Origin of the sequence: Williamsia sp. 1135, assembly GCF_002095395.1 — a bacterium.
GTDB lineage: Bacteria > Actinomycetota > Actinomycetes > Mycobacteriales > Mycobacteriaceae > Williamsia.
On record NZ_MJEI01000078.1, the window covers coordinates 1 to 57,671 of the forward strand.

A 57,671-nucleotide genomic window follows, 5' to 3' on the forward strand; every position below is an offset into this window, starting at 1 on the left:
TCGTCACATGATCAGGTGCATCACCAGCACAGATGATGCGATAAGCGATATCGCGGTGACACAACCGCTCCAGCTGGCGTGAAGAACGCTGCCCGTGGGCCCAGCCCCAGATCAGCAGGGTCAACAACATGTCCGGGTCATACCCGGCCCGCCCCACCCCGCCGGTCTTGCGTTGGGCGTGCAACACGCTGGTCTCGAGCGAGGCGACGGTCTCGATCACCAACCACACCGGATCCGAATCGGGCAACCAGTCCCGCATACTCGGCGGCAACAGAAAGTACTGATCACGATCCACTGGACGATAACCCCTGGCCACCAACACATTATCGCCCACAAACCACCACAAACCGGCTAGACAAGCCGACGCCGAACCGGCCAACTATGTACAAATTGCAACAGCCCGAATACGCCCCCGGCGCACTCACACGGGGCTGAATGTGGTGGTCAGAGGCGACGCAAGGCCCGCGACGCCAGCGGAACGGTGATCGCCAGCAGTGCACAGATACTGATCAGCGAGTAGAGCTGCGGATTCTCCGACGCCCAGGTCACGGGGTTCGGCAGCAGCGGGTTCACCGTCACCGGGTTCCCGAAGCACTCTCGGAGACTCTGCGCGACAGCGGTCACCGGATTCCAGTTCGCGACAGTGCGCAGCGGACCCGGCAGCGTGGCGGCCGGGATGAAGGCCGACGAGATGAACGTCAGCGGAAAGAGCACGGTGAGCAGCAGGCTCTGCGCCGCCTCCGCCGACCCTGCCAGCAACCCCACCACCGCCCCCACCCACGAGAGCGCGAATCCGAACAGCAGCGCGATCGCATAGCCGGTGAGTGCCTCTCCGAAGCTGGTGTCGATGCGCCACCCGATCGCGAGCCCGGCGAGCGACATCACGATCAGCCCCACCACGTTGACCGTGATGTCGGACACCGAGCGGCCGACCACGAAGGCCAGCCGGGACATGGGCAGCGCCCGGAACCGGTCGACCATGCCGCTCTTGATGTCGGTGGCGAGCCCGAGTGCGGTGAAGCCTGCGTTGAAGGCGACGGTCTGCGTCATGATGCCGCCGATCAGGAACTCCCGATAGCGGTCACCCCCGAGAGCCTCGCCGAAGACGTACGAGAACAGCAGTACGAACATGAGCGGCTGCAACACGACACCGAGGATCATCTGCCAGTTACGCAGGATCGTCCGGATGTTCCGGAGCGCCACCACTTCGCAATCGACCAGGAAGGTTCCGGCATTTCGGGGCCGCGGGCCCACGATCGGTTCCACCACCGCAAGAGTTTCAGCCACGGGGTGCGCTCCCTGCCAGGGAGACGAAGACGTCGTCGAGGGTCGGTTCGGAGACACTGGAGTCGGTGACCTCGATACCGGTTCTGGCGAGTACGCCGATGGCGTGGGTCAGGCTGCGACTGGCGTCGTGCGTCGAGTAGGTGATCACTGAGCCGTCGACGCCGACGGACTGCACACCGTCCAGCCGGCCGATCACCTCGGAGGCGGATCTCGCGTCGCCCGCGCGGGTCAGCTGCAAGCGCACCTGCGCTGTGCGGAGTTTCGACTTCAATTCCGCTGGAGTGCCGCGCGCGACCACTTCACCACCGACGATGACGGTCACCGCATCAGCGAGTTGATCGGCCTCTTCGAGATACTGGGTGGTCAGCAGAACACTTGTCCCCTCGTACACCAGAGCTTTGATCTCCGACCACAATTCGGTTCTGCTGATCGGATCGAGACTCGCGGTCGGCTCGTCGAGGAGCAGTACCGGCGGCCTGATGATGATGGCGCCCGCCAGATCGATCCGGCGCCGCATCCCGCCCGAGTAGGTGGCGACTCGACGTTTACCAGCGGTGGCAAGATTGAACTGCTCCAACAGTTCTCGCGACCTCAGGGTGGCCTGTTTGCGCCCCAGACCCGACAGTCTCGCGATCATCACCAGGTTCTCGTGTCCGGTCAGGTTGTCGTCGACGACGGCATGCTGTCCGGACAATCCGATGAGACTGCGCACCTGGTGCGAGTGCGTCCGTGCGTCGATCCCGTTGATGTGTACCGAACCCGATGTCGGCGACAAGAGGGTGGCGATGATCCTGACGGTGGTCGTCTTGCCTGCCCCGTTGGGGCCCAGCAGACCCATCACCGTGCCGGCCGGGACCACCAGGTCTATCCCCTTCAGCGCGTCGACACCGCGGTGGCTCATCCGGAGGTTTGCGACCTCGATGGCGTTGGTGTCATTCACAAACGGGGACATCGACCTTCACTTCCGGATCGTCGACCAGTGGCTGCACCGGCACGACGGGTTCGCCGGGCGAGGTCGGTTCCGTGAGTTGATAGGTCACCGTCACGGTCTCACCGGGCGGGATCTGGATCTGTCCGGTGGCGAAAGGGTGTCCGCGTTCGGTTCCAACAGCGATCAGCATGGATTCGCCGTCTATGGTCGCCGAATCGATGGTCGCGCCCTCGGTCCCATAAAGGGTCACTGCCGAGAAGTTCGTACCGTTCGGTAGTTGCAGTTGCGGGTTACCCAGACTGCCGATCACGTACGGCGGCAAACTCAGGTCGGTCAGGGTGTTGGTGAACTTCACCTCGACGGTCGACGTGCGGGTGTCCGAGTCGCAGCTACCGGCCTTGTAAGTGATCGCCCGTTCCAGGTAGTAGTCGATCTTGTTGCCCGCCAGGTTTCCCACCACGACGTTCGCGTACGGCGCGGTGGTTTCGGCGACCTCGTGCGCGAGACCGGCGTCGGTGAGCAGTTGCTGCTCGTTCTCATCGGCGCTGTAGACCATGAGTCGCTGTTCGTGCACCGAACGCCCCAGCGCCTCCAGCACCTTGGACGTGTTCCCACGCATCGAGGTCAGCGCCGAGACCGACTTCTGGGCGATCTCTTGCAAATACGCCTTGCGAGCGGTGTTGTTGTTCGCGAACTGCTGGTACGAGGTCGACAGGGTCAGCTCGGTGACATCGTCGCCGCTCACCTTCTGGCCGTTGTCGAGGGTCACGGGCCCGGTGGCGTCGAGGAGGTAACTCAGGGCGACGGGATCGAGCGCGACCGCACCGTCGAGTTGGGTACCGGACTGCTGCTGCCACATGTTCATCCAGATCTGCGCCGCGTACGGGAAGTGGGCACTGATATTGCTGTTCCGGATGTCGGTGTAGGGACGGCTGTACTTGTAGTTGTAGTCGTACTCTTCCCCGAGATCGACAGGGTTTGCCGGCGCATCGATCTCGGCGTTTGTCCCCAGATCGTCGACGTTCACGCGTCCGTTCTCGGCGCTCACCACCCCGTAGGCGCCGAGAAGTCCACCCGTGGGGCGGGACTCGGCCGGGGTCTGGAATCCGAAGAAGTAGTTGCGCTCGCCTCCTCCACCGAGCATCGGTGGGAGCAACTGCGCGGCCGTGTCGGTACCGCGGATGAACCGTGCGGATTCGGTGAGCTGGTCGAGCAACTTGGTCCGGGCATCGGACACCGTGCCGAACCAGCTTCCGTCCGTGGACGTCACGTCGGCCTGGATGGCTTCGGCGCGGTCGGCGGTGACTGCCAGCTGCGGTTGCGCCTGCGCGAGCGCAGCCGTGTTGATCGTGTTGTCTGCCGATCGCAGGTTGTCAGGGTTGATGACCCCGGCCAGTTCAGCCGTCGGCGCCAGCACATCCGACGCCAGCGCATCGACCGAATCGGTCATCTCCTGCACCGATTGCAGCGGATCACCGAGCCACGGGATCGCGGCTGCCGCCGACCACACCGGGTTGTGCGCATCGTCTTTCGCCGACCGGGCGTCGGTGACGGCGGCCTCTGCCTCGCCAACGGCCTTGTCGGTGTCGCCGTCGAGGAAGGCCCGCTGCGCCGATGAGGCATGCCCGCGGGCCGAATCCAGGGAATCCTTCGCCTTCAATCCCAGGTAGCCGAGATAGAGGGCCGCCGCGACGAGCAGCACCAACACCACGAAGATCCCGAGCAGCCACCATCGCAGGCGCGACCTTCGTCTCGGGGCGGGTTCAGGCGTTGCAGCGCTGGTCAATTCTCTCTCCTGGTGCCTTCGTTGATGTCGAGATCTGTGTTGCTGCTCAGGCCGTTCGAGACGGGAACGTCGAGGTGGCCGGCCACCAGGTCGGCAATAGCCGTCATTGCCTCTTCGCTACCCATCGCATGATGCGCGACCGGCACCCGTTCGATGTCCATCGTCCCCAGGACCAGCTTTTGCCATTGCGTGGGCTCTGGATTGTCTTGTGCTGCTACGAGAATCGTTCTCTCTGCCCGGGAAGGACCTGGTTGGTAGGCTGCGGCGGCGGTGATCGCCTCGACGCAGCGTACCCGGTACTGCTCGAATCGCTCGGGGTCGATGGCGCGTAGCGCCGCCTCCAATGACGCGTCGATGGCCGCACCGCGGGCCGCCTCGTGATCAAGGCGGGGATCGAGCAGTACAAGTGTCTCGACGACGGCGCCGGAAGCCGTGAGCTGGCGGGTCACCTCGTGTGCGAGGACCGCACCGAGCGACCACCCGAGGAGGCGGTAAGGGCCGCTCGGCTGGGTGCTGCGGATCGTCGCCACGTGGTGTGCCGCCATCTCTTCGATGGTCAGCAGGTGGGGTGCGGCGGGGTCGTCGAGCCCGGGCATCTGCAGCCCGAGCACCGGGATGGACAGCTTGGCAGCAAGCGGACGGTAGTCGTTTACCAGTCCGCTGATCGGGTGGATGCACCACAGCGGGGTTCCTGCCCGACCGGTGGAGAGGTCCACGACCGCGCCCAGACCAGCTGTCAGGTCTGCGTAGTGATCGAGGACGGCGGCCAACGCCACGGGTGTCGTCTGTGCGAACAGGACAGCTGCCGGCACCGGCCGGCCCAGGCGAGCGGTCAGTGCCGCAGCCGCGGAAGCCAGCAGCAGCGAATTGCCGCCGACAGCGAAGAAGTCGTCGTAGATGCCGAGTTCGTGGTTGCCCACGACGTCGCGGAACACCTCGACCACAGCGACTTCGGTAGGGGTACGGGGTTCGCCGCCGGCGACGCTCCACACCGGTTCGGGAAGCGCAGCGGTGTCGAGTTTGCCCACCGGTGTGCGCGGGAGCTCCGGGACCACGACGACGGCGGCCGGCACGAGGTGATGAGGGAGTTGCGACACCAGGACGTCCAGGAAGCGCTCGGGAACCGACTCGGCGGGATCGGTGGAATCAGCGGCGATCACGTACGACACCAGTACGGGCCCGGTGGGGCCGGTGCGCAACACGGTGGCCGCGGTGCGTGCACCGGCGGCGACCAGTGCGGCATCGACTTCGCCGGGCTCGATCCGCTGGCCGCGGATCTTGACCTGACGGTCGGCCCGGCCGAGGTATTCGAGATCGCCACTTTCCAACCGTCGCACCAGGTCTCCGGTGCGGTACATCCGCTCACCCCCGGGCGCCGCCACGAACCGAGCGGCGGTGAGTGCAGGGTCCCGGCGGTAACCGATCGCCAGTGCCGAGCCGGTGAAGTACAGCTCGCCGACGGCTCCGTCCGGAGTCGGACGTAGATGTGAGTCAAGTACATGGCTGCGCAATCCGGGCACTCCGCGACCGATCACGGCCGCACTCTCGGCCTGCATCGACCCACGTGCGGTACCGAGAACGGTTGTCTCCGTGGGTCCGTACAGGTTCGTCAGACTACGACCGTGGCTCCACCGCCGGACGAGTTCTGGAGGGCACGCCTCACCACCGACGAACAGGGCACGCAGAGCGGGCAGTGCGGTCTCGTCGAGGGTCGCCAGGACCGAGGGGGTGGCGAAAGCCTGTGTGACACCCAGGTGTCGTAACTGGTCGGTGAGGGTCCTGCCGCTGGCGTCGTCGGTGGGGACGACAGCGAGGGTCACCCCGGACGCGAACGCCCACACCATCTCCAGGATCGATGCGTCGAAGCTGGGGCTGGCGAGGTGGGCGACGCGGTCGTCGTCGGTGGCGGAGAACACCGCCGGCTCCACCAGATTGCGCAAGCCCCGGTGCGAGACCACGACACCGTTCGGGGTTCCCGTGGTACCGGAGGTGAACAGCAGGTAGGCGGCATCGTCGACGCGCATCGGCGTCCACCCGGCAACCCGCGCGTTGTCGTCGGGTGCGGCTACGGGTACCTGGAAACGGCAGTGATGGGCCGCGTTCGGCGCCGCCACCGCGACCTGGGCGCCGCTGATCGCGATCATCCGTTCGATGCGTTCGGACGGGTATCGCGGGTCGACGGGGACGTACACCGCACCGAGTCGTGCGATGGCCCAGAACGCAACCACCGATTCCACGCTGCGCGGCAACATCATCGCCACCGGGTCACCCCACTCGACCCCGGCAGCCTGCAGGTCCGCGGCAACGGCTGCCGACCAATGGTCGAGTTGAGCGTAGGTGGCGGCGACGACGCCGTCATCGACGGCCACCGCGGCAGGGCGCCCGCGCAGCGAGTCCTGCAGCAGCTCTCCCAGTGTCGCCTCGGGTCGACTGGGGAAGCGGTGCAAGCGATCGGCCCGCTCTTCTTCGGTGCGCAGATCGGCCGCCTCGAGCGACGTGATCTCGTCGGCGACGATCAATCGCAGAGCCACTTTCCAGCGCAGCGCGAGGGTCTCGATGGCGCGCTTGTCGTAAAGCGCCGTCGCGTGCGTGAACATCGCGGTGTCGCGGCCGACGGTCACCTGCAGGTCGAACTCCGAGTTCGGGCTCAGTTCGTCGGGTACGTGGCCGCCGGGTTCGTCATTGACCGACAAGGTCACCTGGACGACGGGATGTCTGCCCAGCTCTCGGATCGGATCCTGCTGTGCCACCACCTCATCGAACGGCAGCAGCGCGTGATCGAGAGCAGCCAGATCGGTGTCGCGGACGAGTTCGAGGAGATCGTCGGTCGTCATTCCGGTGTGGAGCGTGGTCCGCAGCGCGACCGTCGAGACGAACATGCCGACCATGTCCGCGGTCTCCGGATGCCGCCGCAGCGACACCGGAGTGCCGACCGCGACATCGTCTGTGCCGCACGCAATCGAGAGCGTGAGAGCCAAAGCTGCGTGGTAGACGTGGAACTCGCTGACGCCGCGGCGGCGGGCGGTGAGCGCCACAGCCTCCGTGGTCGCTTCTTCGACGGGTACCGCCACGGTGGCCGTGCGCAGTGACCGCTGCGGATCCCGAGGAGCGCAGTCGGGCAGTTCGAGTACTCCCGGGTAGCCGGCCAACGCCTGCTGCCAGTAGCTCAGCATCTCGTCGCGTGCGCCTGCGTTGACGACGTTCTGCCAGCGCGACACCTGGCCGTAGTCGACGGGCAACGGCTGGAGCGGGCGGCCCGCCAACGCGGCGTCGAGGTCCCGGCGGAGCACCGCGACCGATTCACCGTCCATCGCGATGTGGTGGGCGACGATCACCAAGAACCGGTGTCCGGACTGATCGACCAGCGCGGGACGGACCGGTACGGATGCGGTCAGGTCGAAAGGCGTTGCCAGCAGCGTCGCGACGACGTCGGTCAATTCGTGGTCGCCGAGATCGGTGATCGCCGGGATGGCGTCGAGCGTGACCTGCACGGGTGCGCCACTGCGCTCCGGATAGATGGTGCGCAGGGGCGCGTGCCGGGCAGCGACCGCGCTCCACGCAGCGTAGGGGTCGGCGCCGGAAGGAACACCGACCACCACCGGCACCGCGTAGAGCGGACGCTCGGGCAACATCTGCTGGATGAGCCACAACCGTTGCTGAGCAGGTGAGAGTGGCACCGGTCCGAGGTCGGGCGGCGCACCGACACCGGTCAGCGGCGGAAGCGCTTCGACGCCCGGAGATTCCGATTGCAGCAAGAGCGAGGTCAGAGTAGTCGGCGAGGGCGCCGCGAACACGTGCCTCACCGGTATCGCCGTCGCCGTGGCCTCCCCGATGATCGCGACCACCTGGGTGGCAGACAACGACGTACCACCGATGTCGAAAAAGTTTGCCTCGCGGTCGATCTCGCGGACCGGTAGTCCCAGCACCGTGGCCATCGCGGCGGTGACGATGCCCTCCAGCTCGAGATCTTCCGCTGCCGGCGACCAGGTCGGTGGCGCGGCGACGGCGATCTCCGCCGACTCCGGACGCGGCGCGATCTCGAGAGTGTGGACCACGGGGAACGGCTGATCCGGTGCGGTGGCCACCGCGACCAGCAGACGCGTGAAGTCGGCGAGCAACTCGTTCGCCAACACGGCGGAAATCGCCGGCCCGTGCACCACCGTGATGTCGAGGGCGCCATCCGCCCCGGCCGACAGCACGAACTCCAGGTCATACTTCGGCGCCACGAGCTGTGCGGTGTCGGAAAGGATCTCGACCTCGAGCCCGGGCAGGGCCAGGTGGTCGGCGGTCATCGCGCCGAGCGCTTCCTGGTGGACCAGGAGCACCGAGATCAGGGGGTCGGCGCCCGCGGCCGCCGCAGTCCCGGCCCGACCGGCCGGGCTCACGGCGTGCGCCACCGCGTCGTAGGGCACGTCTGCGTGCGCGTGAGCGGTCAGGTCGGTGTCCCGGGTGCGGCGCAGGGCCGTGCGGACAGTCGATTCGGGATCGACGACGGTGCGCAGCGCCAGGGTGTTGACGAACATACCCACGACCGGTTCCCACACCGGGTCGTCACGCCCGAGCACCGGTGCGCCGACCACCAGATCGTGCGATCCCGTCCGCTGCGCCAGCAGCGCGGCCAAGGCCGTATGCGTGACGTGGAAGAGGGTCGACGATTCCGCCTGCCCGACTGCTGCGAGCGACGCCAGAGTCGTCGCATCGACGGTCCCGTGAATTACTCCCCCATCACCGGTGTCGGAGAGGTCGGTCGCTCGACCCGGAAGACGTACGGGGCCGGGCACATCGGCCATCTCACGCCGCCAGAATGCGATCTGCTGCGCGTATCGGCTTGCAGGATCGGCCGGATCGCCGAGGCGGGCACCCTGCCACTGCGTGAAGTCTGCGTACGTCAAGGCCGGTCCGGGCGTGAGTTCCCCGGAGTAGGCACCGACGAGATCGCCGAGCAAGATCGGCATCGACCATCCGTCGGCCGCCACGTGGTGCAGTGCGATCACCAGCCAGGCCTCACTCTCGCCCGCGACCAGCACCTCGGCGCGAAAACCCGGTTCTTTCGTGAGATCGAACGGCCTGGTGATCAGTTCGGCAATGTGCCCCACGACTTCGTCGCCGGATACGTCGGTCACCGGCGTGCGCCGCACCTCGGCGGGATCGCCGACGAGTTGCCTTGGCCCGAGCGAGGTCTGCGGGTATGTGGTCCGTAAAGTTCCGTGCCTGCGCTGCAGTTCGGCCACCGCGTGGGCGAGCCGCTCGGTGTCGAGTGCACCGGTGAGCCGCAGGACCATCGGAATCACATAGGCGGTCGAGTTCTGGTCTATCCGGTTCAGGACCCACAGCCGTTGCTGCGGATAGGCCAACCCGAGGTCGGCGGGAACGGGCCGGTGGTGGGGTGCATCGCCGGCGGACAGCGACGGTGCGAGCAGGTCGACGGATGCCGCGAGATCGGCGAGACTGCGCGCATCGAGCACGTGGCGCACCGTCACGTCGCGGGCCAGCTGCTGACGAAGCCGACCGGCAACTCGGCTGGCCGACAACGACGTACCACCGGTGGCGAAGAACTCGCTCTGCAGCCCGAGCGATTCGGCGGGCACGCCGAGGACCTCGGCCCAGATACCGGCAAGCGTCATCTCGGTGGGCGTGTGAAGCGGTACCAGGTCATTGCTGACCAGCGACGGCGCGGGCAGCGCTCTGCGATCGAGCTTGCCACTCGGCGTCATCGGGAAGTGGTCCACGACGGTGATGTGCGTCGGTATGTGCGTGCCGGGAAGAAGCGCGCGCAGCTGGTCCCGGATCGATCCGGCATCGACGGGGTGATCCGGGTCGGGGATGAGCCAGGATGCGAGAACCGGTTCGACGCCACCGGTCGAGATGGCAGTGGTTGCCCGTTCGACGCCGGGAAGGGACATCAGGGCCGCATCGATCTCGGCCGGTTCGAGGCGGACACCCCTCATCTTGAGCTGTTCGTCGCTGCGGCCATGCACCACGATGTCACCGGCGGCGTTGCGGTGCACCAGGTCGCCGGTCCGGTACATGCGGGAGCCGTTGTGGTCGAACGGGTTCGCGACAAATCTCGTCGAGGTGACAGCGGTGGCGCCGGTGTATCCACGCGCCACTGCGGGGCCCGCCAAGTACAGTTCGCCGACGATCCCGTGGGGCACGGGTCGCAATCGGTGGTCAAGTATGTATGCCGCGACGGCTGCCATCGACCGTCCGATCGGGATGACCGGGGCCGGCACCACCGCTGGATTGGCCGTCGCTGCGATGGTCGCCTCGGTGGGGCCGTAGAAGTTGACGATGCGGCGTCCGGGTGACCAGCGTGCGGCGACCGGTTCCTGTAGCGCCTCGCCACCGGTCACGACGATCCGCACCGAGCTGAGCGGGTCCGGATCGATCGTCGCCATCACGGCAGGCGTCGAGAAGAACGTGGTGATGGCCCTGCGGGTCAGCAGTTCGGCCAGCTCGTTGCCACCGATCACCGCAGGTGGGCAGACGACGACGGTGGCCCCCGCAGCGAAGGCGGGTATCAGTTCGATGAGGTGGGCGTCGAAGGTCGTGGCGTAGTTGTGCAGGACCCGGCTGTCCGGGGTGAGTTCCACATGCGCGATGACGGCGTCTACGAGGGCCGGCAGGCCGGCGTGGGTCACGCTGACGCCCTTGGGTTCACCGGTCGATCCCGAGGTGAAGATGATGTACGCGACGTCATCCGGCCGGATCGGCCGCAGGCGTTCGTCATCCCGGAATGCGCTCGAGTCCCCGGCGAACGCCGCGTCCCTGCCGACCTCCGCGAGATCGAGCCAGTCCACCGCCGAGAGTGCTGGCCGCTGCCCCGGGCCGTGCAGGCCGATCGTCGCCCCGGCGGCGTACGCCATGGTGCGTTGCCGGGTCTGCGGATCGTTCACGCCGAGGGTGACGAAGGCGGCACCGGTTTTCGCGATGGCCCAGGTGGCCAGCACCGACCATGCCGAGCGCTGCACGCAGATCGCGACGACGTCGCCGGTGCCGACACCGCGGGCGATGAGGGCCCGGGCCACGGTGGTGCTGATCGAGTCCAGGTCGCGATAGCTCAGGAGCCACGCCTCGTCCTCCACCGCGATGGCCATGGGTCGCGTCATCACGCTGCGACGCAACAGATCAGGCAAAGGCTCGAAGTCGGTGAGAGGTGGAATCGAGTCGAGGTCCCCGGTCGCTCCGACGAGGTGGCGTGCGGGCGGGGCGGCTGGGTCGTCCAAGACCGCGTAGAGCAGGTTCGCCAGCCGGTCGATGAACAGCTCCGCGTCGGTGGTGTCCATCCGGGACTCCGAATACGCCAACCTGATCTGCAGGGCATCTCCGACCTCGGCGACCGTCAGGTCGAGGCCGAACCGGGCGTAGGGACGTTCGACATTCGTGTGGTTGCCCTCGAGCGCAGTTCCCAGGTCGGCAAGGAAGACATCGACAACGGGACGGACCCCGCGGCGATGTTCTGGATCCGCCAGGTCGGCAACGGCTTCCGCCGGATATGCGCCGTGCGCGAGGCTGTCGAGATCGATCCGCGTGACCTGGCGGACGATTGCCGAGAAGGGTCGCTCGATGTCGATATCCGTGCGCAGCAAAACAGTTCGCGCAAGCATGCCGACCGTTCGTGCGAACTCCGGGGTGTCTCGCCCGGCCGCCACTGTCCCGACGACGACGTCGGGCTCGTCCCCGAGCCGGGCGAGGAGAACGGCCAGCACCGCGTGCACGACCATGAACGGCGAGCTGTGATGCGCCTGGGCCTGCTCCCGCAGCTGCCGCATGCGTGCGGGTTCGATGACCACCTCGGCGATCGAGGCCGGCCCGATCTCGGCCACCGGTGGACGCAAGCCTGGCAACTGCGGTCGTGAGACCGGTTCGGCGAACACCCCCTCCCAGTACTGACGCAGGACCTGACCGTTGTGCGCCAGGCTCTCACCGGCCCACGCCGTGTAGTCCCCGTAGTCCAGGGACACCGGGGGCAGCTCGATTCCTGCGGCGAGCGCAGCGGCCTCCGCGTGCAATACCCGAACGGATTCACCGTCGACGACGATGTGATGCACGACGACGGCCAGTTCCACCCCACCCATCGGTGATTCGAACACCGCTATCCGCCAGGGCAGTTCACTCTCGAGATCGAAGGGTCGGTCCAGCTCCGCCAGCGCCGCCATGGGATCTGCCACCACCTGCGCGGACGTATCGACCTCGATCGTGTCCACCAACTGCTGCCGGGGGCCTTCTGAATCGGCCGGGAAACGTGTGCGAAGACCCTCGTGCCGCGCCACCAAGGTGCGCACCAGGACGTCGATCAGTTCGGTGGACATGTCCGCCATCGGGACCAGACCGCCGAGGTTGTAGTCAGTGCGTTCCGGGTCGAGCTGCCAGTTCAGCCACAGCGCCTGCTGCTGGGCCGTCAACGGCAGGCGGCTCGGACGTTCCCGCCGCACAGGTGTCGCGACCGGCAGCGCAAGCGGCCGGACCGAGGCGGTGTCGATGTCAGCGGCCAGCAACGAGATGGTCGGCTGTTCGAAGATCGCACGGACCGGTAGGTCGGCGCCGGTCGCGGCACTGATGGCCGCAGACAGGCGCGCGGCCGACAACGAGTTCCCGCCGAGCTCGAAAAAGTTGGTGTCGGGGCCGATTGCACCAGCCTCGATCTCGAGAACCTGCGCGACCGCGGCCGCGACGGCGACCTCGGTACCGTGCAGCGGCCGACTGACCTCGGGCGCGGTCAGGGCGGGCAACCGGGCGACGTCGAGTTTGCCGGTGGAGGTCAGTGGCCAGTCGTCGATGATCTGAACCTGCGCCGGAACCAGATGTGCCGGCAGGATCGCCGCGCACGCCGTACGCAGCTGGGTCGACGAGACACCGGCTCCGTCGACCACCACGTAGGCGACCAGCATCTCTTCGCCGACCCGGTCGCGGTTGCGCAGCAACACCTTTGCATCCGTCACACCGGACTGCGCGCGCAGGACTGCGGTGATCTCCCCCGGTTCGATCCGGTGCCCACGAATCTTGAGCTGTTGATCGCCGCGTCCCAGATACTCGAGCCTGCTGTCGTCGACCCAGCGCGCGAGGTCGCCGGTGCGGTACATCCGGGATCCGGCAGCTCCCCACGGTGTGGCGACGAATCGGGTGGCGGTCAACCCCGGCATGTTGGCATAGCCCGCGGTGACCTGTGGACCGGTGATGTACAGCTCACCGGTGGCGCCCACCGGTTGCGGCCGTAGATACCGGTCGAGGACGACCAGGCCCACGCCCGGCAGCGCCGACCCGATCAGGCTTCGCGAATCGGTGACGTCGACGTCGGTGACGGAGGCGTGCACGGTGGTCTCGGTGATGCCGTACATGTTGACCAGTCGCACCTGGTGATGCCTGGCGTGCCAGGACGCCAACGCTTTCGGGTCCAGGGCCTCGCCGCCGAACAGCACCACGCGCAGCGACCCCGGGAGGGTCCGGCCGTTGCCTGTCGTCACCGCGGGCAGCTGCAGCAACCGTGAGAACGCGGTCGGGGTCTGGTTCAAGATGGTGATGGCGTGGCGGTTCAGCACATCGACCAACGCGGCCGGTTCGCGGGCGGTGTCGTGGTCGACGACCACCACCCTGCCGCCCGATGTCAACGGCCCGAAGATCTCCCAGACGGAGAAGTCGAATGCCGCGGAGTGGAACCAGGTCCACACGTCGCCGGCGCGTGCATCGATCGTCGACAACGCGGACTCGAGCAGCGACGCCATGTTCGATCTGGTGATCACCACCCCCTTGGGGGTTCCGGTGGAGCCCGAGGTGTAGATGACATAGGCCGGATCGTTCGGGCGCGGTGAGGTAGCTGTCTCGCGTAGGTCGTCCAGTGCCTGCGGCGAGGGGGCGGTCGACCCGATGTCGACGATGTCGGCGAGACCGGTTGCTGCCGTTGCGTACCGGGAGGCGCCCAGCACCGCTGCCGGACGTGCGTCGCGCAGGATCCCCGCGATCCGCTCGGCTGGATAGGTGGGCTCGATGGGCACGTAACCGGCGCCGACGAGCAAGACACCGACCATCGCGACGATGGTGTCGGTCCTGCGGTCTGCCAGCACCGCGACGAAGTCGCCCCGGCCCACGCCCCGGTCGCGCAGGACTCCTGCGACATCGATCGCCCGGCTCACGAGTTCGGAGTAGGTGACGGCACCGTCGGCATCGATCGCGGCAACCGCGTCGGGATGTGTATGGGAGCGCAGCACAATGGCTTCGGTGACATCGACGAAGTCGTCTCGTGGCGCGAGCACTGCCGGCATCTGGGCGTCGGCGAGGTGTTCGGCGTCGGGGGCCGTCAGCTCATGCATCGTCACCGTTGCCGGGTTCACGGTGCCGGCCATCGCCTCGATGGTCCGCACCAGTGCGCCGATCAATCGCTGCGCCATCGCCGGACGGACGTGCCACAGCCCGTAGGTCAGGGTGATCTGCAGAGGCGCGCCCTCGCCGTTGTCGGTGATCGTGAACTCGAGGGGTACGCGCGCCTGGCCCACTCGGAGGGGCGTCAATGTGACGTCACGCTCTGCCGGGCTCGTGGGGGCGAGCTGGTAGGCGATCATGACGTCGAGGTAGGCGTCGGAATCGAGGGTCCGCGGCGGCGCGAGCTGCTCCTTCACCTCCTCGAACGAGACTTCTGCATGGGCGATCGCATCGGTCACGACGTTGTGGCTCAATCGGATTGCGGTGCGCAACGACGCTGCGGGCGCAGTGTCACTCCGCAGCACGACCGTCTGGACGAACATCCCCACCGCCGACATCATGTCCGTCGTCCGGCCCGCGGTGGGCGTACCGATGACGATGTCGTCCGTACCGGTGAACTGTCCGAGGGTGGCTGCGAGCGCCGCGTGGAGTACGTGGAACACGCTGGCACTCTCACCGACTGCCAACTGCTGCAGGGCGGCACGGGTGCGTTCGGAGACTGCGACGTCCAGGTACTGCGCCGGCTCGGGACCCGACGGCATCTGAGCCGGGTTCGATTGGAACGGCAATTGCAGATGAATCGGTGCGCCATCGAGCACCCGTGACCAGTGGTCGAGCAACTGGTCCCGATACGCACTCGAATGGCCGGGAGTTCCCAGTGCCCTGGTCGCTGCCCAGGCATGGTCGCGGTATTGAGCCGCGGGTGCCGGCCAGGTAGGTGCTGTGTCCGCGATGCGGGCGCGCAATGCTCGGCCGAAGTCTTCTGCCAGCACCGTCATCGACCAGCCGTCCACGGCGACGTGGTGCGCGACCAGCAGCAACCGCAACGTGGGTACGGCACCCTGTGCGTCGGCCTGTTCAACGCCCGACTGCTGCGCGCTGAACAGGTCGGCACGCCACGGCAGGTCGGTGGCGAGATCGAATGGCCGCAGCGCCTCCGCCTGCAGGTTCGCTGCTGCGTGCGCAGCGGGCAGAGGACGTGGGGACAGCAACCCCGACAGCTGGTTGCGGACCCGGTCGATCGGGAGGAGCTGCGGTTGTGGCAGTCCGGCGTTGTCGGCCAAGACGGTGCGAAGAACCTCGTGCCGCGCAACGACATCGGTCAAGGCGTCGACGACCGTCCGTGGGGTCGCGGCTCCGGGAAGATCGAGGACCGCCGGGAGATGGTAGACGGCGCTACCGGCGTCGATACGGCTCAGGACCCAGAGGGCCCGTTGCTGTGGCGTCGGCGGTGGCGGCGACGTCTGGCCCGTCGGCAGACCGGCGTTGGTGTGTCGGGGTGCCGCGTCGACCGCTGTCTCGAGGTCTGCGATGGACGTGGAGTCGGCCACCATCCGAACACCGACGTCGCGACCGGTGCGCTCAGACAGCAGTAACGCGATGTGCATGGCCGACAACGAGTTCGCACCCAAATCGAACAGGCCGACGTTGGGGCCGATGGTGCCCGGGTCGATTCGGAGAACCTCCGCGACAATCGCTCGAACCGGCGAGATGACCCCATCGCTCACCAGTTCCGCATGCACGGCTGGGACGGGCAACGCCGCCAGGTCGCGCTTGCCCGATGCGTTCAGCGGCCACTGCTCCACCACGACGATTCGCGCGGGAACGAGGTACCCGGGCAAGACCTGCCCCGCGGCAACCCGCAACCGGTCCTCGTCGAGAACCTCGTCGGTCGGCTCATCGCTGCGCAACCGGACGTAACCGGTGATGTCGCCGCCACCGGCGGACTCGGTGTTGCGGATCAGCACTTCTGCCTCAGCCACACCAGGAATGGTTGTCAGCGCTGCTGTGATGTCGCCGGGTTCGACGCGGTGCCCGCGGACCTGGACCTGACGGTCGGATCGACCCCGATATTCGAGATCGCCGTCGATCGTCATCCGCACCACATCACCGCTGCGGTACATCCGGCCATTGCCGAGATCTTCCGGGCACGCGACGAATCTCTCGGCGGTCAGAGCGGGTCTGCCCACGTAGCCGCGGGTGACCTGCGGGCCGCAGGCGTACAGCTCACCCCACACCCCCACCGGTACGGGCTGCAGCTGACGATCGAGAATCATCAGCGAGGTTCCGGCGAGCGGCTCACCGATCAACGACCGTGAGTCCGAGGGCGTGACCGGACCGATCGTGAGATGCACGGTGGTCTCGGTGATCCCGTACATGTTGGACAACAGGACCCGCTCACCGAAGGCTGCACGCCAGTCGAGCAGCCGGGCCGGTCGTAGCGCCTCGCCGGCGAACACCACCGCTCGGAGTTGCCCGGGGTCTGCGTCGCGGGTCGCGACCGCGGCAAGCGGATAGAACGCCGACGGGGTCTGCGACAAGATCGTGACCCCGCTCTGACGCAGCAGCGGCGAGAGCAGCTGCGGGTCGAGAACCGTTGGTCTGTCCACCAAGACCACGCGTGCGCCCGAGGTCCACGCAGCGAAGATCTCGAAGACCGAGACGTCGAACGCCGTGGAATGGGTGCAGCTGAACACATCGAGTGGGGTAAAGGTGTAGCTCTGCCGAGCGGCGTCGAGAAGCGCGATCGCGTTGCCGTGTGTGACCGAGACACCCTTGGGTCGGCCCGTGGATCCCGACGTGAAGATCACATATGCCCCGTCCGACGGGGTGATGTCGACGGGCGTGAAATGCGCAACGGCTTGAGCAGTAGTCCGCCGCTCGTCCAGGTCGACTCGCGGCATCGAGTCCGGAAAATGGCGCCTGGTGGACGAACCGACCACCGCCGCTCGGGGGTTCGCGTCCTCGAGAATCGCCGCTATCCGCTGCTGAGGGTAGTCGGGATCGATCGGTACGTAGGCTGCGCCGGCCCACATCACCGCGAGTTGAGCCACGAGCGCATCAGCGGTGCGCGGCAGTGCCACGGCAACCAGATCGCCGCGCCCGACGCCGACGTCCTGAAGTTCTGACGCCAAGGTCTCAGCGTCTGCAACGAGTCGGCCGTAGTCGCGGGTCTCGTCCCCGAACGTCAGGGCGGGTGCGTACGGGGTGCGGTGCGCGATGTCTCGGATCCGATCCACCAGCGTGCCGACCGGACGCACAACACTGCGCGTGAATGCCTGCGATCCCGGGACCAGCTGTGCAGGAGAAGAGTTCGGAACGGCAACAGACTGTGCGATCACAGTCACGTACGCATGGCACAAAGCCGCCGCCATCGACTGACTGAACATATCGCTGCGGTACGTCAGCTCGACGCGCAGTCCGTCGGCAGTGTCGTCGACACTCCACTGCAGTGCGGCCCGCGCATGACGGGAATCAGCGGGGTGCACCTCGATCTGGAGGTCGTCGACAGTCCATTGCCCGAGGGGCTGATTTTGATACGTCAGCAGGATGTCCGCGAGCGGTGACACGGTGATGTCGCGCCGGGGTTCGACTGCCGATGCCACCGTCGAGAACGGTACGTCGGCGTTGTCGAGCGCGAAATCAATTGCGTCAGTGGACTGAACGAGGACACCCTCGAACGTTTCGGCCGCAGCGATACGGACACGGGTCGCCACCGGGTTGACGTACATCCCGACCGCGTTGTCGAGGTCGGGTCCCGACCGTCCCGCTTGAGGAACGACGATCAGGAGGTCATCGGCGCCGGTGTAGCGGGCGAGGGTCACCGCCAGGCACGCGTGCAGCCAGGCGAAGGTGCTCGTCCCCCGCTGCGTCGCAGCCTGATTCAGGGCTGCCGACATTTCATGACCGAGGGTACGACGCACCACCGCGGCCGGCGCAGGTCCGCTCTGGTTGCGCGCGACGGAGAGGTCTGCCGGTAGTTCGGGACGCGACGGCAGGTTCTGGAGCCTGCGCTGCCAGCGTTCGAGCTGCGCGGCGGAGACCTCAGAGGCCACCCGCGTATCCACCCCGGCATCGATGTACTGCGTCGTCGGGACCCATGCCGGGGCTACGCGAGCGATACGGGCGCGGTACGCGGTAGCGAGGTCGGCGACGAGCACGCCAAGCGACCAACCGTCTACTGCTGCATGGTGGGTGCGCACCAACAGCTGGTGCATACCCGGGGCAGTTGTTTTGAGCCGCAGGGCGAGCGGGGGGCGGACTGTCGGATCGATCGCATCGGCGCTCAGCAGGTCGAAGTCGGTCGCCGGGGTCTCGAGGTCGAAGTCTGCCGCGAACAGAGCGTCGCCGACACTGACGATCTCTTGCCAGGCGGTGCCGTCGGTTTCCACCCGGATGATGGTGCGCAGCGCCTCATGTCGCTCCACCACGTCCGCGATTGCTGCGATGAGCGCGTCTCGGTCCAAGGACCCCCGCAGTTCTATCGCGGCGCGCAGGTGGTTTGCTGTCGAGCCCGGCTGGAGTCGATCGGCGAGGACCAACGAAATCTGCCCGGAAGAGGCCTCGGGTCGCTGCGGCCGGATCACCACCGCGTCCTCACGCTGAGGACCCGACGCGGTCCGGTCGATGACCTCCGCCAGCTCGGCGAGGTCCGCAGCCTCGAGGACGTCCCGAACGCCCAGCGTCGACCCGGTGACCGCTTTGATCCGAGCGACAATTCGGGTGGCATCGAGAGACGATCCACCGAGCGCGAGGATGTCGTCGTCCATTGATGGGTTCGTGATGGTCAAGACATCGGAGATCGCCTCGGCGAGAATCCTCTCCGAGGCAGTGCCGGCGGCTCGATGGGTCCTGTTCTCCACATCGCTGGGGTGAGGAAGGGCGTCCCGGTCCAGTTTTCCGGTAGTCGTGATGGGCAGCGTCTCGAGCTGCACGATGTGTGCCGGCCACATCGACGTCGGCAAGCGCTGACTGATGTGGTTGCGGACCCGTTTGATCAGGCGCTTGTCTTTGTCGGGCGAGGCGATGTACAGGGCCAGGCGCGCATCCGCGTCGTCGCCGACCACGATCGCGGCAGCCTGTTGGACCGCCGGGTGGGTCATCGCCGCCATGGCGACTTCCCCCGGTTCCACACGCACGCCACGGATCTGAACCTGGTCATCACTGCGGCCCACGTAATGGAGTTCTGTGAAGTTCTCGCTCCAGCGAACGCGGTCGCCGGTGCGGTACATCCGGCTCCCTGGCCCATCCCATGGGTTGGCGACGAAGGCAGCTACGGTGAGGTCGGCGCGCTTGGAATATCCCCGTGCCAGTGCCGGTCCCGCGAGATACAGATCACCAACGGCTCCGGGCGGCACTGGGCGTAGACGGTGATCGAGTACGAAACAGGACATGCCGACGATCGGCGTGCCGATCGGCGGACGTTCAGTGCCACTTGCGGCGAGCGTTTCGGTGCCAGTCGCCATGACGGTGGACTCGGCGGGGCCGTAGAGGTTGAACACCTTGCGCCCGGTCCCCCAGTGCCGCACCACATCAGGTGGGCAGGCCTCACCGGCGAGCATCAACGTGGTGCACACATCGTCGCGTAACGCGGCCGGGTCCATCGACGCGAGCACGCTGGGGGTGATCACCGTGTGGGTGACGGACCCGCCGTTGAGAAAGTCAGCGAGCTCGGTGCCGCCGACAATTCCCGATGGGGCCGGACACAACGCCCCTCCACCCGCAGCAGCGAACAGGATCTCGAAGATCGACGCGTCGAAGGCCGGTGATGCGAGACCGGATACGCGCGATACGTCGTCAACCCCCAGGTGTCGTTGTTGCTGAATCAGCGCCGCCAAGCCACGGTGGGTGACCTGCACGCCCTTCGGGGTTCCCGTGGACCCCGAGGTGTAGACCAGGTAGGCAACATCCGCGAGCTGCACCGGACGTTCCAAGACCAGAGGGGCGTCGGAGGAACCCGCCAGATCGACGTTGGTCAGATCGAACCAGCGATCATCGTCGTCGGCCTCGATGCCGCCTGACGCCGTGAGGACGATGACGGGATTCGAGTCGGCCAATTGTGCAGCGATCCGGGGCGCGGGATGTGCGGGATCGAGTTGCATGATGGTGGCGCCGGTGTGAGCCACCGCCCAGAACGACAGCACCTGGTCGAGCCCGCGACCAGTGGCGATGGCAACGGTGGTTCCGGGTCTCGCACCGCGCGCCTGCAGGATGTGCGCGAGTTGGCGAGACCGTGCCGCCAGTACGTCGTATGTCCAGTGCGCCCACCCGGCATGCAGCGCTGGGCGGTCACTGTGACGGATGGCCGCCTCATCGAGCAGCTGCGGGAGTGTCACCGCAGGCGGCGGCACTGCGGCGGCGAGCGGGACTCGGTCTCGTTCGATCCGGGACAGCAGCGGCAGATCGTCGACTGTGGCGCTCGGCGCCGAAACCGCTGTGGCGGCGAACGATTCGATGAACGCCAGCAAGCGACCGTGATGACCGCGCAGTTCATCGGGGGAATATCGATTCGGATTCGCTTCGAGGTCGAATCTGAACTCGTTGGAGTCGTGCGGATTGCCGGTGCGGTACAGGTTCACCGCCAGGTCGTCGACGGCGCTGGTGGTGAGGATGTGCAACGACCCGGTGGCAGCTCCGAACTGCAGAGGGTCGACGGCCAGCATCAGGTTCAGTAGCGGCCCGGCAAACTCCCTAGCGGCCAATGACGACGTCGCACCGCCCATCAGCTCGCGTATGTCTTCGAAACGGAACCGCTGGTGCCGGAGCGCCCCCATCATGGCGCCCTGGGTGGTCGCGACCGCAGATGCGAGGGTTGATCGCGCGCCGACGGCGGTCCGTAACGGGACCACGTTGGAGACGGTGCTGTACGTGTTGCGGAGGGTCGCGGTCGTGCGAGCCGCTACCGGGAGACTGAGTGCCACATCGTCCCGTGCGGTCATTCTGCTCAGGTAGCCGGAGGCCGCGGCGGCGACCAGCACTGGCAACGAGGTCTTGAGCGCCGACTCCGCCCGCTGCAGCAGTTCCATCAACTCAGCCGGAATCACGCATGAAACCCGTCGAGGATCAGCGCCGGCAAGGCCTACTCGATGACTCAGGGACGCCGGCGCCGTCAGTTCAGCAACGTGCCCCCGCCAATATTCGCGGTCTTTTTCGTACCGCGACGACGCTCGATAGTCGATGTCTGCCTGCGCGAGACCAGTCAGGTCGGCGGCAGGAATGGCATCGACTGACCCGCCGGAGATGCGCTGGTTATACGCAGACGCAACGAGTTTGAGTGTTTTGAAAGCACCAGTGCCATCGAACGTGACGTGATGCCCCCGCTGGTAGAACAGCCACCTGTCGTCGGCAACGCGCAGGATCGCAGACGCCATCAGGCGGTCGGTGAACAGATCCACCGGCCGCGTGTAATCGGCGCGCATCCACTCATGGGCCACGTTCATCGGGTCAGATTCGCCGCGGAGATCCGAGACGGTGATATCGCCGCTCAGATCGTGGTCGATGACCTGCTCGATACCGCTCGAGGTCTGTTCGAACCGGGTGAACGCAATCCCGGTCCGCCGGCCGACCTCTTGAGTCACCGTACGAAGGAGCTCCGGATCAATATCGCCGGTCAGTTCAACATATTCGGCGATATTGATCGGGCACAGGGGCATCGCCTGCTGGGCCGACCAGAGCGCTCGCTGGGCGCGAGTCAGCTGCTGGCGGAGCACCATGCCCACGAGGGCCCCTCCTCACTAGGGTTGAGGCGGTATATCACCTAACTCGCATTGGTAGTGGTCGGCTCGAGCGCAACCTCGATGTTCTGGTGCTGATGCGCCTTCTTCTTACCGATACGACTCCAGAATTTTGGCTTTTTCACGACGTCCGAGGACGTGTAGTAATAGCCATACTTGTATGCGCCACCGGTGGTGGGGACGTCGGTCAAAACCACTCCCATAAGGGTGGCCTGAACCGCTTCAAGTTGCTCGATGGCGGCACCTATGTCCGGCACCCGGGATTGGTTCGCGCGCGCAACGAGGACTACACCGTCCGCCCACTGAGCAAGCACTGCCGCGTCCGTGACAGGAAGCAGCGGGGGCGAATCAATGATCACGTAGTCGAACATCGCCGAAAGGTTCTCGATGCCTTGGCCAGCCTTCTTGGAGCCCAACAACTCGGCAGGATTCGGGGGCTGAGGTCCCGAAGCCAGGATTTGAAGCCCGCTCACCTCGCTGGGCTGTAGCAGATCAGCCATTGACCCGTCGCCCTTGAGATAGTTGGTGAAGCCAACGTCCCCCATACCACCTGTCCGGTGGTAAACCTGCGGACGGCGAAGATCGGCGTCAACGAGTACTACTCTTTTGCCTGTTTCAGCCAGCGCGGCAGCCAGATTCATTGCGGTCGTGGTCTTTCCCTCGGCAGGGAGTGCACTCGTTACGATGATCCGGCGTGAAGGATTGTCAACACTAGTAAACGCCAGGTTAGTACGCAGTTTGCGATAGGCCTCTGCGGCGAGGGTCGCACCTGTCCTGAAGTCGATCAAACCCTGCTTCTTCAGAAGCTCATCCGTAGGCACCGAGGCGAGAACTGGCGACTTCGCAACTGCAGACAGATCCTGCTCTCCGCGGACCCTGTTGTTGTAACGGTCTCTGAAGAACACGACTACCAACCCGAGCAACAGACCTACCGCGACAGCGAGAAGAGTGTTCCGGAAGATTTGTGGGGAGATGGCGTTAGACGACTCACCCGCTGGTGTCACCACGGTCATCTTAGCCAACGGAGCACCCCCGCCGCTCGGGGTTTCCAGCGTGCTGACGTAGGTCGTCATCGAGTCGGCAATCGCGTTGGCCAGATCCGCTGCCATGGCCTTATTACTGTCTTCCACAGATATGTTCAGCAACACCGTGTCCGGCGTCGTCGACGCCGTGACAGCCGCCTTCGCGTCCGCCATCGAGATGTTCAGCCCGGATCTTTCGAGGGCGTCGCCAACTACAGCTTCCGACGAGACCAGCTTCGTGTAAGAGGTAACACGTTGCTGCGAGGCCAACGAACCTTGGTAGGCACTCTGCGCGTTAGCCTCGCTACCCGATGTTACGTACAGCGACGCAGTCGACCTGTAAATAGGTTCCTGTAAGACGCTAAAAGTAAACGCCGCACCGCCGCAAATGGCTGTGATCAAAAGGACAACCAACCAGCCCCGCCTGACGACCGCGACCGTCGACCGCAGGGGATTCGCGCCTTCCGAGGAGGTTTGTTGCGAACTATGCGTCATCGAATTCCATTTCCGTAGTCACTAACAAGCGTCGGCATGGACATCTTTCCAGCAGTTTGCGTTACCAGATAGAGATCCAGCGGTCGAAGTACTACCGCAAGGTACGCCGTTGACCCCCGATCAAAATATGCTATCTCGCTACCGTCACCGGTGCACGCCTCAGGTCGAAAATTTGGCTGGGTTGGATCGCCAGGGCAGTCTAGGGTCGCATTGCCGAAATATCAGAACGGCACAATTTCATGAACTTCCGATGGACGACAGCTAACACAGCAACGTAGACAAAGAGGCCACCCAATAGCGATACAAGGATCCCTAAAGCCGAATTACCCAGCAGTTGTGTGATCCCAAGGTAAGTGATACATGCCCATGCGCTTCCGTGCACCGGTGGACCCACGCAGCCAATTTGCCGACCATAGTCGAAACCGGTCGCACGCTTCGACAGCCAGGCGACCACGGGAGTGAGTAGGAAGCCAGCAATCGTCAAGCCAGCGGCTACACCGACGATGCCGAATTGTAAACCAACAACAATAGCTGTCACCTGCACCGTCGCCGCAACGATACTGAACCGCAGCAGCCACGAGGATAGGCCCATGCCCATCAGTATCGACGTGTTGACAGTCGTCACCGACTGCCGCGCGCCGCCGATGGCCAAGATAGTCAGGACGGGTATCGCTGCCGTCCATGCAGGCCCCAACAATAACGGAACTAAGTCGTGAGCGGAAACCGAAACGGCAGCCATTACCGGAAACGAGAACAACGCGATACCCCGAACGCTTCTCGAGACCGCGGGTACAACAGACACTCCGTCAGCTCTGCCCCTCGCGACGACGGGGAACAACACCCTGGTAACAACTTGGCCGATCATCTGAACTGGCGTGGTCAGAACCCTGTAAGAGAGGCCATACTGCGCCAACGAATCCGCGCCCAGCTCTCGGCCAATCAAGATATTATCAACATTCTGTACGGAAAACGACAACAAGTTGCTGAAGAAGACCCGAATACTGAATCCCCAGGTTCCTCGCAGCGACCTCAGACGGAGACTCGGCATAGGCGGCCGAGCGGCGACAGCCAAAACAAGAAGGACCACGACATCGGACACGACTATCTGGAGCACCAAAGACCAATAATCCATCCCGGACAGCGCTCCGACTATCGCAACGAGGGCGCCGACAAGTGCTCCGCCGCCATCTCCTACAGCTTGAGACTTGAAGTTCATGTCTCTAACCAACAGAACCCTTGGCACCAGCACGCCCGCCTTCAGCAGAAGACCGACCCCTAGAACACACAGAACTGCCCGCAGCTCGGGCGTATGAAAGAACCTCGAGACCGGACCAGCCGAGAAGACTGTTAGCGTCGCGAGAGCCGCAGCCAAAATCAAGTTTGCAGAAATGGCCGCGGCAGACATTCTCCTTGTCAGGCGCGGCAATGAGATTAGTGAGCTTGCTATGCCTTGGTCAAGTAGCAAAGTCATAAACGCCGTGTAGATCGCGGCCTGGGTTATTACGCCGTAAGACTCTGGCCCCAGAATTCGAGCCAAGTAAACGGAACTCAAAACGATGACTATTTGTCGGCTCACCAAACCCAGGGCATTCCACGACACGGACCGTGATCCAGACTTACGCGATACCGGATCACCCTTGTCGTCATTAGCCGCCGTACATGCCCGATCCGGCTTTAGCTGACGGTCACTGCCCGATCGCCTCACTGGGCTGCTGACCCCCGACGGCTTCGGAGGGTATGCAGCGGGGTCGCGATCCTGTTGTCGAACACGTTGAGACCACCTGCGATAGTTGGCAACGCAGGAATGACTCGGCCAGTCCTTCTGAGACCAACAACACCACCCCCTAGCAAATTCCTGATCGACGACCAGTGATCTTCTACGCGCACGATGGCCGCATCCAAACCTGCAGACTCGGTATCGGTGATTCTGCACGCGCTCAGGCGTTCGATCACGTCAGGCCAACTCAGCAGCAAGCGGTCCTCGTGACAAATAAGCTTCAGCAATCCAGAAAACTTATGCTGATAGGAAGAGTCTGCAACAAGGAACGCCGGAACCCCGTAAGCAGCACTTGTTATGTATGCGTGGAGCGAGGACCCTACGTAGAGCGAACTCCGCGCCAGCACCGCTGCGATCTCACGCACGCTCGCATTGTTGCGCAGAACAATCGATCTGCAACTGGTGTGTGTAGCAACCTTCTCTGCGTAGTTCAAATCACCGTGACACAACCCGATCGGGACTAGTACGAGAGGCAGACCCAAACTCGAGCCTATTCGATCCAAAACGGCAGCGAGATGGACAACGTCAACTCCGCCGTACCTGTCATTCACGTGAACCGCGACGTACCCGCCCGGTGCGAACTTGGAGATGAAATCGCTCGGCGGAAGTTCGCCCAACGGGCCAAACACAGATTGCAAATTCAACGCCGTGTCAGGCACGATCCTGACGTTCTTCGCACCCGCATCACTGAGAAACTCAGCGCTTCGTTCATCGCGCACTGAAGCATAGTCCGCAGTATTGAAAAGCGTTGCCATTAGCTTTCCTACAGACGGGCCAGGACGGCGCGGCACACCTGGCGCATTGAAAATCAGAGGCGCCTTGTGCCGGGCCGCAAACTCTGTAGCCCCGGCCCACAGTCTAGGATACGCCCAGCGCGCTGTCGTCCTGTATTCAAACAGACTAGAAGGCCTGGCATGTACTACGTTTCCGCCGCCAACGAACACGGCATCCACCACCACATCGAGGCCTGACATCACTTGCCTATAACCTACGCTTCTGGGAACGTCCGAATAGGGCCTGCCACCCACAGGTGACACCAGTAAACTTTCCTTCATACTCGTATCCGTGCCCGCAGCAACAATAGCGGGAAACAGCAAATCTCCATAGTTCGCCACGTCATAGGTGCCAAAGTTCGCGATTACCATCTTGTTAGACCTCGAGTCTCATTTAAACCTGACCATTAACGCATCTAAGTGGCTCTATCGAGACTTTACGGCCAACTTCCAGACGGAAAGTATTATCTCGGTCGGATGAGTACAACCCCACTTTCATGTACGACGACTGGCCAGTGTAAAGATTTGCGATCCGATTGAGGTCCAGCAAGCTTCGCCCGTTCACATGTAGAGATAAGGCGCCACCTTCCCTAGACGAGCTCCAGGTCGTCTTCATCGAGAACATCAGCCAGGTATTGTTTTCGAACAGACCCAGATCGAATGATCTCGAGTCAGCTGATGAACAATTCATGGTATCCAGGGTGCCGCCACGGACAACCAGCCGCAAACGATTAACACTGGCGGCCGAAAACACCTCCAAAGCAAGATTTGGCGGGCAATTTGCGTATGTCTGGTGCCATTGAGAGACGATGAGCCAACGCCCCTTGGTTACTGTCGGAAAGTTCACGCCCCGTATCGACCAATTGTAGGTAGTCGTTTGCGCGTTGCCTGCATAGGACTGCGCCGTCCCAAGTGCGTACTCCACTCTGCGCGGAGCGACTGCGGTCGGTGACTCCCGCAACCATAGAGAACTCATTGCCCAATGCGCGGGTTCGGTGTGATAGTCAATGATTCGCGTCCGCTCATCAACTTGCGTATGGGAACGTTCGAAGGAGGTCACGTCCGACGGATGGAATACGTCGCACAAGACAGGGTTTTGGGCATCTAAAGTTGCAACCAAGAAAACAACGCCCAGGCAAACAACTGCCAACGCCAGGCTAGTCAACTGCGACTCGATTTAAGTGGTCGAACCCTACGAACAATATTCTCGGAAACGTCGAAAAAAGCAAAACGCGACGCGACAAACGAGTTTAACTCTTCATTCGCATCTGCGAAATACACCCCGTATTCTCCGGCCCTGTAAATGGACGTGAAACTCTCAGCCAGTGCAGCGGCATCGCCGGCGGGCACCTGCACTATCTGCTTGGGAACAATTGGCATCAATTCATCCAATGCTGGAGATTCTCTCGTAACGACCAGCCTGCCGGACGCCAAACCTTGCCAAACCTTATTAGGGATGACCGACTCTGCTTTCTCCGATGTCCCGAAGACACCGCAGACAATCTGAGCGTCATCGATAAACATACCGAGTTCAGACTCTGGCACCGGGTCGCGAAACTCGCACCTGTCAAGAATCCCCAGATCGGCGGCCTGCTGCATTACGATTTCTCGGCGTGGTCCCCCACCTATTAATGTTAGCGATATATTGACCTCGTTTCCGAGAAGAGCAATACTATCAATCAGCACTTCGGCCCCATGAAGTGGCAGGAAGTTTCCGTAGAACAGAACCCTAATTTGACCTGTTGCCGGCGCGGTCGCTCGAACCTCACTGCACCAGACCGGCGCCCCGACTGGGAGATCAACTACACGGATCCCCGCAACACGCTCAACCAACCGAGATGCCCGATACGAATTATCAATTAGAATCAAATCGGCTGCTCTGTAGGCGAGAAAATCTTGCAATTTATAAAGTTGGGCCCGCAAGGAGTCTGTCCGGTGCGCGTTCCAGTCATCTATCTTAGTTTCATAAATTCCCACAAACGCATCAACTATAAGTGGGGCGCGATTCAGTCGCGCCCAGATGTAGGCAAACGGAGCGAACTTCATCGAGAATTCAGAGAGAACATATATGTCATGCCCCCTCCCTTGCCTCCAGGCTTCTCGGATGTAATCCAGCCACCTCGTAACTCGTCGTCGTTCGCCGTCCGAGCTGAGTATTAGAGGTATCACCTGGCAATCGAGTCCCTTCAGGTAGGCTCTGACGCGCCTATTCCGCGGGTAGTCCGGGTTTTGTACGGCCAGGTAGCAGACACTTAGTTTGGGCATGAACCACGGCCCCTCGCTCCTACCCGTCCAACCGCTTGCGCTCTCTCGGTCGACGCTGTTCGGACCTCGTTTGCTCCGCCATTCACCAATCTCGAACCACCGTCATCTGCGAACTGCCGAAAGTACATCACCGCAACAACAAGTACACATAAAATACTTGGATAAAGAAGTGTTCGATCTGAGACTCCCGTAAGAACTGGGTACAGGACAACCGTAAGAACACGCCAATCAGAGGCCGACTTAACTACTAGGTAGAAAACAGCGAGGACAAACAGCAGGAACCCAAAGACTCCTGTCTCAGCCAGAACTTCAATATAAGCACTATGTACTCCGAGATTCGATGGCAGCAGATTCTGCGCATTGCCCCAGCCCACACCAAATAGCCAGTTTTCGCGCCACAGGTCGAGCGCAAACTGCCACTGCGTTATTCGCCACCCGCCGGCATTGTCTCCGTCGACACCTCCAGACGAAACAAGGTTTGCAAACCTCGATGTCGCCACGCCCGCAAAGGGGACTGCAAGCACCAAGATACCAAGCACCCATCTCGACAGTATCTGACCGCTCCGGACCGCGATGCACACCAACAGAATCACAAAAACCAAAACCGCGGTGCGGCTACCGGTCATCGCCGCGGCCCCCATCAGCACTGTGCAAAGAGCGATCTGGGTTCCAAAACGATGCCGGTTAATTAAGATAATCACGAGCACGCCAAGCAAAAGTGGGTACGCTGCGAAATTCGGGTGCCCAAACAGCCCACCGTAGCGAGCGGCACCGATCACACCCTCCTTTGAAGCAAAGGGCGCTGGCCAACCGACGAATGGCTGGACAATAACACTAACTGCGCCAATTATTAAGAGTGTTTGGAGCGCATTCAGTGAGAATTTAACTAATTCAGCGTTATTATTAGCCAGATAATAGACCAATAACGCGAGTGTCAAGTATCTGAGCACCGAAGCTAGTTTTGCGTCACCCGGATTAGCCAGCGCAGAGAACGCAACAACGAAAGCGAGTACTGCGAGGTATATACCCAGCGACTCGCGCATACGGTTGCGCGTTCCGGGTTGTTGGAAAATCATCGATTGAACCAGTAGAAGCAAACCCGCAAGCGTAACTGCGTTATCCAAGGTAAGACCACCGAACTTAATCTGGGTCAGCACCAAAGGACCCGCCAGAATCAACACTATGGCGGTGTGCACTGCGCCGAAAAGGTTTGCGAAAAGGGTCAACAACAGCCCTGCCAATACGACGAGAGCGAGCGGTGTGCTAACGGACGAACAAACTCCGAGCACCGCGGCTAACATTGTCGCAGCACCAAGGGTAGCGAGACCTGGTCGCAGTTGGGACGTTCCGAATGTGGGCATCTAGTCCTCTGCTCCCGCAGATCTTCGAACTATTCGTGCCGGGTTGCCAGCAGCTGTCGCCATCGCGGGCACGTCTATTAACACCACGCTCCCTGCGCCGACAACGGCGTCGGCACCGATGACGACGCTCCCGAGGATCGTAACGTTTGCCCCGAGTTCCACGCGGTCACCAAGAGTCGGGCAGTCCGTTGAGCTATAGCGACTACCCAACGTCGTCCCGTGCCTGAGTGTTATGTCACTTCCCAGTCGGCAATTCTTGTTCACTACTAGTCCGAACCCGTGGTGGATCGACAACCTTGGCCCCACAACGGTCCCGACGGGCAAGTCAATTCCTGCGACCGACATCGAAACCATTCGGTATAGCGCAATAAGAGGGAGAGCTAGCATCGACCTGAGGCGACCACGTTTTTTTCCGCGTACGCTCCTGGCCAAGCGAAATAGTGCGAGTACTACCTGAATCGTCGGGCGTTTGCGATTACCGTTAAAATCAACAAACAAATTGATACCTCGGTTTTCCTGAGGAGTTTGCTCACGCTTCTCGCGAATACTCAGTATTCTCAGAACTTGATTTCCAACTAAGTTATTCCGCACCATGCGATCTAAGACGCTCAGCAACGGCGCGGTATAGATTTTATCCATCGGCAAGTATTCGCCCGGCGATTTCCCGTACTTCAGGTGTCGCACGTAACCGCGTGCCCATAGCTCTAGGGAACGTTTGACCATCCGATGGCGGGATACCCGTATTCCTCCGGCAACCGTCAGTTCTCGGTCGATTAGCCGCTTCTGTTCCGCTACAGCAGCAACGACATTACCGGTAATAGTGTCCGCGCTGATCGTTCTTAGCACTAGGGGTTCGTTAAAGACCGCTCCGCGAGTTGATCCATCACGAAACATTCGCAACCAGAGGTCGTAGTCGACCAGTCTCCGTTGACTACTGAAACCCCCAGCTACAAGAACCGACTCCCGACTTATTAGTGTTGCCGACGAAACAAATGGGTTCTTCTGCCAGATGCTGTCATACGTCGGTGAGCTGCGAAGAGTTGGCGAAGGGCCCCCTTGCTCCTGACCTAGTTTCTTTTCAGCGAAACCGACCACCTGAAGTTTCGGGTACTGCGCCACCGCCTGGGTGAGGAGTTCGCTGGCATTACCCACGAGAGCGTCATCAGCATCTAGAATTAGTATCCAGGACGACGAGGATTCTGCGATTAATCGCTTTCTAGCAACACCAACACCAAAGTTATCTGTGTTATCGATGATTTTGCACTTATCGCGGTAGCGGTCGAGCACGGCAGCAGTCTCATCCGTGCTCCCGTCGTTATAGACAATGATTTGAGAGGGAGAATACTTTTGGCGCAGAACCGACTCAACGGTATTCACTATTGTAGCTTCGGCATTGTATGCGGGAATCAGCACCTGCCAATCGAGTGCCGGACAGTTCGCTCGGCTCGTACCCGGCTGCACGGCACTTTCTGTAGGGTGTGTAGCCATTGCATCCTCTCCTACGCTTCGTGTTTTGACCTGACTACAGCCATGCCCAGAGTTCTTAGAATACTGCTGTTACGTCTTCAGTACGGTCCGACTGATGCTCGATCGTGTGGATAGCAACAAATGATCCAGCGTCAGTTCATCTGCTTCGGCCGTAACTGCCAGTGACCGGACTGTCAGTTCGCGGGCGATCTGGGCCTGGTGATCATCGACGTGCTCGCCATACTGACTCCGTCGTGGGACCAGGACGGGGCACTTTCCTAGGTCCATGATCTGCATTGCGGACCCAACTCCTGAATGACTTATCACGACATCAGATTCGAGGACCTCCCGCTGCATTTCGTGCGCCGCTATCGTGCGGTGGACTTGGCCTGGCAAGTCCTCACGGACTGTTTCGCCTATCTGCCAAACGAATTCATTGTCGCCCGGAACTACAGCAAGCAAACGATCAACTAGTCGATCAAATCGATAAGGCTGTATCGTGCCTAGAGTTACAAATATCTTCAGAGGTCCCGTCGGAGCGGGTGTCTTAGAGGTTGCTGCTGTGTAATCTTGCAAGACTGAGAACTGGTGAGTCCACTTACCGTCTTCCCACGCCCTATGCTGCGTGAAGGTTTTGATACCCGGTACTTTTGCGACGATCCGGCCGGTGAGGGACGGGCCATCAAACCGGGATACGCTCTCAATGTACCAAGCTGCGCGTCGCTGCATTCTCGCCATAGGCAGTACCACTGCGGCGATTGCAGCACCTGTACTGACCGCGATCTGGTAGTCGGAATCGGCGAGGATGCGACGAACTTTCGGCGATGCAGCGACAGCTCCTCTGAAATCTCGCGGCGCGATGTAGGGCACATAGTGGACTCTCTGGCCTTCAAGGAGGGACCTCGACTGAGGGTGATCAAAGGTAATCCAAATTGGATCCTCAGCGATTGGTAGCGTCGGCTGCAACCGGACCAGCTGAGCCAGATGACCGCCCGTGGAAGCCGCGAGGACGGCTCTTGGCTTGGTTGACTTGCCGCCCTCAACCATTGCAGGCCCGCGCACTGTTGGTCGTGCTGTCCATCCGGATCCATTCATCTTCCAGGGTTGATGCACAGCGGTCTGACGAGTACTCATTGCGGATCTTCATTAATGATTTTTCAGACATGTCGGCTCGAAGACAATCATCGTCGATAACCTTGCGTAGGGCAGTCGCAAACTGAGCGGTCGAACCGGTATCAACGACGATACCGGCGCCCTCCAGCAAGTTCGCGACGCTTCCAACGTCAGTAGCGACTATGGCACAACGCTGCGCCATAGACTCCAACAAGAACATCGGAAGTGCCTCGCCACGAGAGGGAAGGACCGCTATCGAAGCTTGCGCCTGCAATTTGGCCACCTCGAAGTGCGGGAGTGATCCCGGGACGATTACGTTCGGGATGTCTTCATATGGCGCGAGGTCCATAGTGACCGGCCCCGCAACCACCAGAACCCACCCTTCGTGCTGAGGCGCCAGTTCTTTCCAGGCGTCAAGAAGAACGTCAGCTCCCTTTCTCCACCCCACCTCGCCGGCAAACAGAATGAGGTCACTCTTCCTGGGCCATTCTGAGGGTATCGCAACAGCGTTGGGTACCCGAAGCACGCGCCTCACGCCGGACCCGTTCGTCCGAACCGCATCGGTAGTCGCATCCGTGAGAGTGAACACCGTATTTGCCGAGCGTAACGAAGCTGCAACAATGCGTGGATGCTTCGATGCGAAGTCAGTGAAACTGCTGCCGTGAATGTGAATCCCAACAGCCATCCCAATTATTTTCGATAACCAAGCGAGGGACCCCTCTCGAATGAACGATCCGCCCTGAGATACGTGGAAGATGGTGACGATCCGCCCCTGTCTAATCCTAGTTGTGATGAGCCGAGCAGCAGCCAACAGCCAGAGGACGGGTGAGAGCGGGTCGCGCTTGCCACGAGTAGAACGAAGAGCGGTAACAATGCAGGTCGGGTACGGCCACGAAAGATAGCCAGCGACGACCTGTGCCATTCCTCCCGGCAAGTCGCCAACCACACCTACGTGAAGCACACGAACAGCTTCGGGCGTCGCTACCGTGGACATCTAGACGCTCCAATCCGCTTGCATTTTTCGCCCCAATCCGCGGTACCTCCACCCGGCTTCAACCCACTGCGTAGCGTCGAGGCAGTTTCGACCGTCGATTATTCGTCTTGAACGAACCAGCCCTGCCAACTCAGATGGGTTTAGTTGTCTGAACTCGCTCCATTCAGTCAAAACGAGAACCACGTCAGCGCCCTCGCACGCCTCTCGCAGCGAGGTTCGATAGTCGAGTGTCGGGAATAACTTGCGTGAGTTCTCAATTGCTTTGGGGTCGTAAACCGACACTGCAGCGCCTTGTAGTTGGATTTGGCCGGCAACGTTCAGCGCGGGCGAGTCTCGAACATCGTCTGACTCGGGTTTAAACGCCGCGCCCAACACAGCCACCCGCGTTCCAAGAAAACCCCCTCCGCAGGCTTGTCGCGCTAATTCGACGACCTGGGTCCGACGACGCATATTAATATTGTCTACTTCGCGAAGAAAAGTTAAAGCTTGATCGGCTCCCAGCTCACCTGCGCGGGCCATAAAAGCGCGGATGTCTTTAGGTAGGCATCCGCCGCCAAAACCTATTCCAGCGTTAAGGAACTTCCGGCCAATTCGGTCGTCATGACCGATGGCGTCTGCGAGTTCCGTTACATCGCCGCCAGCTGCCTCGCATACTTCAGCAATAGCGTTGATGAATGAGATCTTTGTCGCGAGGAAAGCGTTTGCGGACGCCTTCACAAGCTCAGCTGTCGCGAGATTCGTGAGCACGAACGGCGTTCCCGACGCTATCGTGTCCTCGTAGATTTGACGTGCCAGCTCTTCAGCTCGACTCGGCCGCGTCTTATCGATGCCGATCACGAGACGGTCAGGACGTAGTGTGTCCTCGACGGCGTGCCCTTCACGAAGAAATTCGGGATTCCACGCAACTTCAACCTCGACATCCGCGGGCGCCAATTCGCGTGCGCGACGCCCTAGCCTCTCTGCAGTACCGACAGGGACGGTTGACTTGCCGAAAATCACCGTCGGCCGAGTGATTAGACGTCCGATACTCTCAATCACACTGTCGACATATTGTAGATCCGCAGCGTACTCACCGCGCTTCTGTGGAGTGCCGACTGCAAGGAAGTGAACTTCAGCGAACTCCGCTGCTTCTTCGTACGATGAGGTGAACCGCAAATGCCCTGCATCGATGTTCCGCTTCAACACCTCCGCGAGTCCGGGCTCATAAAATGGCACGTCTCCAGCCTGGAGTTTTGAAAGCTTTGAGGGATCGACATCGACGCCCAGAACGTCGTGCCCGAGTTCGGCCATGCACGCCGCATGCGTCGCACCGAGATACCCAGTCCCAAGGACGGTCATACGCATTAGAATTCCTCCTATGTCATTAGTCTATTGGCGGAGTCGCGCAAGACGGATCTCAGCTCATTGGATGCCGCAAGGGGAACCAATTGGATGTTCGGTGTAATGGGATCTTGCACCTTGAGAACGAAAGCGGTTTGAACGACGGACCCGGTAGACGTCGATTCGCTTGCGCGATTGGGTGCCGTCCAATCGGCGGTCTCCCCTAAGTGGGGAGTTCGTCGCCGCCGAAAATAGGTAGGCTGCCTGGTAACTCTTCCTGACGTCGGCATACAGCTGGCTCCGGTGTCGGTAATGCCAGCTTGTGGATCTATTCCGACTCTATCGGCGCCTGTGCGGAGAATACATTTGGCAAAGAAGAGCGAACTACAGATTCTCTCGGTAGACTCACGTAGTTTGGTGGGTGCCTTAGTACGCACCGTCGCTCCTCACCACAGCGCGCGCTGTGCGCCAGAGGATCATAGCGTCTTGCATAATGGACCAATTTTCAACGTACGAAAGATCCAGACGAACCGACTCGTCCCAGTCCAAGTCAGAACGTCCTGACACTTGCCACAGACCGGTCATTCCTGGACGGACCAGCATGCGACGCGTTACGAGTTCGCTGTACTGTTCGACCTCATCCCGGAGTGGTGGCCGAGGCCCCACCAAGCTCATCGATCCAGTCACGACGTTAAAAAGTTGGGGAAGTTCGTCGAGGCTATACCTACGCAGAATCTTTCCCGCGGTTGTGACGCGCGGGTCTTCTCGCATCTTGAAGAGGATGCCTGCACCCTCGTTTCGTTGCGCCAAAGCGAACTTTTGCTTATCTGCACCGTCTATCATGGTTCGAAACTTCCACATCTGGAAGGGCTCGTTGTTGAGTCCGATCCGTTCAGCCCGGTAGAACACGGGTCCGTTGGAGTTGAACTTCACCGCTAGCGCGCACCCGACCATCACCGGCGCGAGAATCATCAGAATGCCTATGGCGCCGAGACGGTCAAAAGCCGCCTTGAAGAACTTGTTTGCCCCCTCGTAGCGCGGTTTATCTATGTGCAGCAGTGGTAGACCGGCGACTGGCCTGACGAGCATCCGGGGGCCCGCGACATCCGCTACCCCAGGGGCGACGAGCAGGTCTACATGCATGCCTTCCAGATCCCAGGAGAGTTCTCGCATCACCGAGTGCCCGAGCGTCTCAGCACACGTGACTGCCACGGCGGTGGCGCCGGATTTCGCTACTCCATCTCGGGCGTCTGCGCAGTCTCCGAAAACGGTCAGGTCACGCCCGCCGATCGTCACAACTTCTCTGTGCCTCGAAGCGTGGCCTGGTGGCACACACAAACCTACGACTTCAAGCCCCAGGCCTGGGTTGCGGTCTAGGTGTCTGACAAGCGGTGCTGCCGATTCAGGGCTACCAACGATCAGAACCTGGTTCAGGTTCTGTCGGTTCCGTCGCCCTCTAGCCAGATTCCATCGCATGAGCCACCGCGCTGATAGCAGTCCCAATGTGCCGGCAGGGAGCGCAATTGCGAGAAGTCCTCGCGCCACGTCCCACTTGAACAGTAAATCCACTATTGCCAAGAGGCCGAACACGGCGAACGACGCCCGTACGATTCGGCTGTACTCTTCGGCACCCGACCCGACGATTCGACGATCCGTACTCTGTACAACCCGCAGCGCGATCACCCAGGCGAGCACAAAACCCGCTGAAACAACGATTCCCGGCGTGCTGAACCGTCCGACCGGATCGATAACCGAAGGAAAACCGAAGCGGATCTGCTGAGCACCCAGCACGGCAGTAATGATGATTGCCACATCAGTCAGTTGAACGCGCTTGACGTACGCGTCAGCCCAGGTTTTTACCCTTGGTCGCACCGAGAGTGGCGGCGGCTGCGGTGCGCTGCGCCAGTCAGCACTGATCACCCGCGTACTTCGTGTCATTCCTGCCTCCCCAACACCTTGTCGGGATCTAACCCTGGACAACGTCCTTGGGATCACATCTCTTATTGACGATCACTAATTGGTGTTTCGACTTATCTAATTCACCGTTGGATGCCAGCTGCCTTCGGCCAGATGCACGAACTTTAGCGCTTATGTTTCGGCACGGCGAGTCGAAACGCCATATTTACTTCAGAACGGACGGAAATTACCACCCTTAGTTCGTATTGCGTGTCCTGTGTCACATATTGACAAATTTCAGCGTCAGTCGGTTGCATGAATGCCCCCCAACCATCTAGCGAAATCGCGCTCACCCGCGACGAAAAACGCTGGTGGACAACGAGTCTGTAACCTACAGTTCACCAGACGGTAGCCACAATCTACAGATTCAGAAAATCGAGTCGCTTTGTCGATACGTTCTTGCCATTTCGGATAATTCGCGACGTGTTCGTCGCTTTATCTTCACTACGCTATGACACGAGTTCATCATCTCAACCCCCCATAATTTTGGGATTCCTGGCGCGATCCGCAACAATTCGCCAATTCTGGATCATCCGTTGCCAGGATTTTGACCCCAGGTGTTGACTCAGCGGTCCGAGGCGTTCCGGGCATAATGATCGTTACGGTCATTTATATAGCAGCGGCGCTGCGATGTCCATTCGTTGCGCCGCTCGGTGCGATGTACCTAGTTCCAACCTGCAAATCTGCCGACTTGTCGATGGGCAAGCATCAGGGGCCTGCTTGTCGGTAGGCCACACCGCTCACTACATCGCTTCGACAGCCGATCCGTTACACCACCCCTAAACTTGAGTCCGATTCCTGTTACCCCTACCGCATAGGCGCCTTCCTGCAGGCCCGCCTCCGCGTGGTAGCTAAGGCGCCACCGAGGGTGCCGCCTAACTTAGACGGCCCTGTCCGTAATCTTCGCGACGTATCCACCCGTCCGGTTGCGACTCGCCGCCGAGTTCGGCCAGATCAGACGCGTCGACCTTCAGGTCGGCTGTTGGCTGTGTGCCAGTCGGCCGCATCCCGCGAATCAGTTTATGAGCCGACGGCCCACCCGTGGCGAAAGTGGCCTGTTCACGCGAGACGATGACTAGAGCTCACAGACGGGCGGGCCTCCCTGGGCACACGCGAAATCGGCAGCACTATTGAGGCGGTACCTGGGGAGTGAATATCCGATCGTGCCGTTCCACCCGTCAGCGTCCTGATCTCACACTAATTAGCCGAAAAGGCTCCGTAGCAATTTGCTCCTAGGGCATCCTGGATACGTATATTTCCAGCCGGACAGTAAACGTCGAAAGGATCACACATGTCATCGGAGCTGTTCAGCTTCATTGAAGTTTTTGGCCAGATCATTCAATTCGTCGTGACCAGCCTGTTTGCGGGTAGCTCGGGCGGATAAACGCACAGACGGACCCGGGGCCTCCGTGGGTCCTTATGCGTTTTGAGGGGTGTCAGAGGGTGGCGTGACCAATCCCCCATCGCCCTCGACTGCTCGACGACACTTACAACCATAAACTGGCGGTATGCCACAGCGCGTCTTCCGCGGCAGCGAACTCATTTGCGTCGCAACGGGTGGTGCCCTCGGCGCCGGAGCACGGTTGTTGCTCGACCAGTGGTATTCCGGTCCTCGACACGACTTCGCTGTCAGTCTGATCGCAATCGGCGTATCAGGCTTGGTATTCGGTGCGCTGTCGGCAGGCGGGTATAGACAAACTATGCGCTGGTTCGTGCTCGGTTTCTGCAGCGGGCTAGGCGCTCTCAGCGTCGCCGTCGTTGTTGCCACAACATCCACTCACGTCTGGATGTCCGTCGCGTATCTCGTCGCAACAGTTTTCGTCGCCACCGGCGCGATCGCCGCGGGCCAGCTCACCGCCCGACTCGGCGCTCGATGAGTCCTCTTCTCCAAGTCACGCTGGGTGGCGCCGCTGGCGGCGCCTTCGCCTACTGCGCCCTCACACTGTTGCCGTGGCGCGACCAGCGGATAGTCCTCGCACTGAATGCGTTCAGTGCGGCGCTCCTCGCCGTCGCTGTGGCAGGCGAGTCGCAGACATCGTGGTCGGTCACCACCACAATGATTGGGTTTTCGGGGGCCAGCTCGTCGTTTGCGGTGATGTCAGCCCTTCCGCGGCGGATCTCCGTGCAGGGAGTGGGTGCAATCTTTCTGGCCGTTCTACAGAATGTGGCGATTTCTGCACTGGCAGCCGTGGACGCCTACTTGATCAGTCATGTTGTCTACACCGTGTACGGCAAGCTCACGTGAAGGATTGCTACAGGAAACGATCGCAGCCCACCACCGCTGCCTTCACAAAGCCCACTACCTGGTAGGCATAAACGCTCTCCCACTTCGCCAGTGAGAAGTCATAGGCGCGCGGTACGCCAGTCATGGTCACCTTCCCCGTGAAGCACTCAGAGAAAACGAAGCGTGCCCGCAAGAGGTGATAGCGCCAGCTGATGACGATGACGTGGTCCCATTCGAACCGTTCTGCCATCTGCTGGGTGAAGATGGCCTCGCCACGGGTGGTTCCGGGTTGCGGCTTGAAGCAGACGACCTCTACTTCCGGGGTGGAGGCAGCGCATGCCTTCTTCATGACCTTGTCACCGGACCAATACGGATTCGACAGCAAGACTGTGTCTGCGTACCCCTGCGCGGCCAGGTCTAGGCCGTACGCTTCACGGCCGTCATGTTCACCTCCGAGGACCACAATCGCATCTGCCCTGGTCACCGGATCCATATCGCCTTTGGTGAACAGCAGGTAGCCCGAAACCCCCAGCGCCACAGGTAGAACGACCAAACCCACGCACATTGCAATCAACAATCTGCGGATCCACTTCATTGGTACCGATCGTAAACCCGGCCGGACTCATCCGCTGACTACGCGAGCATCAGCTCAGGCCCAGCGACCTCGACAGCGTCGGCCACGACGCGTGGAAATCATCGTTCCAGTAGCTCCAGGCGTGGGTGCCCGTCAACCGGAAGTGCGTGGTCGGACGCATACCCAGGGCAGTCAAACGGATTGCGAAGGCGCGGGTGCACCCGTTGGTCACGGCCTCGATCGCGCCACCAGCGATGATCTGGTCCGCCAATTTGGCTATATCGCCGCCGATGTAGGAGTCGTTCAGTCGATCGTATTGGCCCGGCAGGCCGCTACCCGCCGACAAGAAGACTGCCGTGCCTCGCAGACGTTCGGCGTGAACCCATGGATCGTGTGCGGCCCATTCCGGATCGTTGGACGGCCCGTACATGTTTTCCGGGTTTCCCACCCCGACGTGGTTCATCGTGATCCGGATCAGCGCCTGCCCGACAGGATCGCTGACGTTGGCACACGCGCTGTAGGCAGCAACACCGTCATAGAGGCCAGGTTTTGCGATCGCTAACTGCAGGGCAGACGTTCCTACGCGTGACATCCCCGCCACCGCGTTCCGCCCGGTGGTTCCGAGCATGTTGTCGATGACCGGTGGGAGCTCCTTGGTCATGAACGTCTCCCACTTGGCGACACCCACATCGGGATCGGGACTCTTCCAGTCCGTCCAGTAGGCGTTGACACCACCCGCCGGCGACACGATGTTGACGTGAGCATCGTCGAGGTACTGGGCGATGTCAGTGTCGGCATACCTGGCGCCACCATCGAGCAAATAGAGAACGGGCGCAGGGGTCGACGTATCCTTAGGACCCCGAATATGCACAGGTACCGAGCGGCTCATCGCACTCGAGTACACCTGCACCACAGATTCTCGTCCCGTTCCCACCGCAGCCCGGTTCAATATCGATCGATCCCGCTGAGCCAACTGTTGATCCCAGTATCCGATGTCGCCGCTGGAGGTGGCGCTCGAGTCGGGTGCGACCGGTGCGGCGCCCACCGTTGGCGCGCCCACAACGACGCAAGCGGCGGCCAACGCCGCACAGATAGCTGTACGGATGAATTTCTTCATACTCCCCGACTCTTCGATCGACCCTCAGTGGACGTCTCGAATGATTGTCCGCCACTGCGACCAGATTCGCATATCGGGGTAGCCGCCATTCAGCACGCGCGCGTGCAGTCAAGATGGTTGTGCAACAACATCATGCAGTGACTGATACGTAAAACCTCGGCGTCGTCGTCCGTTCGTATGAACCTCAGAGAGGCCCCGGCACTCAAGTGCAGTTTCGATTGTCAGCGAAGAAGACGGAGATTCGGCTCTCGACTTTGCCGGCGGAGCGCAACCGCTTCGTCCTCGAGATCGGCGTGGCTGATCACCCGTCCGATGACCATTGCAACCACCATCGCCACGAGTACCCAGAGAACGGCACCAATAGCGATCCACCACATGTCATTCAGTATGGACAGAAAAGGACATCAAACAGCCTCGAAAGGATTACGTGTCGGTCACATGATTGATTAATTGTGCGCAGCTTCCAGCAAGAGATCTAACACACCTGCCAATGCAACGACCGTCAGAGCAGACGTCGGGAATGACCCGGACTGGACGCCCGCGCCTCACACGGGTCGAAGTCAGCGCGTGAGGTGCGGCCATTTTCTGCAGGTTCATCGCCGCTCGCGGAAATCACAATGCCTTGAATTCGGACATTCCCCGTCAATTTATGACCGTAACAATCAATTCTTAGATCTGGCTATCTTTTCCAGTTCTCAATGGTCATAATTCTGCAAATGTGGTGGTTGAGCGGCATCGGGGCCGTCGTCTGGATACTGGTGTCTGTTGCTGTCGCGTTGGCAATCGGCCGGATGGTCAAGCGCGCTGATGTGCGAGAGCAGATCCATGCCGAAGCGCCTTCAGTCATCGCATTATCGAGCAACTTCAATCGCGAAAATGATTCCCTCTCAGCAGAATTGCGTGAATCCGCCGCTCCTGTGGACATCCCGCAGTCGCTGCGTGCCTGACGTCGTCGGCAACAAGGGCCACGCCGGTCTTCCCACCAGACGGCGCCGCTCGCCTAGTTAGTGCGAGTAAGAAATTCATGCATCCATCCCCAGACGTTGTTGTGGCTCATTAAAATGATCGGTCACCCCTTCCCGAATTATCGACGCGTTTAGCAGTATCTAGCCTTGGGCAGACTGCCTTTGATTAGAATTTCTATGCGCCGAGATACGTGCGCCGTAACCCGACTTATCCTCTTGGGGGGCCTCGAATGGGTGAAACGACGACCACGTTCATGCACACAGCCCGCCGGGTCTCGGGTATCCCACCCGAGCTCCTCGGCGTCGACCCCGAGGAGGGCGACCCCGTCGTCCGGGCGGTCCAGCAGCAACAGGCTGACGCCCTGTCTGCCGCGTTGTGGGTTGCTTCCTCCTACGTGATGGATGGGCTCTTCGAAGACCTTGCAGGCAGGTCCATGGCCGATCCCGGAGTGTCGCTGACCACCGACGGAACCATCCTGCCCTTCCTACCCAGACGTTTCGCGCACGAATATGACTTTCGATTCATACAGAAGCTGATAGTCGCGGCAGCCGACCTGTTCGCCCGACTGACCCGAGAGTGGTCACCACCGGACTGCGTAGCCCAAGAGCTGCTCATTCGCGTGCTGTTCGATCACGTCCAGTTCTACAAAGACACCTATGGCCTCGACCTGGCGGACGACTGGCGGTCCACGCTCGCCCGGGAATTGCTTGCAGGCGCCGATCACGACCACCTCTATGGGCCCGACGCGTGCAACGCCGACCCAAGCCACTACAGCGGAACCGCCGCCACACTCGACAACTGGTTCAAGCCATTCGACGGCAAACGCTTGCCGCCGTACGTCGAGACACTCGAATCTCCCGAGCGCTGATAGCCCAACTGAACCTGCCCTTTCGGGCACTTCTGATCGTCTATGTCATTGCTGGGCACCGGCACTGATGCGTTACCCCTCGGTCGAAACCATGCCGTCTCAGATAGTGGGAACGGCCTGCGCACAGCCATCCTTGGCGTCCATTCGATGACTGAGTTCTCAGCGAACGAAAGTCAACTAACTAGAACCGGAGTGCAGAACCTGTGGCGGGTCGACGGTCAACTGAGGGCCGGCGCGCCGACACTATGAGCTATCGGCGACCGTGACGGTCATAAGTTCGCTTACGTCTCTCCAAAATGACCGGCAACGGGGGTGTCGACCCCGGAATTGCGAATTGTCTGCAACTTCATCACCATTCTTATTTCAATGAGCGGTGCGTCAAATAGAAAACTCCTGGATTTCAGAGACCGTGTGAACTCAGCCGGGCCCGTCCGTGGGCCCAACGTATGAATCAACGGCAATTCTCTTCTCGAGCGGGGTTTTTCGCCTGTTTCGAGTACAGTTTGCGACGGATCTAAGCAGGAAGTCGCGTAAAACTGCGCGAACATCAGCTGCGCGGAGTCACCGTCGGTACTGATCTGGACGACATTTTTTCTCGAACGTTCAGTCAGATCGAAAACTCCGTCACCGGATTGCATCGCTCTGAGCGACGCCCTGCCCCGAATAGATCCGTGGCGATTTCGGAAGGCAAGTAATGAACCGTTCGGGCGATGCTGTGGTTGCGGTAGTCGGATTGGGATATGTCGGCGTGCCGACGGCAATGTCGTTGGTGGCCGCCGGCCACCGAGTGATCGGCTTCGACGTCGCCATCGAACGCCTCACCAATATCGCCGAAGCGAACATCGACCTTCCACCGGCCGATCTCACCAGGCTGCGTACCGACCTGGCTTCGGGACTTCTCGAACTCACCCTCGATGCGAACCGGATCAGTGAGGCCGACACCGTCATCGTGTGCGTGCCCACTCCCGTGGACGAGAGCCAGGCGCCGGATCTCACGGCCCTACACTCGGCCTGCAACACCGTGGTCGCCCAGGTCAGGGGTGGTCAGAGCATCATCCTGACGTCGACGACCTACGTCGGGTGCACCCGTGAACTGCTGGTGGGTCCGTTGACAGACCGCGGCTTCGTGGTGGGCCAGGATGTGTTTGTCGCCTTCTCACCTGAGCGCATCGACCCTGGTGTCAGCGGTCACTCCCCCACCGCCACCCCGCGCGTGGTCGGCGGCGTCACCCCCTCATGTACCCATCACGCCGCAGGAACCCTGGCCGCCACTGCTGCCGAGCTGCACGAAGTGTCCTCGCCCGAGGTCGCCGAGATGGCGAAGCTGCTCGAAAACACCTTCCGGGCCGTCAACATCGCCTTCGCCAACGAGTTCGCGGAGGTCGCCGAGTCGATGGGGCTACCGATCACCGAGATCATCGACGCCGCGGCGACGAAGCCGTATGGCTTCATGCGGTTCACCCCGGGGCCCGGCGTCGGCGGGCACTGCATCCCCTGCGATCCCCACTACCTGCTGTGGCAGTTGCGGCGTACCCGGGGCAGCGCCCCGATCACCGAAGCGGCGATGGCCGGCATCGTGCAACGCCCGTCGACGATCGTGAGCAAGATCCGTGGCAGGCTCGCCGATGCGGGTCGGCCGATGGCCGGCTCCCGCGTGCACATCGTCGGTGTTGCCTACAAGCCCGGCGTCGCCGACGTGCGTGAGTCTCCTGCTTTGGAGATCATCACCGACCTGACTCGCGCAGGGGCCGTGGTCACCTACTCGGACGCCTACGTCCCTGCCATCACCATTGACGGCAGGCGGGTTCCGACCTCGTCGAGCGAAGCCGCCGAGTCGGCAGACCTGATCCTCGTGCACACCGTCCATCCGGGTGAGACCGATTGGTGGACCTCAGATCAGGACACCGGGCGGCCGCAGGTGCTGGACATGACCTTTCGTTCCGAGTCCCGTCTCATCCCGGATATGCACTGACAGATGGTAATTCACCACTCGGCTCGGTCATCGCGGACCGAGTCGGTACCGACATGGACGCCGCCCACGGGGTCAGCTGCGCAGATAGATGCAGACAAGTGGGGCGCGCCGCGTCGGCGACGTCGATGGTTCGACAACTGGGACCCACACGTCCGCAGAGCCGCCAAGTTCCTCATTGCGGTACTCGCGCTGACACCGCTGTTCGCGCTGCTGGCCCGACAGTTCCCAGAGATCGTCTTCGATCCGTGGATCATGTTGTACGGGTTCGCGGTGTTGTCGTCGACCATCTACGCCTTCGTCCTCGCCTACGCACGGTACGAAGATCCGGCCGAGTCACGACATTCCAACCACATTGCGCCCCTGAGTTTTCCGCCCCTGCAGGCAGTGCCGACCGTGAGTTTCCTCGTGGCGATCAAAGACGAACGCGACGTGATCGAGCGGTGCGTGCGGTCGATGGTCGAGTCGGACTATCCTGGCCTCGAGGTGATCGTCGTCGACGACGCCTCTACCGATGGCACCACCGATGGCACCACCGAGATCCTGAGACACCTCACCACCGAGCTGAACTTCACGCTGATCGAACTCGCGCGCAACGTCGGGAAGAAGAACGCGTTGGTTCGCGGCGCCGAGGTCGCCACGGGTGAGGTGATCGCATTCACCGACTCCGACTGCGTCCTGGCACCGGACGCGGTGCGCCGCTGCGTCGCCGCCCTGGTGTCCGAGGCGGACCTGGGTGCGGTGTCGGGACATGCGCGCGCCCTCAACGCCGACTCCACCCTGCTGACGAAGATCCAGGACACCTGGTACGAGGGATCGTTCCGCGTCGTCAAGGCCGCCGAAGCCTCCGTCGGGTCGGTGACCTGCGTGTCCGGGCCGCTGGCGGTGTTCCGCCGCGACGCCATCTGGAACTACTTGCCGGCGTGGGCCAATGACCGCTTTCTCGGCGGCGAGTTCAAGTTCGCCACCGACCGCCAACTCACCGGATACGTCCTGGGCCAGAAGTGGCGGGGCCGGGCGCTCAAAGACCAGTACCCCGAGTCCCCCTTTGTCGCCGCGGTCGACTACCCCGAGCGTAAGTGGCGGGTCGGCTACGTGCGGTCGGCCAAGGTGTGGACCGTGGTGCCCGAGTCACCCCGCGCGTTCTTCAAGCAACAGGTGCGCTGGAAGAAGAGCTTCATCCGCAACCTGTGCTTCTCCGGAACGTTCATGTGGCGCAGAGGGCTTCAGCCGTCCGTCCTCTATTACGGGCACGCTGTCTGGGTCGCGGCTGCGCCACTGATGGCGATCCGGCACATGATCTGGGCACCCGTCAACGGACTGTGGCTCCTGACCGCCCTCTACCTGGGCGGCATCTTCATCAAGGGCTGCGCCTGGGCCGTCGCGTTCGCTGTCGACAACCCCAACTCGACCCGGTGGCGTTACCGGCCGCTGATGGGGCTCATCTCCACACTCTGTCTGTCCTGGCTGCTCCCCTACTCATTGCTCACGATTCGGCGCAACATCTGGTCGAGGTCACTGTGAATCTGAAGTCCAGGAAGCTCCTGCGCGCACTGTTCAGCGTCGCGTTCATCGCGTTGGCCGTCGTGGTCTACATCTTTGTGCTCAGCCGAGGAACGCTGATATGAGGCTGCTCGAACGAGATCGCGCCGCGACCGCGCAAGCGAACATCACCCGGTCACGCGGAGCGGCGTTGATGCCCGAGCTCGGACCAGCCACCCGCCGCGGGCATGTCGGGCACCGGTTCACAGCGCTCATCGTCCGCGTTATGGCGATCGCTGTCGTGATGTCACTCGTCGCCTCGGCAGTCGGTATCTGGTGGTGGCAGAAGTACATCGGCTTCCGCGAAGACACCGCGGCGCCCACCTTCACCTCCGAAGACACCGCCTTGTACGCAGGGTGGGCCGCCGAGAACACCGGCCGTCTCGGAGCAGGATTCGGCGCGGCTCCCCTGGTGCTGACCTACCACGACATAAGCACCGACCCCGACGCGGGCGAGTACGTCATCACGCCGGAAGCCTTTGCCGCGCAGATGAAGATGCTCCACACCGCCGGCTACCGCACCTTGACCGGCAAACAGTACGCCGACTACCTGTTGGGGGCCTCCACCCCACCGGAGCAATCAGTGGTGATCACCTTCGACGACGGCACCTCCGGCCTCTACAAGTACGCCGACACCATCCTCGACGACTACGGCTTCAGCGCCGTCAGCTTCCTGATCACATCATCGGTGGGCACTCGGCAGCCGTACTACCTGACCTGGCAACAGATCAACCGGATGCATGACTCCGGACGCTGGTCCTTCCAATCCCATACCGACGATCTGCACTACCGCACCACCGAGAACGGGCAACTACTCCCGACCATGGCCGCCCACGAGACAGTCAACGGCCAGGTCGAAGACGACGCACAGTTCCGCGAACGCATGCTCCTCGACGTCGAGGCGTCCGAACGCAAGTTCGCTGCTCACGACCTTCCTGCACCTCAACTATTCTCCTATCCGTTCTCGGCTCCGAGCTCGCGCATCAGCAATTCTGCCGTCGAGATCTCGTCGCAGGTCATCCGCGATCACTATGCCGCCGCCTTCACCAATCAGAGCCACGCGATCGCGCCGGCACCGGTCTCCGCCGAACAGGTCACCCCGCTCGAGCGGCTGGAGATCAAGCGCGGGGACACCGAGCGCCAACTGTTCGACCGCATGCGCGGAGCCCAGACCCTGCCCGTCACCGCGATGGACCCCGTTGCCGTCGACAGCAGCTGGCTCGAACCCGGACGCTACTTCCGAGGTCCTGTCGATGACGGTGAATTGGCCTCGGGCATCGTTCGATTCGACGCGGACACCCTGACCTACACCGAGGCGCTGTGGGCAGCACAACGCACCGACCAGTGGACGAACTACACGCTGACCGGTACCGCCATCGACATCCGCCGCGGCATGTCCACGGGGTTGCGGGTGCGCACCGGCTCCGGTACCGATCAATCGGTGCGGCTGATGGTCAGTCGGGACCGCGCCACCGTCACCGACAGCGCCAACCGAACACTGGCCGGCACGGTGCTCCGCGACAGTGCCACCCACCGCGTCAAGGTCACGGTGTCGCCGCAGGAGACCAGGATCTGGGTGGACGGCGCGGTGGTGGCCACGGTGCCCTCTCGCGACGGACGCGGTGGCTTCAGCGTGATCGGCAGCAGGACCGCGGCGGCGCAACCGTTCCCGGCGTGGACGGATCTGCAGATAGAACCCCGCTGATGCCGCAGCACCTGTCTCGACGACGAGCGTTGGGCCTGGGGCTAGGGGCCATCGCGGCCGGGGGTCTCGTCGCATGCGGTGGAGGTCAACGATCACCTGCCGACACACGCTGGGTGCCGAAGTTCGCTGCGGGACGAGGCCTGGTGACCAATGAGTACGCACTCCGCCGATCCGAAGCAGACGGCGCGGTCACGTCACCGGACTGGACCGTGACCAGCGGGTCACTGTTCCACGACGGCGGGTGCGGATGGAGCGGCCCGATAGACGGCAATTCACCGGACTCGGGCTCGTCGAAAGCGACCGGGTCGGCAGTTCTGAGAGCTCTGTCCCAACGCGACGACTTCGCCCGCTTTTCGATGAGCTGCGAGCTGTGGGCAGACGAGCCGACCGAGACCGAGCGGACCCCGGAGCAGGATTACGACGGTGTTCATTTCCTGTTCGGGTACCGCTCACCCGACGACCTGTACGCAGTGACGCTGGTCCGGCGTTCGGGAACGATCGTCTGGAAGCGCAAGGCTCCCCGGGGCACCGGCGCGGGTGTGTACCGCACCATCGCCACGGCACCGCTTCCGGCGGCGACACGCACGTGGTCGCACTTCACAGCGGACGTGGGCATCGACAACAACTCGGTGTCTCTGGCGGTCCGTCAGGATGGCGAACTCGTCCTCGGTGCAATCGATATCGGTGCACGGCAGTCGCCGCCCCAACTACGGCCCGGGCGAGTTGGCTGGCGCGGAGACAATACCGAGTTCTGGTTTCGGAGTTTGTCGGTCGCGCCTACCGAGACTGCCGCCGCGAAGCCATCGGCCGAGTAGGCCACTTCATTACCGCAGTCTCGGCGCATCGAAAGCGCGCCCCTATGCCATCGTGGAGAAGTGGCACGCACATGGTTATCGGTGACAGTAGAGCTGCTCGGCGGGCGAGGCGACGAGTTATGGCCCCGGCCGGGCCGAACCTTCGCCGTCGGGCCGGCGCACACCTTCCTTGACTTCGCGACTGCCGTCAACGACGCCTTCGCGAGATGGGACCGGTCTCACTCGTCGATGTTCGTCCTCGCCGACGGTCGAATGGTCACCGACGTGCACATGGCCGCAGAGATGTCCGGTTCCATCCATGGACCCATCACCGAACCCCTCGACATCGCATCGGCGAAAGTGGCCGCAATCCTCAAGCCCGGCGACGAATTCCAATTCACCTTCGATTTGGGCGATGACTGGGTCCACCACTGCGCGATCGGTGCCGACAAGGTGGATCCGGTGCAGGTGCTCGGCATCAAACCGCCCAAGCCCCTGCCCTACTGGGGGTGGGGCGACATCCCGGACCAGTACGGGCGCCGGTGGGCCGACGACGACCGGCAAGGCGCGGCTCCGGCGAGGCCCGACCAGCCACACCCAATGCTGCAGGGGCGCTGGCCCGGGCGCGGTCAGGTGCCGGCACTCGACCGAACCGAACTCCGCGCCGCCATCGCGACGGCAGACTCCGCCCGGTTCCTCGCGGTGGTCACCGGGCATGACATCGACGACGCCCTGCAGCAGATCGGCACCGGGATCGCGATGGCACTGCAGCAACGCCGTAAACAAGCCGAGCCGGTGGCACTGTCTATACTCAACCGCCTCACCAGCCGCGCGAGCGCCGGTGATGCGGTCCTGGCCGACGACATTCTCGCCCACCTGCGGGGCGTGCCGCTGGCAGGACGCGTCCTGCCGATCGACCTCGACATGCTCGGCGACGCGCTCGAGGGCGCTCTCGTCGAGTCGAGCGGTGGGTACGTCGACCTGATCACAGGCGAGGTGTACGACGGCAGCGCCACCGACGCGGACGTGGTTGGGGACGACATGGCCATCAACGTCGAAGAAGATCCCGACCGGTGGCTCTGGTTCGACCGCGCGGACTCACAGAGCGGCTGGCGCGACATGGCCACTTTCACCGAGCGGCAGCATGATGAGAACGTTCGCGAGCGCCTCGAGCGTGCGATCGAGGGCAAGGGCGCCTTTAGCAGATTTCGCGACGTCGTTTACGGAGAAGGCCTCGGCGACCGGTGGAACGCCTTCTCCACGGACCGTCGTATAGGCCGTGCCCGTGAATTTCTGGCGGACAACGGCATCCGCGTGGGCTGAGCCGGCTTCCAGTAGATCGCGGGTGGTCCACGCAACGGGGCATAAGTAGCCGCACGGGCTAATCGCGGCATTCACCGAGTACGGCAACCATCCAGCGAGCACCTCGACGATCAGCGCCCAGCCCTGCGACCGGCGGCGGGACACTTCGGACGTTACGCCCCCTCAGAGAGGACACACACAGTTTTGGTTTCTAGGTATGCCAGTCACGCCTGAACGCGAATGACTTGGTCGCCCGGGCTGCGAAGCTCCGGGAGACCAGGTCAACGATCCAAAACCCCCGAGTGCTTTTATCGGGAACTGTTCGGTTACGACCCAAATGTCTCGATGACGAATGCGATGATCTTGAGGATGTCCAAACTGAATACTGAGGTCATAGAGTCTTACTCCTTCAAATGTCAACACACTTATCTATGATAAGAGTTGAGTACGGAATAAAGCATCGTGCCAATTCAGCATATAGAGGCCCAAGACAACAGATGCGGTGAATTCGAATTAATTATTCGAATTCACCGCATTTCCTGCGATAACTGGTAGCAATTCTTTCATCGAGACGGGCGAGTCGACCGCTTCGAAATCAGCGGAGCCTAGTGAAAACCGGTTTAACGACTCTTCAGATCACTGGACTCCGGCGACGAAAAAGAGCAAGAGGTCCATCGCCCAGGGAGTGGTGTTCAAGAAGCCATCGATAGCGGCGTCAATCGTGGTGTATGTCGACATTGAAGTCTCCCTCTGGTTCGTGTGTGGCCGCCGGCGTTGGGTGCAGGCGTAAGCGAGCGCTACGGCACATGCTCGCACGCTCGCCGCGTTGCATTCTGCCTGGGCCCGGCGAACCTTGCAGGCCGGGGTTGGCACTCATGTGCGGTGACCGCCCACCAGAGGGTGGTCAATCAAGGGTGGTGCCGCCCAGAGTGTCCGGGCGGCACCACCGAATGGATAGGGATCAGTCACCTGGTGGCGACTGGACTACTGAGTTGCATACCCCGGCACGACCATCTGACCGGGCGCAACGAAGCACAAGCTACGTCGATAGGCACCTCCCTCATCGTCCTGGCCCCGCCACCTGGATGGCGCGACCACATCGCTGTGGGAAATGTTCTAGCACCCACTCGTGCCGCTCGCAAGACCCTCGGCGTGAGTTTTTCGACTCAATGGTGCTCAGACACAGCACGACTGATCTCTCGGGCCACGTTGGCCGGCCACCGAGCGCTGATCGGGTCCGAAACACGCATACTGAACCGGTGAACATTCTTGTGGTGTGCACCGGCAACATCTGCCGGTCGCCGATTGCCCAGCGCATGCTCGAACAGCGGAGCAGCGCGCTCGGATTGGGCTGGACCGTCTCCAGTGCCGGCACCCGCGCCATGAACGGCCACGACATGCACCCCGAGAGCGCCCGAGCACTGCGGGCTCTAGGCCTCGACCCGCTCCCCTTCGCGTCCCGCTTTCTGACCCCGCCCCTCATTGCCGACAGCGACCTGGTCCTATGCCTGGCCCGCGACCATCGGGCCGCAGCCCGCCAGTTGGCACCGATCCGCTGGCGCACGATCATCACCCTCCGCGAAGCCGGCCTCGACCCTGCCGTCAGTGCCGACCGCAACGCTGCATCCCTGGACATCGCCGATCCCCTGGGCAAACCGGCGGCAGAGTTCGACAGGGCCGCGGCCGAGATCGCCGAAGCAATCGATGCGGCGATCCCCGTGATCAGCGGAGGGCTGTAATCGCGGCATGCCGCATCAGGGCTTCTCGACTCGGCAATACTGAGGCGATGACGGATCACTCGCATGGCACGCCCGAAACCCTGAGCGACGACGAACTCGTGGAGCACATAAAAGACCTACGGGCACGCGTACAAGCGGCGTTAGTCAGCACCACGCCCGAAGGCGACCAACTCGAGCACAATGACAGTCGAGACGAACTCGACCACGCGAACGTGGTCGCCCGCAATCGCAATATCGACGTCCCGCCCGGACGGTAGTCGTGCACCGCACTACGAACTATGCGCGGTGGAACTTCTGGCTGGGTCGTCTGTTCTGCCGGGGTGCCATGGGGGGCTTGAGTCAGAGCTGAGGTTCCGCCGTTCTGGAGAACGCTTCTCGCCCTCAGAGAGGGCCACCACCATCATAAGACGAGTTAGGTCTGCGCCCTACATCACCACCAGCAAACCAGCTCCGCAGCCGCCGGCTCATACAAAGAAGGTGATGTTGTTGCCCGACGTCTCTGACAGGCTCGCGAGGGTAGTGATCCCTCCAGGAGATGAGATGAGTCATGGCGAGTGAAGCAACGAAGGTTCCCGGATTGACAAGGGAGGAACTGGCGGCTGAGGTTGACCATGTCTCCACTTCCGACTTCTTGTCGACGCCGTTGGGCGACTTCGAGTTCTTCGACGGCGTGCCCGAACGTGCTTCGGTTCAACCCATCTTCGACGGGCTCGATCTGGTGCGCGGGATCACCGCGTTCCTCGACACGGTCCCGGGTGCATCTCTGGTCGCTATGCGACGCGGCCTGCGTGCGGCGGGTGTCGATTCACCCGGGAAGATCGGCTACACCGACCCTAGGTGCACATCCGATCCGATTTTCCTCACACCGAACACCGAGACAACCTACGGTGTCACGTTTCTCGACCTGAAGGCGTGGGGGCCCACTGCCGTTGAGGTGCCGCCGCAATCGCTGTGCGTCGTCGATGACTTCTGGTTCCGGTACGTTGCGGACATGGGCATCGCGGGCCCGGACGAGGGCGCGGGCGGCAAGTATCTGTTCCTGCCCCCGGACTATGACGGTGAGCATCCCGGCGGCTATTACAACTACCAGAGCCCGACGTACTCGAACTTCGTTGTGATCCGGGCGCTCGGCGGTGTTTCCGCCATCAAGCAGTCCCGGATCTACCGTCTCAGTGAGGCTGCCGCCGCCCCGGAGAACACATTCATCAACGTCGCCGAACTACCGATCAATACCGTTCACTCCAACGACTTCACCTTTTTCGAAGAGATCGCCCAACTTGTCGCCGAGGAACCCGCCGCCGCGCTGGACCCTGAACGCGCCGGTACCCTGGCCGCGCTCGGCATCGTGCACGACAAGCCCTTCGCACCCGACGAACGCTTACGCGGTGTCCTTGACAATGCGGCTCGCACCGGCGCAGCGATGGCGCGCGCCATTCTCTACACACCCCGTGACCCCGAAACGTTCCGCTGGGAAGGGTCGTCGTGGAAGAACGCGTTCGTCGGCGGCAGCTACGAGTTCCTTAACGGCGGTGCACGCAATCTTAATGCCCGCACTCTGTTTCACTATGCGGCAACAGTGATCACCCCGGCGATGGCGCACGCCCAGGTCGGTGCCGGTTCCGCATACATCTACACGGCAGAAGATGCAGACGGTGCGCTCCTTGACGGCGCCGCGACCTACTCACTGAAAATCCCCACCAACCCGCCGGCGAAGAACTTCTGGGCGGTCGACGTCTACGACACCCAAACCCGGTCATTGTTGCAGTCGGCGACCTACCCAGCGGTGGCAAGCCAGTCGCCAGAACTCCAGATGGACGAGGACGGCTCGTGCGTGCTCTGGTTCGGCCCGACCGCACCGAAGGTAGCGAGGGCAACTGGATCGCGACCCTGCCGGGTAAGTCGTGGTGGCCGGTGCTGCGTCTGTACGGCCCGCTCGAGCCGTGGTTCGACATGACATGGCGTCTGCCGGAAATCGTGCGCGAGAATCACTGACCACATCGCATCGCGCCGTGCATGGACCTCGATCGTGCGCTGCCGGGCAGTATCCGACGGCCGGCCTCCTGGAGGTGGGAACGAACCAGCGGAAGCCATTGACCGAGGCCGCCTATTCTCGAGCCGCGAAGCGGACGCTTGATGACCGCTCATGCCGCCGCTCACAGTCGGTTGACCTGCATCGATCTGATTGTCAGAGGCGTCTGCCATACTCGAACACATGAGCGAACAGGGCGCCCTTATCGACGCCATCCAGCATATGGATGCCGCCGAGTTGGTCGTTGCGCGCGAAGCGATCTCACAGCGCCTGACTCAGGTGTCGCTGACGACGTTGTCGGACGAGCAAGTGGTCGAGACCGCTCAGGTGGTCGAGACCGGGCGGCGCCGCGAGGACGCACTCTCGGTGCGGTGGGCGCTTGAACTACGCGAGCGTGGTGTCGCGGCCAAGCGCGGGTTGAAGCCGGGTAAGTACCTGTCATCTCTGTTGCGGCTCAACGTCGATCACGCCGGCGCACGCTACAAAGCCGCCGAGCGGATCGGCTACCGCCGGGAGCTCTCCGGTGACCTGCTCCCGGCTCCTTACCCGGCAACCGCTGCTGCGATGACCGACGGTGCCATCGAGTTTGCGCATTACCGAGTCATCCACAAGACCTTGAAGGCGCTTCCGGGAGTTCTACGAGTCCCAGAGGTGTGGTCGAAGGTCGAAGCTGATCTCGCAGCCTACGCACGCACCATGTCGCCTGAGGACCTGACCAAAGCTGCCCAACGACTGATCGCCTACCTCAACCCAGACGGCGAGTTCACCGACGACGCTGACCGTGCCCGCACACGAGCATTCAAGGTGTCAGGACCCGATTTTGATCACATGTCCGGAATCTCCGGCACCCTCACCCCGGCGACCCGGGCACTGTGGGATGTCGTGGCCGAGAAGTGGGCCCGGCCGGGAATGAACAATCCCGCTGACCCGGAATCCCCGAGCGGCGATGGCGATGTGGCCGACACCGACGCGCTCGCCGCCGCCGCTGAACGCGACGACCGCTCGCAAGAGCAACGCAACCACGACGCATTCCACCGGATGCTCGAGCACGCGGTGGGCTCGCGGGCCGTGGGCCAACACAGAGGGCAAGCCGCGAAGGTCGTGGTCACCATGACCCTGGACGAGCTGGAGAAAGAGACAGGGATCGCCACCACCGCTTCCGGCGGCACCCTTCCAGTCCGGGACGCGCTGGCGCTCGCCGGCTCCAGCCGAAAGTTCCTCGCACTTTTGGACAACGCGCATCGGCCGCTGTTTCTCGGTCGCGAAGCGCGATTGGCCTCCGCCGACCAACGCATCGCCCTCATCGCTGCCGAGCGCGGCTGCTCCCGCCCCGGATGCGACCAGCCCGCCACTCGCACGGCCGTGCACCATATGCGGGAATGGAAGAACGGCGGCTACACCGACATCACTGTCCTCACCCTGGTTTGCGACCCCGACCACGGACAGATACACGACGGCGAGCACGGCTGGATCACCGAGATCATCACCTCCGAAACCGGCCCACCCGGGTGGGTGGGTCGAGTCGGGTGGCGCCAACGCGGCACCGACGACCCCCTCACTCCCAACGACACCCACTTTCCTGAACGTCACTTCCAGGAGACCGTGGCTGCCCTGCGCGCAAAAGACGAAGCCGAAGAAGCACACGCCGCTTGGTTTCGACAGAGAGCCGAAGAAGAACTCTTCGAGGCGAACTGGCAGACCGAACATCCGGATTGGCACGCCGAGGAGCAACGATGGATTGCAGAACTCGAACAGTTACCCGATCCGGAACCACCGCCCAGCGACTGGTTCACTGACGCAGCCTGACCTGGCAGGATGCGACACCCGTGCGTGGCTCGGGGACAGCGGTCGGGCGCAGGCACAGCCATCACCCCAAAAGGAGCGTTGTGGCCCCATTCCTGTCAAGTATTCGGTAATACTCATACTTTCGGCAGACTCAACCCCTGAGACCCCGAGGAGTCTGGCCATGACCGATGAGGACCGCCGCGCACGCTCGGCGTCGCACTACACGCAGATGTCGCCAACGCCTGGGCTGACGGCGGTTGTGGAGCTGGCTGCTCAGGTCACGGGATGTCCGGTTGCCATGATCAACGTGATCGACGGCGCTTACCAATACACCATCGCCGCGCACGGAATCAGCGCCGGCTTGGTCGTGCCATTGCGCCTGTCTGGTTGCGCCAGCGTCGTCGCCGGGAATGCCCCGATAGTCATTGCCGACGCTGCCGACCGAACTGACGATTCCACGCTGATCACACTCATGCATGAGGTTGGGTTTCGCGCCTACGCGGGCATCCCACTGCTCGGACGCGAGGGCCTTCCGGTGGCCTCACTGTGTGTCATTGATCAAGATCCGCATTCCGAGCGGGCCATCGACGTCGCGGCGCTCGCGCGGTGCGCCATCCTTGCGGGAGATGCGCTCGATAGCGCTCGATCGCAAGGGGCCCACTTCGGAACCACCGGTTTGATCAATGCAGAGCCCCACGACAACGCAGTGTCGACGATCGAGATCGGCGTCCGCGAGGTGGCAACCGCGGTCGCCAACGACGAGATCGTGCCCTGGTATATGCCGATCATCGACCTGGAAACCGGCGACCTCACGGCAGTGGAAGCGTTGGCGAGGTGGCTCCACCCCACCCTCGGCGTCCTCCCGCCGGGCGCCTTTGTGCCGTTGATCGAGAACACCGACCTGATCATCGACTTCGATCTGGCCATGTTGGCGCGTGCGCTCGACGATCTGCGGCGGTGGCGAACCACTGACACCGATGCCGCCGATGTGAAGGTCGCCGTCAACATGTCTGCACACCACTTCTACCGCCCGGACTGCGCCGACCGTATCGACAAGGTGGCCACTGCCGCCGGCATCGCAGCGGAGTCCATCGTTCTCGAGATCACCGAGACCGTCGCAGTTCCAACCACAGCACTGATCAATTCCCGGGTCATCAACGACCTGCAAGAGCGCGGTTACATTGTGGTCTTCGACGACATCGGCGGACCCTGGCTGCCCGCCGAGCATCTGCTGTCGTTCGGAGTCAACGGGCTCAAGGCCGACCGCGCAGTCGGTTCGTCGCTACACACACCCACCGGCCGCGCCATTGCGCGGGCTCTGACCGCGTTGACCGACGAACTCGGCCAGTTCTTGGTCATCGAAGGCATCGAATCCGCCGAACAAGCGCATCACGCCCGTGTCATCGGCGCCCGCTTCGGACAAGGATTCTATTGGTCCGCTGCGCAACCCGCCCACGCCTTTTCCACCTTCCGTCTCATCGGAAGACCCGGTTGAACGCTCCCGGCAAAGCAGGATCCGATACTTCCCTGTGTTTGAACCGGTGATCACACAGTGACGCCCTGACCTGCAAAAAGGGTGAGTTGTTACCCTTCAGTAAGCATTCTGTGGCATCATTGAACCCGGTGCAGTCCGAGCCATTTTCTGACAGTCGTATCTTTTGTGACGACGGGTCAGCACAGTTGGTAGTCGAAGGGACAACCACCGTGCATACGCAACTCTCAGCTTTATTTCCTAACGACAACCTGCCTTACAAGGGCGCCCCGCTCAGCGTCATCACCTTGCAGCGACAGGGTACGACCATCCTCTCGGTAAACGGGGAGGTCGATCTTCTGACCGCGCCCCAGCTCACCGAAGCAGTGCTCACGGCGCTCCAGGCCGAATCACGTTGCCTGATAATCGACTTGACAGGTACGACGTTCTTGTCGTCAGCCGGCATGCAGGTTCTGATCGATGCCCAATCCGCAATGTCACCGAGTGGACACCTGGGCGTCGTCGCCAACGGTCCCGCCACAGCAGGGACCATGAAACTTGTAGGCCTGGACGGCATTCTGACCATCTCGGCCTCCGTCGACGCGGCGATCACGACGTACATCCACGCGGACCGCGACGACACTGAATCTCTGAGCGCTTGACCGTCGCGTCCGCCGCCTGACAAATCTGCTCCACTTCTGGCAATCTGCTCCACTTCCAGTGCGCTGGAAGTGGAGCACTTTTGCGTAAGTGGAGCAGATTGGCGCTGGCGAGGCCTTCACCACCGAACTACTCAGCTCGGTGTCGTCACCCACACTCCGGATTGGCGACTGATGGTGACCGAGCCCGTGGCGCCGGTCACCTCTAATTCATCTGAACCCGGGACCCACTGCAGACTGTCGTCAGCCGCCGCCGACACGCGGTAGGCCTCCATCCCGTCCGAGCTGCGGATGACCACTGCCGGGCCGGCCGAGGTCTGCATCAATTGCGCCGAGTAGTTGCCGGTTGAGGAGCTGAAGGCCACCGAGATTGGTTGCTCGGTTTGCTCAGTCGGCTCAGCGGGCGTCGACGACGTCGGTGTAGGACTGGTCGCCGTCGTTGTCGGGGTG

General features: G+C 62.3%; 34 protein-coding genes (1 of these 34 running past the window's edge). 15 read left to right on the plus strand and 19 right to left on the minus strand.

Annotation, left to right across the window (positions count from 1 at the left end; genetic code table 11):
• The 15 genes from BFL43_RS07890 to BFL43_RS07965 all read right to left on the minus strand — a co-directional run.
• A partial coding sequence (locus tag BFL43_RS07890; protein WP_240498129.1) for a transposase occupies window positions 1-295 on the minus strand: 295 nt, incomplete at its 3' end.
• Between the two features lie 149 nt (window positions 296-444).
• Window positions 445-1,287 carry an ABC transporter permease gene (locus BFL43_RS07895; RefSeq protein WP_240498130.1) on the minus strand — a complete coding sequence of 281 codons (843 nt, stop codon included), beginning with the start codon at window positions 1,285-1,287 and terminating at the stop codon, window positions 445-447.
• Entirely contained in the window at window positions 1,280-2,239 is a 960-nt protein-coding gene (locus tag BFL43_RS07900; protein ID WP_084892026.1) for an ATP-binding cassette domain-containing protein, read from the minus strand. The genes BFL43_RS07895 and BFL43_RS07900 overlap by 8 nt, the downstream gene beginning before the upstream one ends.
• Window positions 2,220-4,004, minus strand: coding sequence for a DUF4012 domain-containing protein (locus BFL43_RS07905; RefSeq protein ID WP_240498131.1), 1,785 nt, complete (start codon window positions 4,002-4,004; stop codon window positions 2,220-2,222). Before BFL43_RS07905 ends, BFL43_RS07900 begins: the two co-directional genes overlap by 20 nt.
• On the minus strand, window positions 4,001-21,913 hold the full coding sequence (locus BFL43_RS07910; protein ID WP_084892027.1) for a non-ribosomal peptide synthetase: 17,913 nt from the start codon (window positions 21,911-21,913) through the stop codon (window positions 4,001-4,003). Before BFL43_RS07910 ends, BFL43_RS07905 begins: the two co-directional genes overlap by 4 nt.
• Window positions 21,914-21,957: 44 nt before the next feature.
• The gene (locus BFL43_RS07915) at window positions 21,958-23,451 is read right to left on the minus strand and encodes a polysaccharide biosynthesis tyrosine autokinase (RefSeq protein WP_084892028.1); all 1,494 of its coding nucleotides are present in this window, start codon (window positions 23,449-23,451) and stop codon (window positions 21,958-21,960) included.
• Between the two features lie 199 nt (window positions 23,452-23,650).
• Window positions 23,651-25,156 carry a lipopolysaccharide biosynthesis protein gene (locus BFL43_RS07920; protein WP_346425953.1) on the minus strand — a complete coding sequence of 502 codons (1,506 nt, stop codon included), beginning with the start codon at window positions 25,154-25,156 and terminating at the stop codon, window positions 23,651-23,653.
• Window positions 25,153-26,373 (minus strand): polysaccharide pyruvyl transferase family protein, encoded by a 1,221-nt coding sequence (locus tag BFL43_RS07925; RefSeq protein WP_084892030.1) that lies wholly within the window; start codon window positions 26,371-26,373, stop codon window positions 25,153-25,155. The genes BFL43_RS07920 and BFL43_RS07925 overlap by 4 nt, the downstream gene beginning before the upstream one ends.
• Window positions 26,374-27,162: 789 nt before the next feature.
• Window positions 27,163-28,047 (minus strand): glycosyltransferase, encoded by an 885-nt coding sequence (locus tag BFL43_RS07935; protein ID WP_168176564.1) that lies wholly within the window; start codon window positions 28,045-28,047, stop codon window positions 27,163-27,165.
• A gap of 206 nt (window positions 28,048-28,253) precedes the next feature.
• Window positions 28,254-29,627 carry an O-antigen ligase family protein gene (locus tag BFL43_RS07940; protein ID WP_084892033.1) on the minus strand — a complete coding sequence of 458 codons (1,374 nt, stop codon included), beginning with the start codon at window positions 29,625-29,627 and terminating at the stop codon, window positions 28,254-28,256.
• Complete coding sequence (locus BFL43_RS07945; RefSeq protein WP_168176565.1) at window positions 29,628-31,040, minus strand: glycosyltransferase; 1,413 nt, start codon at window positions 31,038-31,040, stop codon at window positions 29,628-29,630.
• 144 nt (window positions 31,041-31,184) lie between these two features.
• A complete protein-coding gene (locus BFL43_RS29870) occupies window positions 31,185-32,228 on the minus strand; it encodes a glycosyltransferase (RefSeq protein WP_084892035.1) in 1,044 nt (347 codons plus the stop codon).
• Window positions 32,134-32,892: a glycosyltransferase family 4 protein gene (locus BFL43_RS07955; protein ID WP_168176566.1), complete on the minus strand. Its 759-nt coding sequence runs from the start codon at window positions 32,890-32,892 to the stop codon at window positions 32,134-32,136. The genes BFL43_RS29870 and BFL43_RS07955 overlap by 95 nt, the downstream gene beginning before the upstream one ends.
• Window positions 32,893-33,201: 309 nt before the next feature.
• Window positions 33,202-34,551: a UDP-glucose/GDP-mannose dehydrogenase family protein gene (locus BFL43_RS07960; RefSeq protein WP_206186641.1), complete on the minus strand. Its 1,350-nt coding sequence runs from the start codon at window positions 34,549-34,551 to the stop codon at window positions 33,202-33,204.
• Between the two features lie 396 nt (window positions 34,552-34,947).
• Window positions 34,948-36,459 (minus strand): sugar transferase, encoded by a 1,512-nt coding sequence (locus BFL43_RS07965; protein ID WP_084892038.1) that lies wholly within the window; start codon window positions 36,457-36,459, stop codon window positions 34,948-34,950.
• Window positions 36,460-37,985: 1,526 nt separating this feature from the next.
• Here BFL43_RS07965 and BFL43_RS07970 point away from each other — a divergent pair.
• Both BFL43_RS07970 and BFL43_RS07975 read left to right on the plus strand, forming a co-directional pair.
• Window positions 37,986-38,354: a hypothetical protein gene (locus tag BFL43_RS07970; RefSeq protein WP_084892039.1), complete on the plus strand. Its 369-nt coding sequence runs from the start codon at window positions 37,986-37,988 to the stop codon at window positions 38,352-38,354.
• The gene (locus BFL43_RS07975; protein WP_084892040.1) at window positions 38,351-38,722 is read left to right on the plus strand and encodes a hypothetical protein; all 372 of its coding nucleotides are present in this window, start codon (window positions 38,351-38,353) and stop codon (window positions 38,720-38,722) included. Before BFL43_RS07970 ends, BFL43_RS07975 begins: the two co-directional genes overlap by 4 nt.
• A 7-nt stretch (window positions 38,723-38,729) precedes the next feature.
• Here BFL43_RS07975 and BFL43_RS07980 read toward each other — a convergent pair whose 3' ends face one another.
• The 3 genes from BFL43_RS07980 to BFL43_RS28870 form a co-directional block, all read right to left on the minus strand.
• On the minus strand, window positions 38,730-39,296 hold the full coding sequence (locus BFL43_RS07980; protein ID WP_084892041.1) for a YdcF family protein: 567 nt from the start codon (window positions 39,294-39,296) through the stop codon (window positions 38,730-38,732).
• A 49-nt stretch (window positions 39,297-39,345) separates the two neighbouring features.
• Window positions 39,346-40,392, minus strand: coding sequence for an alpha/beta hydrolase family protein (locus BFL43_RS07985; protein ID WP_084892042.1), 1,047 nt, complete (start codon window positions 40,390-40,392; stop codon window positions 39,346-39,348).
• Between the two features lie 221 nt (window positions 40,393-40,613).
• Window positions 40,614-40,769 carry a hypothetical protein gene (locus BFL43_RS28870; RefSeq protein ID WP_168176567.1) on the minus strand — a complete coding sequence of 52 codons (156 nt, stop codon included), beginning with the start codon at window positions 40,767-40,769 and terminating at the stop codon, window positions 40,614-40,616.
• A gap of 339 nt (window positions 40,770-41,108) precedes the next feature.
• Between BFL43_RS28870 and BFL43_RS07990 the strand changes: the two genes are divergently transcribed.
• The 13 genes from BFL43_RS07990 (at window position 41,109) to BFL43_RS08050 (ending at window position 57,224) form a co-directional block, all read left to right on the plus strand.
• On the plus strand, window positions 41,109-41,339 hold the full coding sequence (locus BFL43_RS07990) for a hypothetical protein (protein ID WP_084892043.1): 231 nt from the start codon (window positions 41,109-41,111) through the stop codon (window positions 41,337-41,339).
• 248 nt (window positions 41,340-41,587) lie between these two features.
• A complete protein-coding gene (locus BFL43_RS07995) occupies window positions 41,588-42,226 on the plus strand; it encodes a hypothetical protein (RefSeq protein WP_084892044.1) in 639 nt (212 codons plus the stop codon).
• A 694-nt stretch (window positions 42,227-42,920) separates the two neighbouring features.
• Window positions 42,921-44,198: a nucleotide sugar dehydrogenase gene (locus BFL43_RS08000; RefSeq protein ID WP_084892045.1), complete on the plus strand. Its 1,278-nt coding sequence runs from the start codon at window positions 42,921-42,923 to the stop codon at window positions 44,196-44,198.
• Window positions 44,199-44,201: 3 nt separating this feature from the next.
• Complete coding sequence (locus tag BFL43_RS08005) at window positions 44,202-45,719, plus strand: glycosyltransferase (RefSeq protein WP_084892046.1); 1,518 nt, start codon at window positions 44,202-44,204, stop codon at window positions 45,717-45,719.
• 100 nt (window positions 45,720-45,819) lie between these two features.
• Window positions 45,820-47,442 carry a polysaccharide deacetylase family protein gene (locus BFL43_RS08010; protein WP_084892047.1) on the plus strand — a complete coding sequence of 541 codons (1,623 nt, stop codon included), beginning with the start codon at window positions 45,820-45,822 and terminating at the stop codon, window positions 47,440-47,442.
• Window positions 47,442-48,257 carry a hypothetical protein gene (locus BFL43_RS08015; protein ID WP_143695181.1) on the plus strand — a complete coding sequence of 272 codons (816 nt, stop codon included), beginning with the start codon at window positions 47,442-47,444 and terminating at the stop codon, window positions 48,255-48,257. Before BFL43_RS08010 ends, BFL43_RS08015 begins: the two co-directional genes overlap by 1 nt.
• 81 nt (window positions 48,258-48,338) lie before the next feature.
• On the plus strand, window positions 48,339-49,559 hold the full coding sequence (locus tag BFL43_RS08020; protein ID WP_240498132.1) for a UPF0158 family protein: 1,221 nt from the start codon (window positions 48,339-48,341) through the stop codon (window positions 49,557-49,559).
• A 1,238-nt stretch (window positions 49,560-50,797) separates the two neighbouring features.
• Window positions 50,798-51,277: a hypothetical protein gene (locus BFL43_RS08025; RefSeq protein WP_240498133.1), complete on the plus strand. Its 480-nt coding sequence runs from the start codon at window positions 50,798-50,800 to the stop codon at window positions 51,275-51,277.
• A gap of 47 nt (window positions 51,278-51,324) precedes the next feature.
• The gene (locus tag BFL43_RS08030) at window positions 51,325-51,534 is read left to right on the plus strand and encodes a hypothetical protein (protein WP_084892051.1); all 210 of its coding nucleotides are present in this window, start codon (window positions 51,325-51,327) and stop codon (window positions 51,532-51,534) included.
• Window positions 51,535-51,824: 290 nt separating this feature from the next.
• On the plus strand, window positions 51,825-53,231 hold the full coding sequence (locus tag BFL43_RS08035) for a DUF1254 domain-containing protein (protein WP_240498134.1): 1,407 nt from the start codon (window positions 51,825-51,827) through the stop codon (window positions 53,229-53,231).
• Between the two features lie 258 nt (window positions 53,232-53,489).
• A complete protein-coding gene (locus BFL43_RS08040) occupies window positions 53,490-55,112 on the plus strand; it encodes an HNH endonuclease signature motif containing protein (RefSeq protein WP_084892052.1) in 1,623 nt (540 codons plus the stop codon).
• Between the two features lie 160 nt (window positions 55,113-55,272).
• Window positions 55,273-56,586, plus strand: coding sequence for an EAL domain-containing protein (locus tag BFL43_RS08045; protein ID WP_084892053.1), 1,314 nt, complete (start codon window positions 55,273-55,275; stop codon window positions 56,584-56,586).
• Window positions 56,587-56,696: 110 nt separating this feature from the next.
• Window positions 56,697-57,224: an STAS domain-containing protein gene (locus BFL43_RS08050; protein WP_168176568.1), complete on the plus strand. Its 528-nt coding sequence runs from the start codon at window positions 56,697-56,699 to the stop codon at window positions 57,222-57,224.
• Window positions 57,225-57,355: 131 nt separating this feature from the next.
• Here BFL43_RS08050 and BFL43_RS08055 read toward each other — a convergent pair whose 3' ends face one another.
• On the minus strand, window positions 57,356-57,671 hold the 3' end of the coding sequence (locus tag BFL43_RS08055; protein WP_168176569.1) for a signal peptidase I. 1,583 nt of this gene lie beyond the right edge of the window; the window shows 316 of its 1,899 coding nt (coding positions 1,584-1,899); its start codon lies beyond the right edge, outside the window; its stop codon occupies window positions 57,356-57,358.

Coding starts and splice junctions, on each gene's coding strand:
- BFL43_RS07900 (WP_084892026.1), bottom strand. CDS start 2,239: ATGTCCCCGTTTGTGAATGACACCAACGCCATCGAGGTCGCAAACCTC.
- BFL43_RS07910 (WP_084892027.1), bottom strand. CDS start 21,913: ATGGTGCTCCGCCAGCAGCTGACTCGCGCCCAGCGAGCGCTCTGGTCG.
- BFL43_RS07915 (WP_084892028.1), bottom strand. CDS start 23,451: ATGACGCATAGTTCGCAACAAACCTCCTCGGAAGGCGCGAATCCCCTG.
- BFL43_RS07925 (WP_084892030.1), bottom strand. CDS start 26,373: ATGGTAATCGCGAACTTTGGCACCTATGACGTGGCGAACTATGGAGAT.
- BFL43_RS07935 (WP_168176564.1), bottom strand. CDS start 28,047: ATGAAGTTCGCTCCGTTTGCCTACATCTGGGCGCGACTGAATCGCGCC.
- BFL43_RS07940 (WP_084892033.1), bottom strand. CDS start 29,627: ATGCCCACATTCGGAACGTCCCAACTGCGACCAGGTCTCGCTACCCTT.
- BFL43_RS29870 (WP_084892035.1), bottom strand. CDS start 32,228: ATGAGTACTCGTCAGACCGCTGTGCATCAACCCTGGAAGATGAATGGA.
- BFL43_RS07955 (WP_168176566.1), bottom strand. CDS start 32,892: ATGGCTGTTGGGATTCACATTCACGGCAGCAGTTTCACTGACTTCGCA.
- BFL43_RS07965 (WP_084892038.1), bottom strand. CDS start 36,459: ATGACACGAAGTACGCGGGTGATCAGTGCTGACTGGCGCAGCGCACCG.
- BFL43_RS07970 (WP_084892039.1), top strand. CDS start 37,986: ATGCCACAGCGCGTCTTCCGCGGCAGCGAACTCATTTGCGTCGCAACG.
- BFL43_RS07975 (WP_084892040.1), top strand. CDS start 38,351: ATGAGTCCTCTTCTCCAAGTCACGCTGGGTGGCGCCGCTGGCGGCGCC.
- BFL43_RS07980 (WP_084892041.1), bottom strand. CDS start 39,296: ATGAAGTGGATCCGCAGATTGTTGATTGCAATGTGCGTGGGTTTGGTC.
- BFL43_RS07985 (WP_084892042.1), bottom strand. CDS start 40,392: ATGAAGAAATTCATCCGTACAGCTATCTGTGCGGCGTTGGCCGCCGCT.
- BFL43_RS28870 (WP_168176567.1), bottom strand. CDS start 40,769: ATGTGGTGGATCGCTATTGGTGCCGTTCTCTGGGTACTCGTGGCGATG.
- BFL43_RS07990 (WP_084892043.1), top strand. CDS start 41,109: ATGTGGTGGTTGAGCGGCATCGGGGCCGTCGTCTGGATACTGGTGTCT.
- BFL43_RS07995 (WP_084892044.1), top strand. CDS start 41,588: ATGGGTGAAACGACGACCACGTTCATGCACACAGCCCGCCGGGTCTCG.
- BFL43_RS08000 (WP_084892045.1), top strand. CDS start 42,921: ATGAACCGTTCGGGCGATGCTGTGGTTGCGGTAGTCGGATTGGGATAT.
- BFL43_RS08005 (WP_084892046.1), top strand. CDS start 44,202: ATGGTAATTCACCACTCGGCTCGGTCATCGCGGACCGAGTCGGTACCG.
- BFL43_RS08010 (WP_084892047.1), top strand. CDS start 45,820: ATGAGGCTGCTCGAACGAGATCGCGCCGCGACCGCGCAAGCGAACATC.
- BFL43_RS08015 (WP_143695181.1), top strand. CDS start 47,442: ATGCCGCAGCACCTGTCTCGACGACGAGCGTTGGGCCTGGGGCTAGGG.
- BFL43_RS08030 (WP_084892051.1), top strand. CDS start 51,325: ATGACGGATCACTCGCATGGCACGCCCGAAACCCTGAGCGACGACGAA.
- BFL43_RS08035 (WP_240498134.1), top strand. CDS start 51,825: ATGGCGAGTGAAGCAACGAAGGTTCCCGGATTGACAAGGGAGGAACTG.
- BFL43_RS08040 (WP_084892052.1), top strand. CDS start 53,490: ATGAGCGAACAGGGCGCCCTTATCGACGCCATCCAGCATATGGATGCC.
- BFL43_RS08045 (WP_084892053.1), top strand. CDS start 55,273: ATGACCGATGAGGACCGCCGCGCACGCTCGGCGTCGCACTACACGCAG.